We start from the raw sequence: 41,951 nt of genomic DNA on the forward strand, positions 1-41,951 counted from the left end.
GAATTTTTCCGGCTTGGAGATGCCCAGCAGGCCCAGATCACCGGCCTTCTTGAAGATTTCGTGGATCGGGAAGCGGCCGTCCTTTTCCCATTCGTCAACGTGCGGGTTGATTTCCTTCTCGACGAAATTCTTGACCGTGCGGCGCAGTTCTTCGTGTTCCTGGGTAAAGATCATGATGCAGGCTCCTAAATGGGGTTACAGGCGGGCGACGCCGAAGGTGGACGATTTGAGCGGCCGAACCGCGGCCTCCGCGCAGATGTCGAGCAGAAAGCCCAGCAGCTTGCGGGTATCGCGCGGGTCTATCAGGCCGTCGTCCCACAGGCTGGCGGTGCCGTAGAGCGCGGTGGATTGGCTGTCGAGTTTCTGCGCAGTGACTTGCTCGAGCATGTCGAGCATTTTCGGATCGGCTTCCTTGCCTTCCTTGAGGTGTTTCTCCTCGGTAACGATGCGCAGCACCTTGCCGGCCTGCGCGCCGCCCATCACGGCGGTCTTGCTGTTGGGCCAGGCGAAGATAAAGCGCGGGTCGAGGCCGCGGCCGCACATGGCGTAGTTGCCGGCGCCGTAGGAGCCGCCGACGACGATGGTCAGCTTGGGCACGGTGGCGTTGGCCACGGCCTGGATCATCTTCGAGCCGTGCTTGATCACGCCGTTCTGTTCCGATTCCGTCCCCACCATGAATCCGGTGGTGTTGTGGAAGAACAGGATCGGCGTATTGCTCTGCTCGCACAGCTGGATGAACTGGGCAGCCTTGGCGGCGCCACGCGGGGTGATCGGGCCGTTGTTGCCGATGATGCCGCAGCTGTGACCTTCGATCTGCAGGTGGCCGCAGACGGTCTGGCTGTCGAACTCGTTCTTGAAGTCGAGGAACTCGGAACCGTCGGCGATGCGCGCGATGATCTCGCGCACGTCGTAGGGCTTCTTGGCATCGGCCGGGACTATGCCCAGCAGTTCCTCGGCCGGGTACAACGGCTCGCGCCAGGTCTTGGCCGGGCGCGCCGGCAGTTGCGCGTTCCACGGCAGCATGCCGACGATCTCGCGGGCCAGGCGCACGCCATCGGCGTCGTTCTCGGCCAGGTATTCGGCGGTGCCGGCGACCTGGGCATGCATCTCGGCGCCGCCCAGTTGCTCGTCGGTGGCCACTTCACCGGTGGCAGCCTTGAGCAGGGGCGGGCCTGCGAGGAACATCTTGGCCTTGCCGCGTACCACCACCACGTAGTCGGACAGACCCGGCTGGTAGGCGCCGCCGGCGGTGCTGGAGCCGTGCACCACGGTGATCTGCGGCAGGCCCATGGCCGACATGCGCGCCTGGTTGGCAAAGCCGCGCGCGCCCTCGACGAAGATGTCGGCGGCGTAGTTGAGGTTGGCACCGCCGCTTTCGGCCAGGGTCACCACCGGCAGTTTGTTCTCGAAGGCAATCTGCTGCAGACGCAGGGATTTCTTCAGGCCGGTGGGGGAGATGGTGCCGCCCTTGATCGCGCTGTTGTTGGCAATCACCAGGCTGCGCACACCGGCGATGTAGCCGATGCCGGCAATGATGCCGCCGCCGGCCATGCTGCCGTCCTTGTCGTCGTGCAGCTTGTAGCCGGCCAGCGAGGACAGCTCGAGGAACGGCGCGCCCGGGTCGAGCAGCAGGTTCAGGCGCTCGCGTGGCAGCAGCTGGCCACGGCGCTCGAACTTGGCCTTGGCCTCATTGGCCTTGTCCAGCACCTTCTGCTCCACGTCGCGGAAGCTGGCGATGGCGGCAAGCATGGCCTCGCGGTTCTGCGCGAAGCCATCGCCGTGAACGTCGATTTCCGACTGGATGACAGGCATCGGATTACTCCTTGAACACGTCGGGCACATAGGCCCGGTGGAAGCCGTTGTAGGACTCGCTGGATTTCGCCTTGCCCAGGGTCCAGGCGCGGGTGCCCTGGCTGGCGGCCCCGTCGATGCGGATGGTGTTGCCGCTGATGAAGTTGGCGCCGGGGGTGAGCAGGAAGACGATGGCCGAGGCCACCTCCGACTCGGTGCCGATGCGTTGCAAAGGCACGTGATCCTTGAGGTTGCGGATCATGTTCTTCATCGATTCGGGGTAGGTGTCCATGCCACTGGAGGCAATCCAGCCCGGCGCCACGGCATTGACCCGCACCCCCGAATGGCCCCACTCGTAGGCGGCGGTCTTGGTGAAGTTCTCCATGCCGGCCCGCGCGGCGCCGGAGTGGCCCATGCCTGGCATGCCGCCCCACATGTCGGCGAGCATGTTGACGATACTGCCGCCGGTCTTGCTCATGCTCTGCAGATAGACTTCCTTGGCCACCAGGAAACCGCCGACCAGGTTGGTTCGCACCACCGTCTCGAAGCCTTTCTGGTTGATGCCGATCAGCGGGGCCGGGAACTGGCCGCCGGCGTTGTTGACCAGGTGATGGATGGGGCCGTGCTCGGCGAGCACCGCCTTGACCATGACCTTGACCGCTTCCTCGTCACGGATGTCGCACACCTGGAAGCTGGCCTGGCCGCCGTCCTCGAGGATTTCGCCGCAGGTGGTTTCCAGCTTTTCCAGCTTGCGCCCGACCAGCACCACCTGGGCGCCCAGGTGGGCCAGTTCGTGGGCCACGCAGCGGCCGATGCCGCTGCCGCCGCCGGTGACCAGAATGGTCTGGCCGCTGAACAGGCCGGGCTTGAATACGGAGTCGTAACTCATCGTGCGTGTTGTCCTTACAGGCTGTCAGCCAGTGCACGCGGCACCGGAATCGGGAATTCCAGCAACTGCTGGGCGAAGGCCTTGCCCTGCGGGTCGATGCGCAGGCTGGCGACGCCGCCACCGCCCAGGGCGTTTTCCAGCAGGAAGTTCAGGCTGTGGCTGCCCGGCAGGTGCCAGCGGCTGACCTTGCCGGTTTGGCCGTCGAGCACATGATGCATCCATTGCGCCACGGCGCCTTCGCTGAGCGCAGCCGCGATCCACGCCAGATACTCGGGCTTTCTGGCCATCACGCCGATATTGCTGTGGTTACCCTTGTCGCCGGAGCGGGCCACGGCCAGCTTGACCAGCGGCACGGTCGCATCGGCGCTGCCGTTCGGAGCGGGCAGGGCGGCTGCGCTGGCGACCTGGCCGGCGTCGAACACAGCGACTTCCGGCAGGGTGACCGGCCGGCGCTCACCGTCGATCTCCACTTCCAGCGCGCAGGCGCTCTTGTCGACCAGGAAGCTGAACAGGCGGATCACCGGGTACACGGTAGGGCGGCCGCCGACGATTCCGGTCAGGCCCGGCGCCATGCCGGTGGCCGCCTGGGCGATCTCGCGGGAGAACAGGATCAGCGCTTCTTTCTTTGCGTGACGCACGCCGAGCTTGACCACCACTTCGCGGGTGTCAGTGCGCTGGCTGCGCGGTCCATAGGTGGCCTCGGTGCCCAGCAGCTCGATGCACACTTCCTTATACGGCCCCCAGCCACGCTCGGCGAACATCTCTTCGGTCTTGGCGATGATGGCCTGGCTGACGCGCTCGGCCTTGGCTGCCGCATCGATACCGGCCAGCAGGCAGCTGGCGGTACAGCGGAAACCGTCCGGGTGGGTGGCGCTGACCTTGTACTGCGTGGTCGGCGCCAGGCCACGGGCGCCTTTCAGCTCCACACGGTTGGTGCCGACCTGGATCAGCTCAACACCGGTGAAGTCGCAGACCACATCGGGCAGGTAGTAGGCGCGCGGGTCGCCGATCTCGTAGAGCATCTGCTCGCCGACCGACAGGGTGGAGATCAGCCCGCCGGTGCCTTCGGGTTTGGCAACCACGAAGTGGCCATCGGCCTGCACCTCGACGATCGGGAAGCCGATATGTTCGTAGTCCGGCACATCGCGCCAGTCGGTGAAGTTGCCACCGGTGCACTGCGCGCCGCATTCGATGATATGACCGGCCAGCGCGGCCTGGGCCAGCTTGTCGTAGTCGGTCCAGCTCCAGCCGAACTCATGTACCAGCGCGGCGCTGACCACCGCGCTGTCGACCACGCGGCCGGTGATGACGATGTCGGCACCCGCTTCCAGCGCGGCGACTATGCCCGGTGCGCCGAGGTAGGCATTGACCGACACGCACATCGGCGGCAGCGGGGCACCGGTGAACATCTCGCGGGTTTCGGCCTTGGCCAGCTCGCCCAGCTTGGGCTGCAGGTTATCGCCATGCAGCACGGCGATCTTCAGATTGACGCCGGCCTTCTCGCAGGCCGCGGCCAGGGCTTTGGCGCAGGAGGCTGGGTTGACGCCGCCGGCGTTGCTGATCACGCGGATCTTCTTCTGCGCGATCTCGCCCAGCAGCGGGGCGAGCACGTCGACGAAGTCGGTGGCATAGCCTTCGTCCGGCTTCTTCATGCGCGCGCCGGCCATGATGGACATGGTCACTTCGGCGAGGTAGTCGAACACCAGGTAGTCGAGCTCGGCGCCCTTAACCAGCTGGGCGGCGGCGCTGGAGGTATCGCCCCAGAAGGCGGAAGCGCAGCCGATGCGTACGGTCTTGGTCATTGGAGTTATCCGCAACACATGAATAAGGTGGGATGAACACTACCAAGCAAGCGCTTGGTTGAAAAGAGTCTGGCGCATATTTTTACCCAAGCGCTTGCTTGGTAGTCGGCCAAGGCCTAAATTCCGCCCCAAGACAACTACTTGGGCGCCATCCTTCGATTGGAGGGTGGCGTGACGATTGCGCGAATTGGGGGATTGATGAGCCTGGACGAACAAAAAGCCCGTGAGGTGATGCAGCAGGTGGTCGCCTCCGGCCAGGTCACCGATCCGGAGAGCGCCCGTGGCAAATTGCTGCAGACCGCTGCTCACCTGTTCCGCAGCAAGGGCTACGAGCGCACCACAGTGCGTGATCTGGCCAGCGCGGTCGGCATCCAGTCCGGCAGCATCTTTCACCACTTCAAGAGCAAGGACGAGATACTGCGTTCGGTGATGGAAGAAACCATCATCTACAACACCGCACTGATGCATGCGTCGCTGGCCGAGGCCAATAACCTGCATGAGCGCGTGCTGGCGCTGATCCGCTGTGAGCTGCAGTCGATCATGGGCGGCACCGGCGAGGCCATGGGCGTGCTGGTGTACGAGTGGCGTTCGCTGTCCGCCGAGGGCCGCGACTACATCCTCGGCCTGCGTGACACCTACGAGCAGTTGTGGCTGCAGGTGCTGGGCGAGGCCAAGGCCGCCGGCTACTTCAAGGCCGATCCGTTCATCATCCGCCGCTTTCTCACCGGTGCGCTCAGCTGGACAACCACCTGGTTCCGCCCCGATGGCCCGATGACCCTCGATCAGTTGGCCGAAGAAGCCTTGTCGCTGGTGATCAAGGACAATTGAGCGGTTATCGGCTAGGCTGAAATCATAAAAGCCCCGCGGTATCTGAAGAGGCCTTGATGATTTCCCACTGGCGCCAACTGTTTCGTGGAGTGCTGCTGTCTGCGCTGCTGCTTGGCGGCGTGGTTCAGGCGGCTGGGCAAGAGGTCAGGGTCGGTGCCTACCACTTCCCGCCCTATGCCATCAAACCCGAGTCGGCAACGCCCTCTGGCCTGCTGCCGGAGTTGCTGGCAGCCCTGAATCGTACGCAAGGCGACTATCACTTCAGTCTGGTGCCGACCTCGGTGACCCGCCGCTACGCCGACCTGCAAACGGCGCGCTTCGACCTGATCCTTTTTGAATCACCAGCCTGGGGCTGGCAGTCCACGCCGCACCAGAGCGCGGATCTGCATATCGAGGATGCCGAGGTGTATGTAGCGCGCCAGGAAGCAGGGCGAGACCAGCGCTACTTCCTCGAACTGGCGGACAAGCGCTTTGCCCTGTACAGCGGCTACCACTATGGCTTCGCCGGCTTCAATGCCGATCCCGACTACCTCAAGCAGCATTTCAAGGTGGCGTTCACCTATTCCCATGACAGCAACCTGCTGATGGTCCTGCGTGATCGCGCCGACCTGGCGGTGGTGACGCGCTCCTACCTGGCGCTGTACTTCCGCGATCACCCGGAGTATCGCAGCCAACTGCTGGTTTCCGAGCGTGAGGATCAGGTCTATCACCATCGGGCTTTGTTGCGCCCTCAGGCACCACTGGATGGTGTCCGGTTGCAGCACCTGCTCGGCGAACTGAAGGATGCTGGCGTCCTGTTGCCGCTGCTGCAGCGTTATGAGCTGTCCATGCACGGCGAGAAGATGGCGGCACACTGACTAATTGATCAGGAAATGCGCTAAGGTTGTGCCGATAAGGATTTGCTGGGTAAGGCCATGAGCAGGACGTTCTTGTGGGCGCTGGGGTGTGTGGCGCTGTTGAGTTGGAGCCAGGAAGGCCGGGCGGCTGTGCCTGAGGTTGCAGCGCCTGAGATCAGAGTCGCCAGTGTGCATTTCCCTCCCTATGTGTATGCCGATGAGCCCGAGCGGGGCCTGCTCGCGCAGTTGCTCCGCGCGCTCAATCGCCAGCAGCAGGACTATCGATTTATTGCCCGCAGCACTTCACTGGCCCGGCGCTTCAGTGATCTGCGCGACGGCCAGATCGACCTGGCGGTATTCGAGAATCCAGACTGGGGCTGGCAGGGGATTGCCGCCGCCCGCCTGGAAATGGGCCTGGAAGATGCCGAGATCTATGTGGCGCAGGCTCGGCCTGGACGGGACCAGAGCTTCTTCCAGCCGCTGCAGGGCAAGCGCCTGGCTCTGTTCAAGGGCTATCACTACGGTTTTTCCGGTTTTGCCAACGACCCGCAGCTGCTGCGCGAGCAATACAACGCCGAGCTGACCTATTCCCACGACAGCATTCTTGGCCTGGTCCTGCGCGGGCGTGCCGATATCGGCTTGCTGACCCGCAGCTGGCTGCAGGAGCGGCAGTTACGCGAGCCGGCACTCCAGGCGCAACTGCTGGTGGGGGAGCAGGTCGACCAGACCTACCGGCATTACATGCTGCTGCGTCCGCAGGCGACGATCACGTCGGCCCGGCTGCAGGCGCTGCTGGAGCAATTGCGTCACTCCGGTGAGCTGCAGCGCATCTTCGAACCCTATGGAGTGCAGGTCAAAGCTCACGTAACGGATAGGTGAGAAGCAACACGTGGCAGAGGTTGACCGCCAGGTGCAGGGCCATGGCCGGCCACAGGCGACCGCTCAAGTGGAAGACCAGGCCGTAGCCCAGACCCGCCAGCACGGCGACTGCGGCAAATAGCGGGCTGAATGGCCAGTGGGCGGCGCCGAACAGCAGGGCCGTCAGGCCAAGGCCCGCCACGGTGCCAAGTTGCTGCACCAGCCAGCGTTGCAGCAATCCGCGAAACAGCAGCTCCTCGGCCAATACCGCGCCGCTCAGATTCAGCGCCAGCCACAGTGCCAGTTGTTCCGGCCACTTCGGCTGCCAGCCGACCACGCCCAGAGTCAGGGCTACCAGAGGGACCAGCAGTAGGGTCAGCAGGCTAACCAGCAGCACAGCCGGCCAGCGTGCAGGGACGTGCCTGGGCTCTTGCAGCCACCAGCCGAGCAACCCCAGACCGGCCAGCACCTTGTCCCACGACAGGCGCAGCAGCACGGGACGGGCGTCCGGGCTGTAGGCCAATGGCTCGCTCAGCGGCAGCGGGGTGAAGCCCGGCAGCAGATGGGCAGCCAGAGCCAGGCTGCTCAGGAGGGTGACGCAGCGCCAGAGCCAAGGCGCGATGCGCGGGCTGCACGCCAGCCAAAGAACAAACAGAAAACCCAGCAACAGACCGATAAGAGAAATCTGGCCCAGTGCCCCACCAAAGGCCAGCCAGGTCAGCGGTAGCATCCAGTACCAGGGCGCGTATCCACGTCCTTGTGTCGGCGACATCAACGGTTCTCGGCGTCCTTGGCATCGGCCTCGGCATTGCGTTCACGGATGCGCTTGAGCTGTTCCTCGCTCAGCGGCAGCTTGCGCGCGCTGTCGCGCAGCAGCATCAGGCTGCCGACGATGGAGCCAAGCGCGAGGATGATGATCAGCCAGGCGTACCAGGGCATGGAGTTCTCCTTGGATTGAGCGCTCCACAATAGCCTTGTACGCCAGCGCTGTCAGTTGCTCAGAACATTTTGCAGGCTGCTGTCATCCTTCAGCTCGACGCCGGACAGCCGCAGGCGCAGGGCCTGGCGGGCGAGAAAGTCCAGCTTGTGCGCCGCCAGGGCATAGGGCAGGCCTTCCGGGCGCACGTTGGAGATGCAGTTGCGCTGGCTGTCCATCATGCCCGGTCTGGGCTGGTAGGTCAGGTAGATGCCCAGGCTGTCCGGCGAGCTGAGCCCGGGGCGTTCGCCGATCATTACGATGACCAGGCGCGCGCGCAAGGCTTCGCCGATGCCGTCGCCAATCGCCACGCGGCCCTGTTCGGCCAGCACCACGGGGGTGTTGGCCCAGTCGGTGTCGAAGTGCTGACGAAACAGTTCGAGCAGGGGCAGGGCATGGCGCTGAATGGCGATGGCGGAAAGGCCGTCGGCGAGAACCATGGCCAGTTCCGGGGCAGGTGCTTCCTGTTGCAGGCGCGCGGCACAGGGCGCCTGGAGCCGGCGGCCCTTGTCCGGACGCAGTAGGTAGGTGGGGCGGTCGGGTGCGTCACTGGCGACCTGCAGACAGCGAAAGCCATGAGCTTCGAGCTGGCTGCGCAGGGTGGCAAAGTCCAGCGGTCGGTGCACGGCATCGCGGGCCTGGGCATGGGCCAGGCCGAACTTGAGCACCTCTGCGGTCGGCAGGCTTGATCCGACGCGGCCCAGGGCGATGCGCGCCGAGGTATGGGCGCGCAGTTCGTCCCAGGGATTGTGCTGGATCAGGTCCATCAGGCGGCTCCCGAAACGAAGGGCAGTTGTTTGAGCAGGTGGTGGCCGCGGCCGATCTCGCGCAGCGCGCCGCTGGCTTCGGTGATCGCCATGCGCGTCAGCCAGGCGTCGAATTCGGGGGCACGCTTTAGGCCCAGGACCGAACGCAGGTACAGCGCGTCGTGAAACGAGGTGCTCTGGTAATTGAGCATGATGTCGTCGGCGCCGGGGATGCCCATGATGAAGCTGATGCCGGCTGCGCCGAGCAGGGTCAGCAGGCTGTCCATGTCGTCCTGATCGGCTTCGGCATGGTTGGTGTAGCAGACGTCGCAGCCCATCGGCAGCCCCAGCAGCTTGGCGCAGAAGTGGTCTTCCAGACCGGCGCGAATGATCTGCTTGCCGTCGTACAGGTACTCTGGGCCGATGAAGCCGACCACGGTGTTGACCAGCAGCGGGCGGAACTCGCGCGCCACGGCATAGGCGCGGGCCTCGCAGGTCTGCTGGTCGACACCGTGGTGGCCGCCTGCCGACAGCGCGCTGCCCTGACCGGTTTCGAAGTACATGCAGTTGTCGCCGACTGTGCCGCGCTGGAGGCTCAAAGCCGCCTCGTGGGCTTCCCTGAGGATGGCCAGCGACACGCCGAAACTGGCATTGGTCTTCTCGCTGCCGGCGATGGACTGGAACACCAGGTCGATGGGCGCACCAGCCTCGATGGCCTGGATCTGCGTGGTGACGTGGGTGAGCACGCAGCTCTGCATGGGGATATCGAAGTGCTGGCGTACCTCATCCATCATCTGCCACAGGCGCATCAGTGTCGGCAGTGAGTCGCTGGCCGGGTTGATTCCCACCGTGGCGTCGCCCGAACCATAGAACAGGCCGTCGAGCAGGCTGGCGGCGATGCCGCGCACATCGTCGGTGGGGTGATTGGGCTGCAGGCGCACCGAGAGGTGACCGGGCAGGCCGATGGTGTTGCGAAAGCGGGTGATTACCCGGCACTTTCGGGCGACCAGAATCAGGTCCTGGTTGCGCATCAGCTTGCTTACGGCGGCTGCCATTTCCGGGGTTATCCCCGGTGCCACAGCGGCCAGCGTGACGCTGTCGGTACTGTCGAGCAGCAGCCAGTCGCGCAGGTCGCCGACCGTCAGGTGACTGATCGGGGCGAAGGCATTCGTGTCGTGGCGGTCGATGATCAGGCGGGTCACTTCGTCCTGCTCGTAGGGGATCAGTGCCTCGTTGAGGAAGGTCTTGAGCGGCACATCAGCCAGGGCGATCTTGGCGGCCATTCGCTCTTCGTAGGTGGCGGCTGCAAGCCCCGCCAGATAGTCACCGGAGCGGGCCGGGCTGGCCTTGGCCAGCAGGGTCTTGAGATCGGGAAAACTGTACAGGGTGTTGCCGACGCTGGTCTGGTAGGCCATCGCTGACTCCGAACAGGGAAAAGCCGTGCCCGATGGGGCACGGCTCGGGGACTTTCTCAATAGTTTGTCAGGCTAGTTAAGCAGCACCGCCGGTGAGCAGGGTATCGCCAGCTGCGGCTTCGCGATGATGAGCGGTGAACTGGAACCAGACGAAGCCGGCGGCCATGAAACCGAGGAAGATCAGGCCGATTGTGGTGTTGAACCAGGCCATGGCCACCAGGCAGACCAGAGCGAGAGCAAGGGCAATGGCCGGAATCACCGGGTAGCCCGGCGCCATGAAGCTGCGCGGCAGGTTCGGCTCGGTCTGACGCAGACGGAACAGGCTGAGCATGCTCATGATGTACATGACGATGGCACCGAACACGCTCATGGTGATCATGGCGGCGGTCAGGCTCATGCCCTGCAGGTTGATCAGGCCGTCGCTGTAGATGGCGGCGATGCCGATCAGCCCGCCGGCGATGATGGCGCGGTGCGGGGTGTGGAAGCGGTTGAGCTTGGCCAGGCCTGCCGGCAGGTAGCCGGCGCGGGCCAGGGCGAAAAACTGCCGCGAGTAGCCAAGGATGATGCCGTGGAAGCTGGCGACCAGACCGAACAGGCCGATCCACACCAGCATGTGCAGCCAGCCGGAGTTCTCACCGACCACGGTCTTCATCGCCTGGGGCAGCGGGTCGTTGATGTTGGACAGGACGGTCCAGTCGCCCACGCCGCCGGCAAAGATCATCACGCCAAGAGCCAGCAGCACCAGGGTCAGGATGCCGCTGATGTACGCCTTGGGAATGGTGCGCTGCGGGTCCTTGGCTTCCTCGGCCGCCATGGCCGCGCCTTCGATGGCGAGGAAGAACCAGATGGCGAAGGGGATGGCGGCGAAGATGCCGGAGATCGCCCCGAGGCTGAACTCGTTGCTGCCGGCCCAGCCGTTGAGCACGAAGTTGCTGAAGCTGAAACCGGGTGCCACCACGCCCATGAACACCAGCAGTTCGACCACCGCGAGGATGGTCACCACCAGCTCGAAGGTGGCGGCAATGCTGACCCCGACAATATTCAGGCCCATGAAGATGATGTAGGCACCCACGGCCGCGAGTTTGGGATCAAGGCCCGGGAACTGCACGTTGAGATAGGCGCCGATGGCCATGGCGATGGCCGGCGGGGCGAAAACAAATTCGATCAGGGTGGCCAGACCGGCGATCAGCCCGCCGCGCTCGCCGAAGGCCCGCCGGCTGTAGGCGAAAGGCCCGCCGGCATGGGGAATGGCAGTGGTCAGTTCGGTGAAGCTGAAGATGAAACAGGTGTACATGGTCGCCACCAGCAGAGCGGTGATGAGGAACCCCAGGGTTCCTGCCACGCCCCAACCGTAGCTCCAGCCAAAATATTCGCCGGAAATGACCAGGCCTACGGCGATGCCCCACAGGTGCGGGGTTCCGAGACTGGCTTTGAGTGTTGTGCCCATGCTGTAACCCTCGAAGTTGACTTAGGTGTCAACCGCTAAAGCATGGTCTATGCCAGGCGCGTCAAGTCAGTAAAGACGCGCCCTGGCGCGGTTCCAGACGGGCTGATTCGCCCGCCAATGGCGCAGCCGCGCGTTGCTTCGCACAATCACGGCGCAGACCCTATAGATAATCGAGCAGGATATCGTCGTAGCGCGTCTTGCCGACGCGGCCGGGCAGCTGGCGCAGTTGATCGATGGCCTGTTGCAGCTCGCTGACCTGGGCATCGTTGACCTGGGGGTTGAAGGCGTACCACAGCTCGCCCTGCTTGAGCAGGTAGACCGACTCGAAGTCATCGGGATTGAGCTTGGCATTGCGCAGGAACCAATGGGCGACGTTTTCCTCATAGGCCCACAGATCAATACGGCCGGCCTGCAGTTGCTGGGCCAGGGCGCTGGCATTGGATGAATGCTTCAGCTGTGTGGCACTCGCGCCCATGGCCAGCACCAGTTGCTCGCCAATGTCGTCGGGCACTGTGCCAATGCGATAGCGCTGCAGGTCTGCGGGCGACTCGATGCGAATCCGCTGCGACTTGCGCGCCAGCAGCACCACGCGAGTGGTGGCAATGGGGCCGGCCCACTTGAAGAGCTTTTCCCGTTCCTCGGTGCGGGTGGTGGAGAACAGTACGGTGTTGGCCTTGTTGAGTGCCGTGCGATAGGCCCGTGGCCAGGGTTGCAGGCGGATTTCGCCGCGGGAGACCGGCTGACGGGTGTGCTGACTGGCGCTGATCAGCAGGTCCACGGCGATGCCGCGCAGGATGTTGTCATCGCTGTAGTTGTAGGGCGGATAGGCTTCGGTCAGGTAGCTCAGGGGCACCGGCGGCTCGGCGCTTACCGGCATAGTCAGGCAGAGCAACAACAGCAGGGCGGGGCGCAGGCGGTGGATCATGGAGGAGATTCCTGGCTGCGAGTGGAGGGCTGTGCTGTTGAGAATAGGTGGTTTATGTCGCAAGCGGCAGAACTCCCCGTGTTTTCGCACTCGGGCCGACCTGCATCGCGGGCGTTGTGGTGGGCGATGGTCGGCAGGGCGGCGGCCTTCGGCTACAATGCGCGCCGATTCGTTATTGCCCGAGATTTCGCCATGGCCTGCCAGACCCCGATCATCGTTGCCCTCGACTTTCCCTCCCGCGATGCGGCACTGGCCCTGGCCGGCCAGCTCGATCCGGCGCAGTGCCGGGTCAAGGTCGGCAAGGAACTGTTCACCCGCTGTGGCCCGGCGGTGGTCGAAGCGCTGCAGGACAAGGGCTTCGAGGTGTTCCTCGACCTGAAATTCCACGATATCCCCAACACCACGGCGATGGCGGTCAAGGCCGCTGCCGAGCTGGGGGTGTGGATGGTCAATGTGCACTGCTCCGGTGGTCTGCGCATGATGAGTGCCTGCCGCGAGGAGCTGGACCGTCTGGCCGGCAACAAGCCGTTGCTGATCGGTGTAACGGTGCTGACCAGCATGGAGCAGAGCGATCTGGCCGGCATCGGCCTGGACATCGCCCCGCAGGAGCAGGTGCTGCGTCTGGCCGGCCTGGCGGCACAGGCCGGTCTGGACGGTCTGGTCTGTTCCGCGCAGGAAGCGGTGGCGCTCAAGGCCGCCCAGCCGCAGCTGCAGCTGGTCACGCCGGGGATTCGTCCGGCTGGCAGCGCCGCGGATGACCAGAAGCGCATCCTCACGCCCAGCCAGGCGCTGGCTGCCGGCTCTGATTATCTGGTCATCGGCCGGCCGATCAGCCAGGCGGCTGATCCGGCTGCTGCTCTGGCCGCTGTGGTCGCTGAACTGGCCTGAGGTGTTGACCTGACGGCTCAGGCCGTCAGGGATTTCTTCAGGTAGATGCGCTGGTAACCCGGCGGGCAGTCGTCCAGTACGCCCATCGGCTGATAGCCCTGTTTCTGATAGAAACCCGGTGCCTGGAAGCTGTAGGTGTAGAGGAATACACCGACGCAACCGCGCTGCCGGGCCTCCTCTTCGGCCAGACTCAGCAGGTGCGCACCGAGGCCCTGGCCGCGTTGGCTGTCGTGTAGCCACAAATAGTCGATATAGAGCCAGCCTGCTCCTGAGTGACCGAACATCCCGCCAACCACCTGATCCTGCCCGTCGCGGGCATAGAGGGCGAAGTCGTGGTAGGGGTTTTCCCCTATCAGGGTCGTATTGAAGGCTTCAAGCCCTGAGCGCACAACTTCGTGTGCCTTGTCGTCGCGGCCCAGGCTGAAACGGTAGTTTTCCTTCTGTGTCATGGCAGTCCTCCTGGATGAGGCGGCAGTCTATCGACGCTCAGCGCGTTCTTCATCAGTTACCTGCATGACGTCTGCTACAGCGGCCTGATAGTGCTGCCCCTGCCGTGGACCGGCTGGCTAGACTGCCGGCCATTCAATGGGAGGATGCTGCATGAGTGCTACATATTCTGGAAAAGTGGCCCTGGTGACCGGCGGTGCCGCCGGTATCGGCCGCGCCACTGCCCTGGCATTTGCTGGTGAAGGTCTGCAGGTGGTGGTCTCTGACCTCGATGTCGTGGGTGGTGAAGGTACTGTCGAGCTGATCCGCGCTGCAGGCGGCGAAGCGATCTTCGTGCGCTGCGATGTCAGCCGCGACGAGCAGGTGGTGGCGCTGATGGCGACCATCAAGGAGCAGTACGGCCGTCTGGACTACGCCTTCAACAATGCGGGGATCGAGATCGAGAAGGGCAAGCTCAACGAGGGCAGCGAGGCCGAGTTCGACGCCATCATGGGCGTCAACGTCAAGGGCGTGTGGCTGTGCATGAAGCACGAGCTGCCGCTGCTGCTGGCCCAGGGCGGTGGCGTGATCGTCAACACCGCATCGGTGGCCGGCCTTGGCGCGGCGCCTAAGATGAGCATCTACAGCGCCTCCAAACATGCGGTGATCGGTCTGACCAAATCGGCCGCCATCGAGTATGCGAAGAAGAAAATCCGCGTGAATGCCATCTGTCCGGCGGTGATTGATACCGACATGTTCCGCCGCGCCTACGAGGCCGATCCGAAGAAGGGCGAGTTTGCCGCAGCCATGCACCCGGTCGGGCGTATTGGCAAGGTGGAGGAGGTGGCTGCCGCGGTGCTTTACCTGTGCAGCGATGCTGCTGCCTTCACCACCGGTCAGGCGTTGGCGATTGATGGTGGCGTGACGGCGATGTAAGCAGAGAGCAGTGGAGTAATGCGACTCGCTCAAAGCACCGCATGCTCCGCTCATTGCCGAAGTGGCTTGGATGCTCATTTTCGCCCTGCTGGGCGAGTTTCTTTTGGCATTGCCCCAAAAGAAACCAAAAGGTCTAGCCCCGTCATCCGGCCCTGCGCTTCGCGCAGGGTGCCTTCGTTCCGTCATTGCTCCGAGGGGCCTCGGCGAAGGGCCATCCCTGGCCCATCGCCGCTTGCGCCGCTCCCTGCGGCTTACCCCTCTTCACAACGACTGCACTCAGCCGGACGAAAGGGGCGTGTGTGCCCTGCCTGACCGTTCAGGTCAAACTGTTGAAAGCGTGGAGGTTGCGGGCACGCCAAATGGTTCTTGCAGATGGGCTGAAGTAAAAACTTAGGCCTCAATGCAGTAAGGCATGTGTGCTTAACGAACCTCTGCTGCAGCGAATAGCATCAGCACTGTCGTTTCCTGCTTGTTTTCGCTTACAAATTGCCGGCATCTGGCCGCCAGGGCCACTGGCGAGCAGCGCCTTGCTCTGCGCACAATCGCGGCAGTTTCCTGTTTGAGAATAAAAACAATGACTGCCGATCCCTTGCTGACCATTTTCCTTCCCGCCGCCCTGGGCATCATCATGCTCGGTCTGGGGCTGTCGCTGACGCTGGCGGATTTCGCCCGGGTGGTGAAGTACCCCAAGCCGGTGCTCATCGGCCTGGTTTGCCAGATTCTGATCCTGCCGGTGGCCTGTTTCTTCATCGCTAAGGGCTTTGCCCTGGCGCCGGCCCTGGCCGTGGGCCTGATGCTGCTGGCGGCTTCGCCGGGCGGCACCAGTGCCAACCTGTATAGCCACCTGGCCCATGGCGACGTGGCGCTGAACATTACCCTCACGGCGGTGAACTCGGTGATCGCGGTGCTGACCATGCCGATCATCGTCAACCTGTCGATGAACTACTTCATGGCCGCCGATCAGGCTCTGCCGCTGCAGTTCGGCAAGGTGCTGCAGGTATTCCTCATTGTGCTCGGGCCGGTGGCTATCGGCATGCTGGTGCGGCGCATGGCGCCTGGCTTTGCTGCGCTCATGGACAAACCGGTGAAGATTCTCTCGGCACTGTTCCTGGCGTTGGTTATCGTGCTGGCGGTGATCAAGGACTGGGCCACTGTCACCAGCTATGCCGCGGAAGTCGGCCTGGCCGCGCTGGTCTTCAATCTGGTCAGCCTGGCAGTGGGTTACTGGGTGCCGCGGCTGATGCGTCTGAGCTTGAAGCAGTCGATTGCCATCGGCATGGAGATCGGTATTCACAACGGCACACTGGCCATTGCCCTGGCGCTCAGCCCGGCGTTGCTGAACAACCCGACCATGGCCATTCCGCCGGCGATCTACGGCTTCATCATGTTCTTCACGGCCGGGGTATTCGGCTGGCTGGTCAATCGCGTGCATGGCCGCGAGCTGGCCGGCAGCGCGGCCTGACCGGGTTGATTCAGGCGCGCTGGCCGAGCTTGCCGATCCACAGCACGGCCAGGCCCAGCAGCAGCCCCCAGAAGGCCGAGCCGATACCGCCCAGGCTGATGCCCGAGGCCGTGAGCATGAAGGTCAGCAGTGCCGCCTCGCGCTCCTCGGCATGGTGCAGGGCGGCCTGCAGGCCATTGCCGATGGAGCCGAACAGGGCGATGGCCGCCACCGACAGCAGCAGCGCCTTGGGCAGGGCGGCGAACAGTGCCACCAGGCTGGCGCCAAACAGACCCGCGAGCGCATAGAAAAGACCACAGAAAACTGCAGCGGTATAACGCTTGGTGGCGTCTTCATGGGCCTGCGGGCCCGTGCAGATGGCGGCGGTGATGGCGGCCAGATTGACGCCGTGACTGCCCATTGGTGCCAGCAGCAGCGAGGCGAAACCGGTCACGCTGAGCAGTGGCGAAGCGGGCACCGGGTAGTGATCGGCGCGCAACACGGCCAGGCCCGGAATGTTCTGCGAGGCCATGGCCACCACGAACAACGGCAGACCGATGCTGATCACGGCACTCAGGCTGAACGTCGGCGTTGTCCACTGCGGGACGGCCAGCTGCAGCGGTACCTGCGACAGGTCGAGCAGGCCGTTGGCGCCGGCCAGCGCCGCGCCCACCAGTAAGGCGGCCAGCACCGCATAGCGCGGCTGCAAACGCTTGATCAGCAGGTAACTGAACAGCATGGCCAGCACCAGCAGCAGCTGGCTCTGGGCGGCGAGGAAGATTTCGCTGCCAATGCGGAACAGGATGCCGGCCAGCAGGGCGGCCGCCAGCGAATTGGGCAGGTGACGCAGCAGGCGCTCGAAGGTGCCGGTGATGCCGACCAGCGTCAGCAACAGGGCGCACACCAGATAAGCGCCGATGGCTTCGTTGAACGTCACACCCGGCAGGCTGCTGATCAGCAGGGCCGCGCCCGGTGTCGACCAGGCCACCACGATGGGGGCGCGGTAGTACAGCGACAAACCGATGGTGCAGCAGGTCATGCCCAGCGACAGGGCCCAGATCCACGAGGCGATCATCCCGCTGTCCAGTCCGGCGGCCTGGCCGGCCTGGAAAATCAGTACCAGGCCGCTGGTGTGCCCGGTGAGCATGGCGATGAAGCCGGCGACCAGGGCCGAAAGCGAGCTGTCGCGCCAGAACTGGCGCAGCGGATTGGCCGACATCAGGGCGCTCCGGAATGCGATTGCTGAGATGAACCCGTGTCCGAGAACTGTGCGCGTGTCGATTGCACAGCCAAAGCTCAGGTGCAGTTGAGCGCGGCAGCATAGATTTGTGCAACTGTGCATGTCGCGATACAGCCGGAGGACGAAAGGCCCATACAGTTGTCGGGACTGCTAGAGTCGCAGGCAGACAAGCGCCCGGAGAGACATCATGCAGGATGACAACCCCTTCGCCACACCCGCGGTGCCGCTGGTGGATAGTCAGCCCCGCGAGCTGGCCGGCTGGACGGCGGCTCGCCTCAATCTGCTGGGCTGGCTGAGCCTGGCCGCGGTGCTGGGCAATGTCCTGGTGTGGTTGTCATCCTTCGCCGGTGCTTGGCTGGAGCAGGCGCAGCTGCAGGTCCTCAATGACTGGCTGGGCGTGGCGCTGGTATTGCTGGGTTGCTACCTGCTGCTGCAGCTCAAGCAACTGGCCGAAACCCGCTTCAATGCCCAAGGCTTGCAGCGCCCGGTGTGGGCCATGGTGCTGTTTTCCCTGCTGTTCGAGGGCGGCATGCTGCTACTGGGCGAACCGAGTGGCGAGCTGGACTGGCCGCTGCTGCTGAGCCTGGCCGGGGTGTTCGTGCTGGGCGCCATCAGTCTGTGGCTGGGGATTCGTCTGTTGCGGGTGGAAAACGTCTACCCGTCCTTTCGCCTCATGGCCTGGCTGGACATTGCTGGCGGGGTGATGCTGATGAGCCTGCTGCTGGCTCTGCTCGCGCCGTTACCGCTGATCGGGGCTCTGCTGGCGCAGATGCTGCTGTTTTTCCGTGTGGCCGCCGAGCTGCAAGAGGCTTAGCCGCTACTGAAACGCTGGCGACCAGCTAGTCGCTGTGCTCGGCCTGGCGAATGCGCCCCAGCGCCTGGTTGACGCTCAGCCAGTTCTCGACCGCCTGGGCGCCGACCTCATCAAACACGCGCTCCAGCAGGCGGGCCTGTTCGCGGCGCAGGGCTTTTTCCAGTTTGGCGCCCTCGGGCGTGAAGCTGAGCAGGCGCTTACGTTTGTCATCGGCGGCCACCACACTCTCCACCAGATGCATCTCCATCAGCTGGCGCAGCGGCGTATTCAGCGCCTGCTTGCTCACGCCCAGGTAGGTCAATAGTTCCTTGACGCTCAGGTCCGGGTACTTGGCGATGAAGAACAGGATGCGGTGATGCACCCGCGACAGCTCGCGGCGGGCGAGGATTTCGTCCGGTTTGGCGGTGAATGCCTGGTAGCCGAAGAAGAAGGCTTCCATCGCCTGCTGCTGAACGGTTGGGTTTTTTAGGTCAGGCATGTTGACGTATCTGTGGTGGTTGGCGTAGTTTCGGTCAATCAGTTCGACTTAATTTATCCGCTTTAGCATCCGGTGTCCCCATGGCCTTCTCCGAACGTGTTTCCCGCCTGAAAAGCTCCCTGATCCGTGAAATCCTCGCCGCGGCCCAGCGCCCAGAGGTGATGTCCTTCGCGGGCGGCCTGCCGGCCGAGCCGATGCTGCCGAAGGTGGACTGGAGCGGCATGCCGGCGAGCATGAGTCAGTACGGCATGAGCGAGGGCGAGCCGGAGCTGCGCGAGCGCATTGCCGAGGAAGCGCGCAAGCTGGGCGTACCCTGCGAGGCGAGCCAGGTGCTGGTGGTGTGTGGCTCGCAGCAGACCCTGGACCTGGCCAGCAAGCTGTTCATCGATCCGGGTACCGAGATTCTGGTCGAGGCGCCGACCTACCTGGCCGCGCTGCAGTCGTTCCAGCTGTTCGGTGCCGACTGCCTGACCGTGCCGCAGGAGGCCGACGGCCCCGAGCTTGCGGCACTGCGCGCGCGCCTGGAGCAGCACAAGCCGGCGTTCGCCTACCTGATCCCGACTTTCCAGAACCCCTCGGCGGTACGTTACAGCGAAGCCAAGCGCGACGCCGTGGCGGCGTTGCTGGACGAGTTCAATGTCACCCTGATCGAAGATGAACCCTATCGCGAGCTGGTGTTCGATGAGGGCAGTGCCACGCCGATCGTCAGCCGCCTCAAGCGCGCCAGCTGGATCTACACCGGCACCATGTCCAAGACCCTGCTGCCAGGCCTGCGCGTGGGCTTCCTGATTGCCACTCCGGACCTGTTCCCGCATCTGCTGCGTCTGAAACAGTCGGCCGACCTGCACACCAACCGCATCGGTCAGTGGCAGGCTTTGCAGTGGCTGGGCACCGAGCAGTACCACGCGCACCTGGCCGAGCTGCGCGATTTCTACCGCCAGCGCCGTGATGCCATGCAGGCCGCGCTGGAGGAACACTTCAGTGACCTGGCCGACTGGCAGGTGCCGCAGGGCGGGCTGTTCTTCTGGCTGACCCTCAAGCAGCCGCTGGATACCCGCACCCTGCTGCAGCCGGCCATGGCGCAGAACGTCGCGTTCATGCCCGGTGAGCCGTTCTTTACCGAGCCGGATGCCCATCCGGGGCATTTGCGTCTTAACTTCAGCCATGTGGAACCGGAGCGACTGGGCGAGGGCCTGCGCCGTTTGGCCGCCGTGGTCCGTGAGGCGCAGCAGTGAGTCAGCCGTCAGTTTAAGGAGAGAAGGGGATGTACAAGGTCTACGGCGATTACCGTTCCGGCAACTGCTACAAGGTCAAGCTGGCCCTGCACCTGCTGGATATTCCCTATGAGTGGGTGGCGGTCGATATTCTCAAGGGCGAGACCCGCAGCGAGGCCTTTCTGGCCAAGAACCCCAACGGCAAGATCCCGGTGCTGGAGCTGGAAGACGGCACCTGCCTGTGGGAGTCCAATGCCATTCTCAACTTCCTGGCCGACGGCAGCGAGCTGCTGCCGCGCGAGCCTCGCCTGCGCACCCAGGTGCTGCAGTGGCAGTTCTTCGAGCAGTACAGCCATGAGCCGTTTGTCGCCGTGGCGCGTTTCATCCAGTTCTATCAGGGGCTGCCCGAGGAGCGTCGTGCCGAGTATGAGCGTTGCCACATCGACGGCTACAAGGCGCTGGCGGTGATGGAGCAGCAGCTGATGCGCACGCCGTACCTGGTCGGCGACAGCTACACCATCGCCGATATCGCCCTGTACGCCTACACCCACGTGGCCCACGAGGGCGGTTTCGACCTGTCCGGCTTCCCGGCAATCAACGCCTGGCTGGCACGGGTGGCCAGTCATCCGCGTCACGTTGGCATGTACGACTGAGACCATGAGCGTCGAGCTGCTCAGCGCCCGCCTGCACCTGCGCCCCCTGGGGCTGCAGGACGGCCAGGCGCTGCGCGGCGATCCGGCGGTGCTGGGCGGCATGCACAAGTTGCCGCGCATGCTCGACGGCTGGGTGGCGGACCTGCTGGCCGGCGAATCCGGTGAGCTGACCTGGGCGGTCGGCCCGCGTGGCAATCGCTCGCTGAATGGCTGCCTGGGCATGCTCAATGCCTCGCTGGACGATGACGAGGCCGAGCTGTCCTGCTGGATCGCTCCGGCATATCGGCGCCAGGGCTACGCCACCGAGGCTCTGGCACGGATTATCGATTACCTGTTCGAGGACGAGAAACTGGAGCGTCTGCGCGGCAGCTGCTACCGGCGCAACCGCGCGGCGGCGCGGGTGCTGGAGAAGTGCGGCATGCAGCGCCAGGGTCAGATGCAGGAGCAGGAGGGCAGCAAAAGCCAGCAGGACCTGCTGCTCTACAGCCTGTCACGGGCAGACTGGCAGGCCCGTCGCCTGGGCCTCGAATAGATCAGCTGACCAGGCTGAGGAATTCGCTGCGAGTCGCCGGGTTGTTGCGGAATTCGCCCAGCATCACCGAGGTGACCATCGACGAATTCTGCTTCTCCACTCCGCGCATCATCATGCACATGTGCTGGGCTTCGATCACCACGGCCACGCCGAGGGCGCCGGTCACCTGCTCGATGGCCTCGGCGATCTGCCGGCTGAGATTTTCCTGAATCTGCAGACGTCGCGCGTACATGTCGACGATGCGCGCCACCTTGGACAGGCCGAGCACCTTGCCGTTGGGGATATAGGCCACATGTGCCTTGCCGATGAAGGGCAGCAGGTGGTGCTCGCACAGCGAATACAGCTCGATGTTCTTCACCAGCACCATTTCGCTGTTGTCGGAGCTGAACAGCGCGCCGTTGGTGACTTCTTCCAGGGTCTGCTGGTAGCCGCGACACAGGTACTGCATGGCCTTGGCCGCGCGCTTGGGCGTGTCGAGCAGGCCTTCGCGGGACACGTCTTCGCCGAGTTGACCGAGAATGGCGGTGTATTGCTGTTCCAGGGACATGGGAATTCCACTCAAATTTGCAGCCGCGCAGGGTAGGCGGCGCGCTCGTTGCTGGCAAGTGCCACTCGCCTTGGCGATTACCACCCTGTTGTTGGCCGATATGCGGGCTGCCGCAGGCGGAGATGGCGATTAGTCTAGAGCAATAACTCTAACAATAAGGCGTCGCCATGATCGATACGCTCAATCGGCTTTCTCTGGGCCAACTGCTGGCCCGTTACCGTCTCCTGCCTGCCGCGACCACGCTGACAGGGCGTTGGCGCGCCGAATTTGTCGGGCCCTTGTGGCTGCGCCTAAGTGCTGGGCCGAGCATTGCCCTGAGTGGCATGCCGGGCTGGTACGGCAAGCGCTTTCTCGATTCGACGGCAGCAGTGAATCTGCAGCGCCGCGGCGATCAGTGGCATGAGTTGCTGCCGATGACCTGCAGCGAACAACCTTCCTGGCTCGACGGCCAGCCCTGCGCGGCGCTCGGCTACGGTGCGGCGACGCGCCGGCCCTGGCGCTGGGTGCGCGACGAGCTGCGCCAGCTGGACGAGCGGCACTGCCTGTGCCTGACCTTTGTCGATCTGCCGGGCCTACGTCGGCTGGGCTTTCCCTTCCTGCTGGTGCGCGAGGCATGAGCGAGGCCTTCGATGTGCTGATCATTGGCTCGGGCTTCGGTGGCAGCGTCAGCGCCCTGCGTCTGGCCGAGAAGGGCTATCGGGTGGCCGTGCTGGAGCAGGGGCGCGAACACAGTGCGGCGGACTTTCAGCGCTCCGGGCAGTCGATGCGTCATCTGCTCTGGGCGCCGGCGCTGGGCCTGCGTGGCCCGCTGGCGCAGAAGGTCTACCGCAATGTTGGCGTCGTCCACGGCGTCGGCGTGGGCGGCGGCAGTCTGGTGTATGCCGCCGTGCTGCTGGAGCCGCAAGCGGCCTTCTATCGCGATCCGGTCTGGGCGGCTCTCGATAGCGACTGGCAGGCGAGCCTGGCGCCGCATTACCAGCGTGCCCGGCAGATGCTCGGCGTGGTCGACAATCCCTACCAGGGCCAGCAGGATCAGTGGCTGGCGCAGACTGCTACGGCCATGGGTGCGGCCGGGAGTTACGGAGCGGTGCCACAGGGTATCTATTTCGGTCCGCAGGATACTGTGCTCGATCCGTATTTCGCCGGCCAGGGCCCACAGCGGCGAGGTTGTAATCGCTGTGGCAGCTGCATCAGCGGCTGCCCGCAGGGGGCGAAGAACAGCCTTGACCTGAATTATCTCTATCTGGCGCGCCAGCTGGGCGTGCAGGTATTCAGCGATACCCGGGTCAGCCATATCAGCCGCCACGGCGCGGGCTATCGGGTGCATCTGCGCAGCCGCATGTTACCGGTGCGCAGCCTGGATGCGGCGCAGGTGATTGTCGCCGCCGGGGTGCTCGGCAGCCTGGAGATCCTGTTTGCCAGTCGCGATCGCTACCGGACACTGACGCAACTGCCGGCGGCACTGGGCGAGCATGTGCGCACCAACAGTGAAGCGATAGTGGCGATCCGTGGACGGACCGGGGTGGATGTCAGCCAGGGCACCACCATTTCCAGCCATTTCCACGCCGATGCCCAGACTCACATCACCCAGAACCGTTTCCCGCCCAGCTACAACTTCATGCGCCTGTACATGGGGCCTCTGGTGGATGACGCGCGGCCGTTGCGGCGTGCCGGCAAGGTACTGGGCGAATTGCTGCGTCGCCCACTGCATTGGCTGGGGCACTGGCGCACGGCGGACTGGTATCGGCGTATCTCGGTGCTGACGGTGATGCAGCAGGCCGACAACCAGCTGGCCTTTGCCTATCGGCGGCGCTGGTGGCGACTGGGCGGTTTTGCCCTGGATTCACGCTTGTCCGTCGGCGAGGCTTCACCCACCTATCTGCCTCAGGCCAACCGAGCGGCCCGCGCGTTTGCCGAGGTGAGCGGTGGTGAGGCGCTGAACGTACTGCCGGAGAGCCTGGGCAATCGCGCGGTGACGGCCCATCTGCTGGGCGGCGCGGTGATGGCGGCCGGCTCCGAGCAGGGCGTGGTGGACGCCCGGCACCAGGTGTTCGGCCATCCGGGGCTTTATGTGATCGACGGCAGCAGCATCCCGGCCAATGTCGGGGTCAATCCGAGCCTGACCATCGCCGCGTTGGCCGAACGGGCCATCAGTCTGTGGCCAGAGCGTGATGCTGGTTGAGTCGCCTCAGTCCTCGTCGCGGCCATCCATCATGGTGCGCTTGAGCAGCACGTAGACCGCGCCGGTGCCGCCATGCTTGGGCTGGCAGGAGGTGAAGCCCAGTACCTGCGGGTGCTGGCGCAGCCAGGTGTTGACGTGGCTCTTGATCATCGGCCGCTTGCCGTCGAGACGCGCGGCCTTGCCGTGGGTCACGCGTACGCAACGGACTTCGTAGCGCGCGGCTTCGGCAAAGAAGTCCCAGAGTGTTTCGCGGGCCTTTTCCACGCTCATGCCGTGCAGATCGAGGCTGCCTTCGAAGGGCACCTGGCCGGCCTTGAGCTTACGCAGCTGGCTGTCCTGCACACCGTCGCGGGCCCAGTACAACTCATCCTCGGCGCCGACATCGATGACGAACTGATCGGACAGGCCGTCGACCTTGGTCTCCGTGGTGCGCACCATGGCGTTCTGCCGGCGCTGCTGGATCTGCTGGCGATCAGGGCGAACCTTGCCGGTGTCGGCCTGGTCGACCTGGATACGTTTGACACCGCGCATCTCGCTGGTGAACAGGGAAAAATCATCGTCTGGCATGGAAGGCTCCGCACTGAGGCGGGCATTTTAGCCTGATCAGGGTTGGCGTTTCAGCAGATCACGGGCGAAGGACAGTTGCCCGTGCTGACGTCGGTGGCGGCGCGCGACGCGCCACAGGCGGATGCCACCGGCCAGCGAGCCCAGGGCGCCCAGGCCGAGCAGGGCAATGGTAGTAGTTGAAGAGCTGGCCGTGCCGAGCGGAGTGGCCTGGCCGAGCAGGCTGGCCAGGGTCGCCAGCAGCAGGAGCACGCCGCCGGCGCTGAGCAGCGCGCCGAAGGCAGCCAGCAGACGCCAGCGCCACGGTCCGGGGCGACGGTCGCGCAGGCAGCGCGCGTTGAAATTTCCCGAGCGTTTCATGAGGCTCCTCCAGCGGCTCGCTCGTTCGACCCGCTGATCAGGCAGAAGTTCAGTGGGGCAGGTGTGTCATCTTCGTTATGCGTTTAGAATCGCCCACCCGCTTTTCAGGAGTGCGCCGTGAACCCGTCCCGTCTGCTTACCCTGCGTGACCATATCCGCTGGGCCGTCAGCCGTTTTCATGCCGAAGAGCTGTTCTTCGGTCACGGTACCGACAACGCCTGGGACGATGCCCGCCATCTGGTGCTCGGTGCCCTGCACCTGCCGTTCGAGATTGCCGACAGCTACCTGGATTGCCGCCTGGAAGACGGCGAGCGCGAGCATCTGCAATGGTTGCTCCGTCGCCGCATCGAGGAACGCGTGCCGACCGCCTATCTGGTGGGTGAGGCCTGGTTCTGCGGTTTGCCGTTCCTGGTCGATGAGCGGGTGCTGGTGCCACGTTCACCGATTGCCGAGCTGATTGGTGCGCAGTTCGAACCCTGGCTGCCCAGGCCGCCGGCGCGGATTCTTGACCTGTGCACCGGTTCTGGCTGCATCGGTATTGCCTGTGCCTATGCCTTCCCGGAGGCCGAAGTGGTGCTGGGCGATCTGTCCTTTGACGCTCTGGAAGTGGCTTGCCAGAACATCGAGCGGCATGGTCTGGAAGACCGTGTCTACACCGTTCAGGGTGACGGTTTCGAAGGTCTGCCCAAGCAGCGTTTTGACCTGATCGTCTCCAACCCGCCCTATGTGGACGCCGAGGACTTCGCCGACATGCCGGCCGAGTATCAACACGAGCCGGCGCTGGGGCTGGCCTGTGGCGAGGATGGTCTGGATCTGGTGCGGCGCATGCTGGCAGAGGCCGCCGATCATCTGACCGAGCAGGGCGTGCTGATTGTCGAGGTGGGTAACAGCCAGGTGCATGTTCAGGCGCTGTACCCGGAGGTGGATTTCACCTGGCTGGAGTTCGAAGAGGGCGGCCACGGCGTATTCCTGCTGGCGGCAGCGCAGTGCCGCGAACATCAGGCGCTGTTTCGCTCGCGCCTGCGCTGAGTGGCAGTAGCTGCTTAGAAAATCATTAGTAGGAAGACCAGCGCTGCTTCAAACAGGCCGAACAGCACCAGCAGGGTGATGGTAAAGCGCAGCGCCGACTCGTCGCGTTTGCGTGCCTGTACCTGTTCTTCCAGTACGCGAATCTTCAGCGCCTGTTCGTGCAGGCTCTGGTCGGCCTGCTGCAGCATCTGACCGGCGTCGAGCATGCTCAGCGGCATCAGCTTGTCGCGGTTCCAGTCTGCATTCAGGCCGGCGACCAGCCCTGCATGGATGCGCCCCTTCATGTGCAACTTGTCTTCGTACTCGACGGTAAAACCCAGGCTTTCCAGCAGCTTGTCGCGGCGCAGGCGGTTCTCGTCGTCCAGGCTGCCCTTCATGCCCAGGGCAAAGTCTTCCACCTGATAGGCGGAGAAGTGCTGGCGGGCCCAACTGATGGCCTGGGCCAGGAGAAAGCGGCCCAGTCCGCGGTTGCCGGGTTCGACCTGCAGGCCAGCCTCGGGGGCGAAACTGAGGCGGCGCTCGGCGTGATTGACCCACACCTCCAGCAGGTTGGTTTCCTTGTGCAGCATTTGCCCGGGTAGCTGCACGGTCAGGCGCAACAGGCTGAGATCCTTGGTGTGGCGCTCCACCCTGCCCAGCTCGGCAAAGCGCAGCGGGCGCGCGCCAGCCCCGCGTTCGGTGGGTTGCGCGGCCAGGCGCAGCAGATGGTGCTGCTTGGGTTTCAGCTCCGCCCATTGCGCCTTGAGCAGGGCAATCGGGTCGGCAGGCTGTTCTTCAGGGATGCTGGGCGTTTCGCTCATGCCGGGGCTGCCAGTTCTTGTTGTTGACTCTATATCGGCCAAATGACGCGACTCTGCAACTGTGGCAGATGTTCATCAGCCCTGCCGGGGCGTGTCAGGCCCAGGCGGCATGGGTATACTGGCGGCCCTGTTTGAGCCCTCCGCGGAGCCTTGTGATGTCCGGCAATACCTACGGCAAGCTGTTCACCGTCACCACCGCTGGCGAAAGCCATGGTCCTGCGCTGGTCGCCATCGTTGACGGTTGCCCGCCGGGCATCGAAATTTCCCTTGAGGATCTGCAGCGCGATCTCGATCGCCGCAAGCCGGGTACCAGCCGCCACACCACCCAGCGCCAGGAAGACGATGAAGTCGAAATCCTGGCCGGGGTATTCGAAGGCAAGACCACTGGCTGCTCGATCGGCCTGCTGATCCGCAATACCGACCAGAAGTCCAAGGACTACTCGGCGATCAAGGATCTGTTCCGCCCGGCCCATGCCGACTACACCTACCACCACAAGTACGGCATCCGCGATTACCGGGGCGGTGGCCGCAGCTCGGCGCGCGAAACCGCCATGCGCGTGGCCGCTGGCGCCATCGCCAAGAAGGTGCTGGCCGGCTTCGGCATCACCGTGCGTGGCTACATGAGCCAGCTGGGCCCGATCGAGATTCCCTTCAAGACCTGGGACAGCGTCGAAGAGAACGCCTTCTTCAGTCCCGACCCGGACAAGGTGCCGGAGCTGGAGGCCTATATGGACCAGCTGCGTCGTGACCAGGATTCGGTCGGCGCGAAGATCACCGTGGTGGCCGAAGGCGTAATGCCGGGCCTGGGTGAGCCGATTTTCGATCGCCTGGACGCCGAGCTGGCCCATGCACTGATGAGCATCAACGCGGTCAAGGGCGTCGAGATCGGTGACGGCTTTGCCTGTGTTGCCCAGCGCGGCACCGAGCACCGCGATGAACTGACGCCGGACGGTTTCGTCAGCAACCATGCCGGCGGCATCCTCGGTGGCATTTCCTCCGGTCAGCCGATTGTGGCCCACCTGGCGCTCAAGCCGACTTCCAGCATCACCACGCCGGGCCGCTCCATCGATATCCACGGCAACCCGGTGGAGGTCATCACCAAGGGTCGCCACGACCCGTGCGTCGGTATCCGTGCCACGCCGATCGCCGAGGCGATGATGGCCATCGTCCTGCTCGACCACCTGTTGCGTCACCGCGCGCAGAACGCCGCCGTGCAGGTGATCACGCCGGTACTGCCACAACTGTGACGGCCCAGCCGCTGCCGTACTGGCGGCTGTCCGGCTTCTATTTCTTCTACTTCGGCCTGCTCGGAGCCACGGCGCCTTTTCTGGCGCTGTACTTCGAGCAACTGGGCTTCTCGCCGGCACGCATCGGCGAGCTGGTGGCCATTCCCATGCTGATGCGCTGTGTGGCGCCGAACCTGTGGGGCTGGCTCGGTGATCGCACCGGCCAGCGTCTGCTGATCGTGCGCCTGGGTGCCTTCGCCACGCTGGCCAGTCTCAGTTTGATCTTCATCAGCCAGAGCTATGCCTGGCTGGCGCTGGTGATGGCGCTGCATGCGTTCTTCTGGCACGCGGTGCTGCCGCAGTTCGAGGTCATCACCCTGGCGCACCTGCGCGAGCAGTCGGCACGCTACACCCAGTTGCGCCTGTGGGGCTCGATCGGCTTCATCCTCACGGTAGTGGGCCTGGGTGAGCTGTTCGAGGTGTTCAGTCTGAGCATCTATCCCTGGGTGCTGCTGGCGATAATCGCGGGCATTGCCCTGTCCAGCTGCTGGGTACCCGATGCCCGACCGATCACCCATCTGCAGCACAGCGCCGGCCATGGCTTTGTCCGGCAGTTGATGCAGCCGGGCGTTATCGCCTTTTACCTCTGTGTGGCGTTGATGCAGCTGTCACACGGGCCGTACTACACCTTCATCACCATTCACCTGGAAAGCCTGGGCTACTCGCGGGGCGTGATCGGTCAGCTGTGGGCGCTCGGCGTGGTGGCGGAGATCCTGCTGTTCATGGGCATGGCGCGTCTGCTGCAGCATGTCAGTCTGAAACAGCTGCTGATTGCCAGCTTTCTGATTGCCGCGCTGCGCTGGTTGCTGCTGGGCTTTGTCGCCGATCAGCTGTGGCTGCTGCTGTTTGCCCAGCTGCTGCATGCCGCTACCTTTGGCAGTTTCCACGCTGCGGCCATTCACTTCGTACAGCGTAGTTTCGGCCCCGGCCAGCAAGGTCAGGGCCAGGCGTTGTATGCCGCGCTGGCCGGTGTAGGTGGCGCGCTGGGCGCTCTCTATGCCGGCTACAGCTGGAACAGCCTGGGGCCGGCCTGGACCTTTGCCCTGGCCAGTGTGGCGGCACTGGCCGCAGCGGCTATCATGGCCGCCTGTTTGCGTGACACTGCTGTGCATTCCGAATCACGGGAGAACCGATCATGAGCCGCCTGAGCGTCTACCACGAGAGTCTACCGGCCGTGCCCAACAAGGTGCTCAGCCTGCCCGAACACATCAGCGCAACCCTGGCTGAGCTGGGCGTGCAGTTTGCCCAGTGGCCGCGAGGCCAGTTGCCGGCCGACGCCGATGACGCAGCGATTCTGGCCGCCTACCGTGAGCCGCTCGCGGCACTACAGGCTACCGGCGACTACCCGCGGGTCGAGATCAGCCGGGTGGGCCCGGATCAGGCCGACCGGATCGAGCTGCGTGACCGCTACCTGGCCGAGCACCGGCATGCGGGCGTCGAGGCGCGATTCTTCGTAGCCGGGCAGGGCCTGTTCAGCCTGCACATCGCCGACCATGTCTATGAAGTACTGTGCGAGCGCGGTGATCTGCTGGTGATCCCGGCCAATACCTGGCACTGGTTCGACATGGGTGAGCGACCGAGCTACGTGACGCTGCGTTTGCTGGGGCAAGCCGATGGCTGGCAGGCCGAGTACAGCGGCGATGAAATCGCCAGTCGCTTCAACCGTCTGGAGGATTGATCGGTTCACGCGACAACCTGTTGGCGCTACGGTTAGTCTTCCCCACACAACAACAAGAAAGGAGAATTTCATGCTGCCTATTACCGCTTTGTATGCCTCCCTGCTGGCCGCTCTGGTCATGGTGCTGGCCGCGTTGGTCGTGGCCATCCGCAAGGGTGCCAAGATCGGTCTCGGCGATGCCGGCAATCAGGCACTGCAGGTGCGTATCCGCGCCCATGCCAATGCGCTGGAGAACATTCCGCTGGCCCTGATCCTGCTGGCACTGGCCGAACTCAACGGTCTGTCGCCGATTCTCCTGCACCTGGCAGGTCTCTCCCTGCTGGTGGCGCGCATCGCCCATGCCTACGGCTTTCTGGCGACTCAGGGTCAATACTCGCGCGGGCGCTTCTTCGGCACCCTGGCCACCTGGCTGGTGATCCTTGGCCTTGCGTTGGCCAACTTCCTTCTAGCCATGAGCCACGTCTGAGGAGGTCGCATGGCTACCCTGTTCAGTACCCTGGTCAGTCTCGGCTTCATCGCCCTGGTGTTGTGGGCGATCCTCGAAGTGGTCAACAGCAGTGCCGAGGTCGGCTTCAAGGTGCTGTGGATTCTGCTGTTGTTGTTCCTGCCCCTGATCGGACTGATCATCTGGGCTTTGGTGGGGCCACGCCGGGTCAAGACGGTGTGAATGGCTTGCAGGGCATGACAGGTTTTTCACAGGGGCAGGGCTAAGCTGCGCGCCTTTTTCACGATCGGCCCCTCCAGCAAGGGCCTTTGATGAACTGGCAACGGTAGCCCCATGTCTGCAACCACGGCTTCACCTGTTCTTAACGCCCCTTCGGTTCGTCAGCATCTGGCCTTTACGGCTGGAGCGGCACTGATCTTTCTGCTGCTGTGCAGCTCGCTGCGGGCACTGCTGCTGTTCTACAACCGTGAGCTGATCGGTGAGGCCAGCACGCTGACCCTGGCTGAAGCCTTTTTCAATGGCTTGCGCTTTGACCTGCGACTGACCGTGTATGCCTGCGCACCGCTGTTGCTGGCGTTGCTCAATCAGACGGCGATGATCCGTCGTGACTGGCAGCGGCTGTGGCTCACCCTGTTCGCCAGCCTCACACTGTTTCTCGGTGTGCTGGAGCTGGATTTCTACCGCGAGTTTCAGCAGCGTCTGAATAGCCTGGTGTTCCAGTATTTCGAGGAAGACCTTCAGACCGTATTGAGCATGCTCTGGCATGGCTATCCGGTGCTGCGCTATCTGCTGGCATGGGCCCTGGCAACTGTGGGCCTGTGGGCGCTGTTCAGTTGGCTGGATCTGCACACCCGTAGTGATCAGCCTGTTCCACAGAGCCATTGGGTGCGGCGTACTGCACTGTTTCTGGTGCTGCTCATGCCGACCGTGCTGGCGGCGCGTGGCACCATCAAGCAGGGGCCGCCACTGCGCTGGGGTGACGCCTTCACCACCGATTCGATGTTTGCCAATCAGTTGGGCCTCAATGGCACATTGAGCTTGGTTGATGCGGCGAAAAACACCTTCTCCAGTCATCGCGATCATGCCTGGCAGGCGACACTGCCGGAGGCCGAGGCAACTAGCCTGGTGCGCCAGATGCTGCTGACCGAACACGATCAACTGGTGGATGCAGACCTTGCGGCAGTCCGTCGTGATTTCCGTCCGGCCCCGGATGCGTTGCTGCCAATTCAGAATGTGGTGGTGATCCTGCTGGAAAGCTTCGCCGGGCATTCGGTGGGAGCGCTGGGTGATTCTCATGGCATCACGCCGAACTTCGATCGCCTGGCCAAGGAGGGGCTGCTGTTCACCCGGCTTTTCTCCAATGGTACTCATACCCACCAGGGCATGTTTGCCACCATGGCCTGCTTCCCGAACCTGCCGAGCTTCGAGTACCTGATGCGCATGCCCGAAGGGGCGCATAAGTTTTCCGGCCTGCCGCAACTGCTCAGCGCCCGTCAGTTCGACGACCTGTATGTCTACAACGGCAACTTCCAGTGGGATAACCAGTCGGGCTTCTTCAGTAACCAGGGCATGACCCGTTTCATTGGTCGCGAGGATTTCGTCAATCCGGTGTACATGGATCCGACCTGGGGTGTCTCGGATCAGGACATGTTCGACCGGGGAGCGGCTGAGCTGGCCAAGCTGGTGCCGGAAAAGCCTTTCTATGCCTTGCTGCAAAGCCTGTCCAACCACACGCCTTACGCGCTGCCAGATCCGCTGCCAGTGCCGGCGGTGACGGGGCAGGGTGGGCAGAATCTGCACCTGACGGCCATGCGCTATTCGGACTGGGCGTTGGGCCAGTTCTTTGCCAAGGCGAAACAGTCGCCTTACTACGACAAGACGCTGTTTGTCATTGTTGGCGACCACGGCTTTGGTGTGCCCGATCAGCTCACCGAGCTGAACATGTTGCGCTTCAATGTGCCGCTTTTGCTGATCGCGCCGGGCATTCAGGAACGTTTTGGTACACAGAGCGATGTGGTCGGCTCGCAGGTCGATGTGGTGCCTACCATCATGGGGCGCCTTGGCGGAGAAACCCGTCATCAGTGCTGGGGACGAGACCTGCTTGGCTTGCCGGCTGGCGATCCCGGCTTTGCTGTGGTGAAGCCTTCCGGCAGTGACCAGACCGTTGCCCTGATCAGTGGCGAGCAGATCCTTGTGGAGCCGAAAGATCTGGAACCGCGCCTGTATCGCTACCAATTGGGGGCTACGCCGAAGGCTGAACTCATCGAGGATGGCGAGCGGGCCAAGTCGTTGCGTCAGCGTCTGCATGCCTACCTGCAGGTGGCCACCCAGAGCCTGCTGAACAACACGGCAGGCGCCAGTGCGGCCCCATGATTGCAAGTGGCTTGGGCTAGTCGAAGTGGCTGCGCTGCACTAAGCTGCGCAGCCATTTCCTGTTGCCGATAGCCGTCATGACAACTGCCAAAGATCCACTCCACGGTGTCACCCTGCAGGCCATTCTGGTCGAACTGGTGGACACCTACGGCTGGAGTGGCCTGGGCCAGCGCATCGATATCCGCTGCTTCAAGAGCGACCCGAGCATCAAGTCGAGCCTGACCTTCCTGCGCAAGACGCCCTGGGCGCGGGAGAAGGTCGAGGCTCTCTATATTCAGCTCAAAAGCCGTTAACTCATCAGCTCCGGCAGGTCACGGAAGAGTTCCAGCGCTTGGGGGTTGGCTAGGGCGTCGGTGTTCTTCACCGGCCTGCCGTGCACCACGTTGCGCACCGCCAGCTCGACAATCTTGCCGCTGATGGTGCGCGGGATGTCGGCGACCTGGATGATCATCGCCGGCACATGGCGCGGCGTGGCGTTGGCGCGGATCACCTGGCGGATTTCGGCCTGAAGAGTGTCATCCAGCACGACACCTTCGCGCAGACGGACGAACAGCACCACGCGCACGTCGCTATCCCAGTCCTGACCGATGGCGATGGACTCCAGCACCTGCGGCACCTTTTCCACCTGACGGTAGATCTCGGCGGTACCGATGCGCACGCCGCCGGGGTTGAGCACTGCGTCCGAGCGGCCGTGGATCACCAGACCGCCGTGATCGGTGATCTCGGCGTAGTCGCCATGGGCCCAGACACCGGGGAAGCTGGCGAAGTAGGCAGCGTGGAATTTCTCGCCACCAGCGTCGTTCCAGAATCCCACCGGCATGGATGGGAAGTGGCGGGCGCAGATCAACTCGCCTTTTTCCCCGGTGACCGGGCGGCCTTCGTCATTCCATACCTGCACGTCCATCCCCAGGCCCTTGCACTGCAGCTCGCCGCGCCAGACCGGCAGGGTCGGGTTGCCGAGAGCGAAACAGGAGACGATGTCGGTGCCGCCGGAGATGGAGGACAGGCAGAGGTCGGCCTTGATGTCACGGTAGACGTACTCGAAGCTCTCGTGGGCCAGCGGTGAGCCGGTGGAGAGAATGGCCTTCAGCCGGCTCAGCTTGTGAGTTTCGCGTGGCTTGGCGCCGGCCTTTTCCAGGGCAGCGATGAACTTGGCGCTGGTACCGAAGAGGCTGATGTTCTCGGCGTCGATCAGGTCGATCAGGCGCTCGGCCGTGGGATGGAACGGCGAGCCGTCGAACAGCACCAGAGTGGCGCCCAGGGCTAACCCTGAGACCAGCCAGTTCCACATCATCCAGCCGCAGGTGGTGTAGTAGAACAGGGTGTCGTCGGCCGTCAGGTCGGTGTGCAGGTCCAGTTCCTTGACGTGCTGCAGCAGGGTGCCGCCGACGCCATGCACGATGCACTTGGGCACGCCGGTGGTGCCGCTGGAATAAAGGATGTACAGCGGCTGCTCGAAGGCGACCGGCGTGAACTGCGGCTCGCCGCCGGCCTGATAGAAGTCCTGCCACAGGGCGACGCAGGCGTTGGTGTGGAAGTCGTCCGCCTGGGCTTCAGGGCGGGAGTAGGGCACCACCACCAGTTGTGCCAGCGAAGGCAGGCGTTCGAGGATTTCGTTGAGTTTGGCCGTCAGGTCGAGGTTCTTGCCGGCGTAGCGATAGCCAGCGGCGGCGATCAGCACCTTGGGTTCGATCTGGCCGAAGCGGTCGATCACCCCCTGAGTACCGAAGTCCGGGGAGCAGGATGACCAGGTGGCACCGAGGCTGGCGGTGGCGAGCATGCCGACCACCGTCTGCCAGGTGTTGGGCATAAAGGCGGCCACGCGGTCACCGATGCCGACACCGGCGGCCCTGAGGCTCTGCTGCAGGCCGGCGACATGGGTGGCCAGCTCGGCATAGGAGAGCTGCTCGCGGCTACCGTCCTCGCCGATGGCGACCAGCGCCGGATGATCGTCGCGGCGGCGCAGTAGGTGTTCGGCGAAATTCAGGCTGGCGCCGGGGAACCAGTGAGCGCTGGGCATGGCATCGCCCTCGCGCAGCACGCACTCGGGCTGCTGGCTGAAGCGGATGTCGAAGAAATCGACGATGGCCTGCCAGAAAGCCTCGCGTTGCTCAACGCTCCAGGCATGCAGCGCCGGGTAGTCGTCCAGCTGGAGTGCGTGACGCTGGTTGACGAAGCGGCGGAAGGTATCCATGCGGCTGGCGGCGATGCGTTCGGCGGACGGAGCCCAGAGCGGGGTGTTCATGCTCAGACTCCCTGGCAGCCGAGGCGGGCGCGGGCCACCCGAGAGCCATTGGGCTTGCCGAGCACGTCGCAGATGCGCTGGCCGGCGGCGATCAGTTGGTCCATGTCGATACCGGTGTGGATGCCCAGGCCATTGAGCAGGTAGAGCACGTCCTCGGTGGCAACGTTGCCGGTGGCGCCCTTGGCGTAGGGGCAGCCGCCCAGGCCTGCGACCGAGCTGTCGAACACATTGATGCCTTCCAGCAGGCTGGCGTAGATATTGGCCAGCGCCTGGCCGTAGGTGTCGTGGAAGTGCCCGGCGAGTTTCTCGCGCGGGATATCACGACCGACCACCTCGAACAGGCGGCGAGTCTGCCCGGCGGTGCCGACACCGATGGTGTCGCCTAGCGAGACTTCGTAGCAGCCCATGGCCAGCAGCTCGCGGGCCACGGGAGCAACCTGCTCGGCGCGGATCTCGCCTTCGTAGGGGCAGCCGAGTACGCAGGATACATAGCCGCGCACCGTGATGCCGTGGGCCTTGGCCGCTTCCATCACCGGCACGAAGCGCGCGAGGCTTTCGGCGATGGAGCAGTTGATGTTCTTCTGCGAGAAGGCCTCGGAGGCGGCGGCGAACACCGCGACTTCCTTCACTCCCGCTTTCACGGCAGCCTCGAAGCCTTTGAGGTTGGGCGTAAGGGCGCCATAGATCACACCGGGTTTCTTGTGGATTCCGGCAAAGACTTCGGCGCTGCCGGCCATCTGTGGTACCCACTTGGGCGACACGAAACTGCCGACTTCTATATAGGAAAGGCCGGCGGCGCTCAGGTCGTCGGTCAGGCGTACCTTGTCGGCCACGCTGATTGGCTGTTTTTCGTTCTGCAGGCCGTCGCGCGGGCCGACTTCGACCAGGCGGACCTGACGGGGAAGGGCGATGCTCATTCTTCCAGCTCCACCAGCGCGCTGCCTTCGCTGACCAGGTCACCTTCGGCGCAGTACAGCGCCTTGACGATGCCGGCATGAGGCGCACGAATGCTGTGCTCCATCTTCATGGCTTCCAGTACCACCAGCGCGGTGCCGGCTTCCACGGCCTGACCGGCTGCCACCAGGATACGCACGATGCTGCCATTCATCGGGGCGGTCAGACCGCCGTGCTGGGCATGGCTGGCTTCAGCCTCTGCAATCGGGTCGACGCGGCGCACTTCACGAAGCTCTCCCTGCCACTCGATGAACAGTGCCTCACCCTGGCGAATGGCGCGGCGGCTGCTCAGTTGGCCCTGGTCCTGGCAGTAGAGGCGCTCGCCAGCCAGGCACCACCGCGGCTCGGTCGCCTGCTGACGCAGGCGCAGCCAGTGGCGTTGTCCCTGACAGCTCAGGTGCAGGCTGATTTCGGCCGGCAGCCCGGCGCGCCAGCCGTTGTGCATGGCCCAGGGCGAATGCGGATCATCGGCCCGGCCCAGGCCGGCTTCGCTCTGCACCCAGGCCTGGCCGGCCATCTGCCAGAACTCTTCCGGCAGTTCGGCGGGTGCAGGCAGCAGCGCGGCCTGATGACGGCCGATAAAGCCGGTATCCAGTTCGGCCGCGGCGAAGGCCGGGTGAGCCAGTACACGCTGGAGGAAGGCGAGGTTGGTCTTGAAGCCGCCGACGCTGGTGTCGGCGAGCATGCTGAGCAGACGCAGGCGCGCCTCCTCACGGTTCTCGCCCCAGGCGATCAGCTTGGCCAGCATCGGGTCGTAGAACGGTGAGATGGCATCACCCTGGCGTACGCCGCTGTCGACGCGTCGACCTTCGCCGGTGGCTGGCTCCCGGTAGAGGGCGAGGGTGCCGGAGGCCGGCAGGAAGTCCTGCTCGGTGTCTTCGGCATACAGACGGACCTCGATCGCATGCCCCCTGAGCGGGACCTGCTCCTGGGTAATCGGCAGTGCCTCGCCCCGGGCCACGCGTATCTGCCAGGCGACCAGGTCGAGGCCGGTGATGGCCTCGGTAACCGGGTGCTCCACCTGCAGGCGGGTGTTCATTTCCATAAAGAAGAACTGGCCACGGGCATCCAGCAGAAACTCCACGGTGCCGGCGCCGACATAGCCGATGGCCTGGGCGGCCTTGACCGCGGCCTCGCCCATGGCGCGGCGCAGTTCGGGCGAAAGTCCCGGCGCCGGAGCTTCCTCGACCACCTTCTGGTGGCGACGCTGGATCGAGCAGTCACGCTCATTCAGATACAGACAGTTACCATGGCTGTCGGCGAACACCTGGATTTCCACGTGGCGTGGCTGCAGCACGTATTTCTCGACAAGCATGCGCGAATCACCGAAGGCGGACTGCGCTTCGCGCTGGGCAGAGGCGAGGGCTTCGGCCAGTTGCGCTTCGCTTTCCACCACTTTCATGCCCTTGCCGCCGCCACCGGCAGCAGCCTTGAGCAGTACCGGATAGCTGATGGTTGCGGAAGCGGCGCGGAAGGTTGCCAGGTCCTGCGCCTCGCCATGGTAGCCAGGAACTAGGGGGACGCCGGCTTCTTCCATCAGCGCCTTGGCGGCGGACTTGCTGCCCATGGCGCGGATGGCGCTGGCCGGTGGGCCGAGAAAGAGCAGATTGTGTTCGGCGCAGAGCTGGGCGAAATCGGCATTCTCTGAAAGGAAACCGTACCCAGGGTGGATGGCCTGAGCGCCGCTGGCCTTGGCGGCAGCGATGATCTTGTCGGCCAGCAGATAGCTGTCGGCAGGTTTGGCACCGCCCAGATCGATGGCGATATCGGCCTCGCCCACATGCCGGGCGTGTTGGTCGATGGCGCTGTGCACGGCCACGGTGCGAATGCCCATAGCCTTGGCGCTGCGCATCACGCGGCAGGCGATCTCGCCACGGTTGGCCACCAGCAGGGTGTTGATCGGCTTCATCAGTGCGACTCCTGCCAGGCTGGCGTGCGTTTGTTGAGGAAGGCGTTGAGGCCCTCCTGGCCTTCGGCGCTGACGCGGATGCGGGCGATGGCGTTTTCCGTGTAGCGACGCAGCGCTGGGCTGAGGGCGCCCGGGCCGACTTCGCGCAGCAGATCCTTGCTGGCCTGCATGGCCTGCGGGCTGTTCAGCAGCAGGTTGGTGATCCAGCTCTCCGCCTCGCTGTCCAGTTCAATGGCTGAGTAGCATTCGGCGAGCAGGCCGAGCTCACGGGCGCGCTGGCCATCGAAGCGCTCGGCGGTGAGCGCATAGCGCTTGGCCGCTCGCTCGCCCAAAGCCTGTACGACGAAGGGGCTGATCACTGCCGGGGCTAGGCCAATGCGCACCTCGGACAGAGAGAACAGTGCATCTTCGGCACCGATGGCCATGTCGCAGCAGCTGACCAGTCCTACCGCGCCACCGAAGGCGGCGCCCTGGACCACGGCTAGGGTCGGGATCTTCAGGTAGTACAGGTTGTACATCAGCTCGGCCAGTTCGCGGGCATCGTTCAGATTGGCGTTGTAGTCGAGGCCGGCGGCCTGTTGCATCCAGGCCAGATCCGCGCCGGCGGAGAAGTGCTTGCCGCGCCCGCGCAGCACCAGAAAGCGCAGGGTTTTGTCTTCCTGGACGGCATCCAGCGCGAGGATCAGCTCGCGGATCATCTCGGCGTTGAAGGCGTTGTTCTTCTCCGGACGGTTCAGCCAAAGGGTGGCGAAACCGCGCGGGTCTTTGACCAGCTCGACGCTGTTGAAGGTGGTCATGCTCATTACATCCGGAAAATGCCGAACTGGGTCGGCTCGATGGTAGCGTTGAGGCTGGCCGAGAGTGCCAGGCCCAGTACGTCGCGGGTCTGCGCCGGGTCGATCACGCCGTCGTCCCACAGGCGGGCGCTGGAGTAGTAGGGATGCCCCTGGCGCTCGTACTGTTCCAGAATCGGCGCCTTGAGCTGCTGCTCCTCGTCGGCGCTTAAGCTCTGCCCGCTGCGTTCGGCCTGCTCGCGCTTGACCTGAGCCAGCACGCCGGCAGCCTGTTCGCCGCCCATCACGGAGATTCGCGCGTTGGGCCACATCCACAGGAAGCGCGGATCGTAGGCGCGGCCGCACATGCCGTAGTTGCCGGCGCCAAAACTGCCGCCAATGATCACGGTGAATTTCGGCACCTTGGCACAGGCCACGGCGGTCACCAGCTTGGCGCCATGTTTGGCGATACCGCCGGCTTCATACTTCTGCCCGACCATGAAGCCGGTGATGTTCTGCAGAAACAGCAGCGGAATGCCGCGCTGGCAGGCCAGCTCGACAAAGTGCGCGCCTTTTTGTGCCGACTCTGCGAAGAGAATGCCGTTGTTGGCCAGGATCGCCACCGGGTAGCCGTGCAAGTGCGCGAAACCACAGACCAGGGTGGTGCCGAACAGCGCCTTGAATTCATCGAACTGCGAGTCGTCAACCAGACGGGCGATCACTTCGCGTACATCGAAGGGCTGCTTGCTGTCAGCAGGAATCACCCCGTACAGCTCCTCGCTGGCGTAGCGCGGCGCAATCGGCGTGCGCGACTGCAGCTGGCCCTGTTTGCGCCAGTTCAGGTTGGCGATCGAGCGGCGGGCGATGGCCAGGGCGTGCTCGTCGTTCTCGGCATAGTGGTCGGCAACGCCCGAGGTCTTGCAGTGAACATCGGCACCGCCGAGGTCTTCGGCACTGACCACTTCACCGGTGGCCGCGCGAACCAGCGGTGGCCCAGCAAGGAAGATGGTGGCCTGGTTGCGCACCATGATGGCTTCGTCGGCCATAGCCGGTACATAGGCGCCACCGGCGGTGCAGGAACCCATCACCACGGCAATTTGCGGAATGCCCATTGCGCTCATGTTGGCCTGATTGAAGAAGATGCGCCCGAAGTGCTCGCGGTCGGGGAATACCTCGTCCTGCCTTGGCAGGTTGGCGCCGCCGGAGTCCACCAGATAGATACAGGGCAGACGGTTCTGCTGAGCGATGGTCTGTGCACGCAGGTGCTTCTTCACCGTCAGCGGGTAGTAGCTTCCGCCTTTGACCGTGGCATCGTTGGCCACGATCATGCATTCCACGCCGCTGACCCGACCGATACCTGCCACCACACCAGCGGCCGGCACGTCTTCGCCGTACACCTCATGAGCGGCCAGCGGGGCGACCTCCAGAAAGGGCGAACCAGGGTCGAGCAGGGCGTTGATACGCTCACGGGGCAGCAGTTTGCCACGCGAGGTATGCCGCTCCTGTGCCTTGGCACCGCCGCCCTGATGGATGTGATTGAGCAGCCGCTGCAGCTCATCGACTTGGCGCTGCATCGCAGCCTGGTTGGCGGCGTACTCCGGCGAGCGGGTATTGATCTGGGTGTTGAGGATGGCCATCTGGCGCACTCCGTCTCTCGGCGTTACGCCGGCCAGTGGCCGGCGACGGGTCACTTGGTTTCGTTGAACAGCTCGCGGCCGATCAGCATGCGGCGGATTTCGCTGGTGCCGGCGCCGATCTCGTAGAGTTTGGCGTCGCGCAGCAGACGGCCGGCCGGGTATTCATTGGTGTAGCCGTTACCACCGAGGATCTGGATGGTATCCAGTGCCATCTTGGTGGCCATCTCGGCGGTGTAGAGAATGACCGCCGCGGCATCCTTGCGCGACTCCTCGCCGCGGTCGCAGGCCTTGGCCACGTTATAAAGGTAGGACTTCGAAGCATTCATGCCGGCATACATGTCGGCCAGCTTGCCCTGGATGAGCTGGAATTCGCCGATCGACTGATTGAACTGGCGGCGTTCGTGTACGTAAGGCACTACCACGTCCATGCAGGCCTGCATGATCCCGGTCGGGCCGCCGGAGAGGACGGTGCGCTCGTAGTCCAGGCCGCTCATCAGCACTGCTACACCGCGCCCCTCGGCTCCGAGGGTGTTTTCCGCCGGCACTTCGCAGTCCTCGAATACCAACTCGCAGGTGTTGGAGCCGCGCATGCCCAGCTTGTCGAGTTTCTGGTGGCGAGAGAAACCCTTGAAGTCGCGCTCGACGATAAAGGCGGTCATGCCCTTGGAGCCGGCATTGACGTCAGTCTTGGCATAGATCACATAGGTGTTGGCATCCGGGCCGTTGGTGATCCACATCTTGTTGCCGTTGAGCACATAGTGGTCGCCCTTGCGGTCGGCGCGCAGCTTCATAGACACCACGTCGGAGCCGGCATTGGGCTCGCTCATGGCCAGCGCGCCGATGTGCTCGCCAGAGCACAGCTTGGGCAGGTACTTGGCCTTTTGCTCGTGGGTACCGTTCTTGTGGATCTGGTTGACGCACAGGTTGGAGTGCGCGCCATACGACAGCCCGACCGAGGCCGAGGCGCGGCTGATTTCTTCCATGGCAATCACGTGCGCCAGGTAGCCCATGTTGGTGCCGCCGTATTCCTCCGCGACTGTCATGCCGAGCAGGCCCATGTCGCCGAACTTGCGCCACATGTCCATGGGGAACTCGTTGTCCCGGTCGATCTGCGCGGCGCGTGGCGCCAGTTCGGCCTGGGCGAACTGGCGGACTGAGTCGCGAAGCATGTCGATAGTCTCGCCGAGACCGAAGTTGAGGGACGGATAGCTCATGGTTCCACCTGTGTCTTGTCTTTATTAATGAAGAGGGGAGTTAGGCCTGTTGTGATTCGGTTGCCTCAAGCGCTGCCAGGCAGCGCTCTTCGGCGGTATCCAGTTCCAGCTGCATCTGCTGGATGTCGAGTAGCTGCTGCTCAAGCTGAGCACGGCGCTCGGCAATCTTGTGCATGAAGGTTTCCAGCTGCTTGCGGTTCCCGCTTTCGGGGTCGTACAGCTCGATCAGCTCTTTGCACTCGGCTAGGGAAAAGCCGATGCGCTTGCCGCGCAGGATCAGCTTGAGTGTCACCTTGTCTTTGGGGGAGTAAACCCGTTCCTGGCCGCGCCTCTCGGGGGTGAGCATGCCTTGCTCTTCGTAGAAGCGGATGGCGCGGGTGGTGATGTCCAGCTCGCGGGCCAGGTCGGAGATGCTGTAGGAGCTGCTCATAAGGGCACTTTTTCTATTACCTTTACGTAAACGTAAGGCATGCTTTACGTATACGTCAACGTGTTGAGCGTGATTTCTGTCGCTTTGCTGGTGTAATCGTTCATTAGGGCGGCATTTGTAAGATATTTGTGAAATGCTGGTTGACGTTGAAATCTGCGGCCCTATAATGCGCCCCACTTTCAGCGCTTCTGCAAAGAAAGCCTTCCAAAACAATAAGTTATGTTCTGGCGGGTGCTGAGGGTTGGGGGCTTGGTTATACGGCTCCGCGCTTTTGAAGAAGGTTTTCAAAAGTGGCTGTGGAGGGTGTTGACAGTGATCGATGATCCTGTAGAATTCGCCTCCCGCTGACGAGAAGCTGAATGGCTGATCAGAAGCGCAAGCGGTTGAGTA

43 protein-coding genes and 1 pseudogene (1 of these 44 running past the window's edge) are annotated in these 41,951 nt (G+C 63.9%); 20 read left to right on the forward strand and 24 right to left on the reverse strand.

Annotated elements, in window-relative coordinates; all coding sequences use genetic code 11:
* The 4 genes in view from atuD to HNP49_RS17780 are tightly spaced (at most 21 nt apart) and all read right to left on the reverse strand, a layout consistent with a single transcriptional unit that may run on beyond the window.
* A protein-coding gene (atuD, locus tag HNP49_RS17765) for a citronellyl-CoA dehydrogenase (RefSeq protein ID WP_184685523.1) crosses the window boundary here: on the reverse strand, positions 1 to 174 show its beginning. Its footprint begins 984 nt before the window's first position; 174 of the gene's 1,158 nt are visible here — the first part of the coding sequence; its start codon is at positions 172 to 174; its stop codon lies beyond the left edge, outside the window.
* 21 nt (positions 175 to 195) lie between these two features.
* A complete protein-coding gene (gene atuC / locus HNP49_RS17770; RefSeq protein WP_184685525.1) occupies positions 196 to 1,812 on the reverse strand; it encodes a geranyl-CoA carboxylase subunit beta in 1,617 nt (538 codons plus the stop codon).
* A gap of 4 nt (positions 1,813 to 1,816) precedes the next feature.
* A complete protein-coding gene (locus HNP49_RS17775) occupies positions 1,817 to 2,680 on the reverse strand; it encodes an SDR family oxidoreductase (protein ID WP_184685527.1) in 864 nt (287 codons plus the stop codon).
* A gap of 14 nt (positions 2,681 to 2,694) precedes the next feature.
* Entirely contained in the window at positions 2,695 to 4,482 is a 1,788-nt protein-coding gene (locus HNP49_RS17780) for an acyclic terpene utilization AtuA family protein (protein WP_184685528.1), read from the reverse strand.
* Positions 4,483 to 4,686: 204 nt separating this feature from the next.
* On the opposite strand from HNP49_RS17780, the gene HNP49_RS17785 reads away from it, so the two are divergent.
* The 3 genes from HNP49_RS17785 to HNP49_RS17795 are packed head-to-tail and all read left to right on the forward strand — an operon-like array spanning position 4,687 to position 7,025.
* Positions 4,687 to 5,310 (forward strand): TetR/AcrR family transcriptional regulator, encoded by a 624-nt coding sequence (locus HNP49_RS17785; RefSeq protein WP_184685586.1) that lies wholly within the window; start codon positions 4,687 to 4,689, stop codon positions 5,308 to 5,310.
* Positions 5,311 to 5,366: 56 nt separating this feature from the next.
* A complete protein-coding gene (locus HNP49_RS17790) occupies positions 5,367 to 6,167 on the forward strand; it encodes an ABC transporter substrate-binding protein (protein ID WP_184685529.1) in 801 nt (266 codons plus the stop codon).
* Between the two features lie 57 nt (positions 6,168 to 6,224).
* Positions 6,225 to 7,025, forward strand: a complete 801-nt coding sequence (locus HNP49_RS17795) for an ABC transporter substrate-binding protein (RefSeq protein WP_184685531.1) — start codon at positions 6,225 to 6,227, stop codon at positions 7,023 to 7,025.
* On the opposite strand, the gene HNP49_RS17800 is transcribed toward HNP49_RS17795, so the two are convergent.
* From HNP49_RS17800 to HNP49_RS17825, 6 genes are all read right to left on the reverse strand, one after another.
* Positions 7,000 to 7,776, reverse strand: coding sequence for a CPBP family intramembrane glutamic endopeptidase (locus HNP49_RS17800; protein ID WP_260407247.1), 777 nt, complete (start codon positions 7,774 to 7,776; stop codon positions 7,000 to 7,002). The two genes, HNP49_RS17795 and HNP49_RS17800, sit on opposite strands and share 26 nt — an antisense overlap.
* Complete coding sequence (locus tag HNP49_RS17805) at positions 7,776 to 7,943, reverse strand: DUF2897 family protein (RefSeq protein ID WP_184685533.1); 168 nt, start codon at positions 7,941 to 7,943, stop codon at positions 7,776 to 7,778. The genes HNP49_RS17800 and HNP49_RS17805 overlap by 1 nt, the downstream gene beginning before the upstream one ends.
* A 51-nt stretch (positions 7,944 to 7,994) precedes the next feature.
* Positions 7,995 to 8,747, reverse strand: coding sequence for an ethanolamine ammonia-lyase subunit EutC (gene eutC / locus HNP49_RS17810; protein WP_184685534.1), 753 nt, complete (start codon positions 8,745 to 8,747; stop codon positions 7,995 to 7,997).
* Positions 8,747 to 10,141 (reverse strand): ethanolamine ammonia-lyase subunit EutB, encoded by a 1,395-nt coding sequence (locus tag HNP49_RS17815; RefSeq protein WP_184685535.1) that lies wholly within the window; start codon positions 10,139 to 10,141, stop codon positions 8,747 to 8,749. Before HNP49_RS17815 ends, eutC begins: the two co-directional genes overlap by 1 nt.
* Positions 10,142 to 10,217: 76 nt before the next feature.
* Entirely contained in the window at positions 10,218 to 11,588 is a 1,371-nt protein-coding gene (gene eat, locus HNP49_RS17820) for an ethanolamine permease (protein WP_184685536.1), read from the reverse strand.
* 160 nt (positions 11,589 to 11,748) lie between these two features.
* A complete protein-coding gene (locus tag HNP49_RS17825; protein WP_184685537.1) occupies positions 11,749 to 12,513 on the reverse strand; it encodes an ABC transporter substrate-binding protein in 765 nt (254 codons plus the stop codon).
* Positions 12,514 to 12,705: 192 nt separating this feature from the next.
* Here HNP49_RS17825 and pyrF point away from each other — a divergent pair, with 192 nt between their 5' ends.
* The gene (gene pyrF, locus HNP49_RS17830; protein WP_184685538.1) at positions 12,706 to 13,401 is read left to right on the forward strand and encodes an orotidine-5'-phosphate decarboxylase; all 696 of its coding nucleotides are present in this window, start codon (positions 12,706 to 12,708) and stop codon (positions 13,399 to 13,401) included.
* Between the two features lie 17 nt (positions 13,402 to 13,418).
* On the opposite strand, the gene HNP49_RS17835 is transcribed toward pyrF, so the two are convergent.
* Positions 13,419 to 13,850 (reverse strand): GNAT family N-acetyltransferase, encoded by a 432-nt coding sequence (locus tag HNP49_RS17835; RefSeq protein ID WP_184685539.1) that lies wholly within the window; start codon positions 13,848 to 13,850, stop codon positions 13,419 to 13,421.
* Positions 13,851 to 14,001: 151 nt separating this feature from the next.
* Here HNP49_RS17835 and HNP49_RS17840 point away from each other — a divergent pair, with 151 nt between their 5' ends.
* Both HNP49_RS17840 and HNP49_RS17845 read left to right on the forward strand, forming a co-directional pair.
* On the forward strand, positions 14,002 to 14,763 hold the full coding sequence (locus HNP49_RS17840) for an SDR family oxidoreductase (protein ID WP_184685540.1): 762 nt from the start codon (positions 14,002 to 14,004) through the stop codon (positions 14,761 to 14,763).
* Between the two features lie 574 nt (positions 14,764 to 15,337).
* Positions 15,338 to 16,226, forward strand: a pseudogene (locus tag HNP49_RS17845) (bile acid:sodium symporter family protein); the annotation flags it as partial.
* A gap of 9 nt (positions 16,227 to 16,235) precedes the next feature.
* On the opposite strand, the gene HNP49_RS17850 reads toward HNP49_RS17845, so the two are convergent.
* Entirely contained in the window at positions 16,236 to 17,423 is a 1,188-nt protein-coding gene (locus HNP49_RS17850; RefSeq protein WP_184685543.1) for a benzoate/H(+) symporter BenE family transporter, read from the reverse strand.
* 208 nt (positions 17,424 to 17,631) lie between these two features.
* Between HNP49_RS17850 and HNP49_RS17855 the strand changes: the two genes are divergently transcribed.
* Complete coding sequence (locus HNP49_RS17855) at positions 17,632 to 18,258, forward strand: hypothetical protein (protein ID WP_184685544.1); 627 nt, start codon at positions 17,632 to 17,634, stop codon at positions 18,256 to 18,258.
* Between the two features lie 25 nt (positions 18,259 to 18,283).
* Here HNP49_RS17855 and HNP49_RS17860 read toward each other — a convergent pair whose 3' ends face one another.
* Entirely contained in the window at positions 18,284 to 18,736 is a 453-nt protein-coding gene (locus HNP49_RS17860; protein ID WP_184685545.1) for a MarR family winged helix-turn-helix transcriptional regulator, read from the reverse strand.
* A gap of 80 nt (positions 18,737 to 18,816) precedes the next feature.
* On the opposite strand from HNP49_RS17860, the gene HNP49_RS17865 reads away from it, so the two are divergent.
* The 3 genes from HNP49_RS17865 to HNP49_RS17875 are packed head-to-tail and all read left to right on the forward strand — an operon-like array spanning position 18,817 to position 21,135.
* Positions 18,817 to 19,971 carry a PLP-dependent aminotransferase family protein gene (locus tag HNP49_RS17865; RefSeq protein WP_184685546.1) on the forward strand — a complete coding sequence of 385 codons (1,155 nt, stop codon included), beginning with the start codon at positions 18,817 to 18,819 and terminating at the stop codon, positions 19,969 to 19,971.
* A gap of 29 nt (positions 19,972 to 20,000) precedes the next feature.
* A complete protein-coding gene (locus HNP49_RS17870; protein WP_095940032.1) occupies positions 20,001 to 20,603 on the forward strand; it encodes a glutathione S-transferase family protein in 603 nt (200 codons plus the stop codon).
* 4 nt (positions 20,604 to 20,607) lie between these two features.
* On the forward strand, positions 20,608 to 21,135 hold the full coding sequence (locus tag HNP49_RS17875; protein WP_184685547.1) for a GNAT family N-acetyltransferase: 528 nt from the start codon (positions 20,608 to 20,610) through the stop codon (positions 21,133 to 21,135).
* Position 21,136: 1 nt separating this feature from the next.
* Here the strand turns inward: HNP49_RS17875 and folE are convergent, their stop codons facing one another.
* Complete coding sequence (gene folE, locus HNP49_RS17880; protein WP_184685548.1) at positions 21,137 to 21,682, reverse strand: GTP cyclohydrolase I FolE; 546 nt, start codon at positions 21,680 to 21,682, stop codon at positions 21,137 to 21,139.
* Positions 21,683 to 21,849: 167 nt separating this feature from the next.
* Here folE and HNP49_RS17885 point away from each other — a divergent pair, with 167 nt between their 5' ends.
* Both HNP49_RS17885 and HNP49_RS17890 read left to right on the forward strand, forming a co-directional pair.
* Positions 21,850 to 22,299: a hypothetical protein gene (locus tag HNP49_RS17885; protein ID WP_184685549.1), complete on the forward strand. Its 450-nt coding sequence runs from the start codon at positions 21,850 to 21,852 to the stop codon at positions 22,297 to 22,299.
* Positions 22,296 to 23,864 carry an FAD-dependent oxidoreductase gene (locus tag HNP49_RS17890; protein WP_184685550.1) on the forward strand — a complete coding sequence of 523 codons (1,569 nt, stop codon included), beginning with the start codon at positions 22,296 to 22,298 and terminating at the stop codon, positions 23,862 to 23,864. The genes HNP49_RS17885 and HNP49_RS17890 overlap by 4 nt, the downstream gene beginning before the upstream one ends.
* 6 nt (positions 23,865 to 23,870) lie before the next feature.
* Here HNP49_RS17890 and HNP49_RS17895 read toward each other — a convergent pair whose 3' ends face one another.
* Both HNP49_RS17895 and HNP49_RS17900 read right to left on the reverse strand, forming a co-directional pair.
* Positions 23,871 to 24,431: a Smr/MutS family protein gene (locus HNP49_RS17895; protein ID WP_184685552.1), complete on the reverse strand. Its 561-nt coding sequence runs from the start codon at positions 24,429 to 24,431 to the stop codon at positions 23,871 to 23,873.
* A gap of 36 nt (positions 24,432 to 24,467) precedes the next feature.
* Entirely contained in the window at positions 24,468 to 24,788 is a 321-nt protein-coding gene (locus tag HNP49_RS17900; protein WP_184685553.1) for a hypothetical protein, read from the reverse strand.
* 117 nt (positions 24,789 to 24,905) lie between these two features.
* Between HNP49_RS17900 and prmB the strand changes: the two genes are divergently transcribed.
* Positions 24,906 to 25,817, forward strand: a complete 912-nt coding sequence (gene prmB / locus HNP49_RS17905; protein WP_184685554.1) for a 50S ribosomal protein L3 N(5)-glutamine methyltransferase — start codon at positions 24,906 to 24,908, stop codon at positions 25,815 to 25,817.
* A gap of 14 nt (positions 25,818 to 25,831) precedes the next feature.
* Here prmB and HNP49_RS17910 read toward each other — a convergent pair whose 3' ends face one another.
* Positions 25,832 to 26,617: a hypothetical protein gene (locus HNP49_RS17910; protein ID WP_184685555.1), complete on the reverse strand. Its 786-nt coding sequence runs from the start codon at positions 26,615 to 26,617 to the stop codon at positions 25,832 to 25,834.
* A gap of 155 nt (positions 26,618 to 26,772) precedes the next feature.
* Here HNP49_RS17910 and aroC point away from each other — a divergent pair, with 155 nt between their 5' ends.
* The 7 genes from aroC (at position 26,773) to HNP49_RS17945 (ending at position 32,692) form a co-directional block, all read left to right on the forward strand.
* Complete coding sequence (aroC, locus tag HNP49_RS17915; RefSeq protein WP_184685560.1) at positions 26,773 to 27,864, forward strand: chorismate synthase; 1,092 nt, start codon at positions 26,773 to 26,775, stop codon at positions 27,862 to 27,864.
* Positions 27,861 to 29,042 carry an MFS transporter gene (locus HNP49_RS17920; RefSeq protein WP_184685565.1) on the forward strand — a complete coding sequence of 394 codons (1,182 nt, stop codon included), beginning with the start codon at positions 27,861 to 27,863 and terminating at the stop codon, positions 29,040 to 29,042. Before aroC ends, HNP49_RS17920 begins: the two co-directional genes overlap by 4 nt.
* The gene (locus HNP49_RS17925; protein ID WP_184685566.1) at positions 29,039 to 29,581 is read left to right on the forward strand and encodes a cupin domain-containing protein; all 543 of its coding nucleotides are present in this window, start codon (positions 29,039 to 29,041) and stop codon (positions 29,579 to 29,581) included. The genes HNP49_RS17920 and HNP49_RS17925 overlap by 4 nt, the downstream gene beginning before the upstream one ends.
* A gap of 70 nt (positions 29,582 to 29,651) precedes the next feature.
* Positions 29,652 to 30,047 carry an MAPEG family protein gene (locus HNP49_RS17930; protein ID WP_184685568.1) on the forward strand — a complete coding sequence of 132 codons (396 nt, stop codon included), beginning with the start codon at positions 29,652 to 29,654 and terminating at the stop codon, positions 30,045 to 30,047.
* A 9-nt stretch (positions 30,048 to 30,056) separates the two neighbouring features.
* Positions 30,057 to 30,248, forward strand: coding sequence for a PLDc N-terminal domain-containing protein (locus tag HNP49_RS17935; RefSeq protein ID WP_184685571.1), 192 nt, complete (start codon positions 30,057 to 30,059; stop codon positions 30,246 to 30,248).
* Positions 30,249 to 30,359: 111 nt separating this feature from the next.
* A complete protein-coding gene (locus HNP49_RS17940) occupies positions 30,360 to 32,399 on the forward strand; it encodes an LTA synthase family protein (protein WP_184685573.1) in 2,040 nt (679 codons plus the stop codon).
* Positions 32,400 to 32,476: 77 nt separating this feature from the next.
* Positions 32,477 to 32,692: a VF530 family DNA-binding protein gene (locus HNP49_RS17945; RefSeq protein WP_095940018.1), complete on the forward strand. Its 216-nt coding sequence runs from the start codon at positions 32,477 to 32,479 to the stop codon at positions 32,690 to 32,692.
* Here HNP49_RS17945 and HNP49_RS17950 read toward each other — a convergent pair.
* Genes HNP49_RS17950 through HNP49_RS17980 form a run of 7 tightly spaced genes read right to left on the reverse strand, consistent with a single transcriptional unit; the run spans position 32,689 to position 41,561 of the window.
* Positions 32,689 to 34,644, reverse strand: a complete 1,956-nt coding sequence (locus HNP49_RS17950) for an acetoacetate--CoA ligase (protein WP_184685574.1) — start codon at positions 34,642 to 34,644, stop codon at positions 32,689 to 32,691. The genes HNP49_RS17945 and HNP49_RS17950 overlap by 4 nt on opposite strands.
* A 2-nt stretch (positions 34,645 to 34,646) precedes the next feature.
* Complete coding sequence (locus HNP49_RS17955) at positions 34,647 to 35,561, reverse strand: hydroxymethylglutaryl-CoA lyase (RefSeq protein WP_221445294.1); 915 nt, start codon at positions 35,559 to 35,561, stop codon at positions 34,647 to 34,649.
* Positions 35,558 to 37,507: an acetyl/propionyl/methylcrotonyl-CoA carboxylase subunit alpha gene (locus HNP49_RS17960; protein ID WP_184685576.1), complete on the reverse strand. Its 1,950-nt coding sequence runs from the start codon at positions 37,505 to 37,507 to the stop codon at positions 35,558 to 35,560. The genes HNP49_RS17955 and HNP49_RS17960 overlap by 4 nt, the downstream gene beginning before the upstream one ends.
* Entirely contained in the window at positions 37,507 to 38,304 is a 798-nt protein-coding gene (locus HNP49_RS17965; protein WP_184685577.1) for a gamma-carboxygeranoyl-CoA hydratase, read from the reverse strand. The genes HNP49_RS17960 and HNP49_RS17965 overlap by 1 nt, the downstream gene beginning before the upstream one ends.
* Positions 38,305 to 38,309: 5 nt before the next feature.
* Complete coding sequence (locus HNP49_RS17970; RefSeq protein ID WP_184685578.1) at positions 38,310 to 39,917, reverse strand: carboxyl transferase domain-containing protein; 1,608 nt, start codon at positions 39,915 to 39,917, stop codon at positions 38,310 to 38,312.
* A 50-nt stretch (positions 39,918 to 39,967) separates the two neighbouring features.
* Positions 39,968 to 41,131 (reverse strand): isovaleryl-CoA dehydrogenase, encoded by a 1,164-nt coding sequence (locus HNP49_RS17975; protein ID WP_184685580.1) that lies wholly within the window; start codon positions 41,129 to 41,131, stop codon positions 39,968 to 39,970.
* A 40-nt stretch (positions 41,132 to 41,171) separates the two neighbouring features.
* The gene (locus HNP49_RS17980) at positions 41,172 to 41,561 is read right to left on the reverse strand and encodes a MerR family DNA-binding transcriptional regulator (protein ID WP_095940013.1); all 390 of its coding nucleotides are present in this window, start codon (positions 41,559 to 41,561) and stop codon (positions 41,172 to 41,174) included.
* Positions 41,562 to 41,951 lie beyond the last annotated feature (390 nt).

Origin of the sequence: Pseudomonas fluvialis (assembly GCF_014207935.1) — a bacterium.
Taxonomy (GTDB): domain Bacteria; phylum Pseudomonadota; class Gammaproteobacteria; order Pseudomonadales; family Pseudomonadaceae; genus Aquipseudomonas; species Aquipseudomonas fluvialis_A.

What these genes read in the sequence shown, in the direction of transcription:
- HNP49_RS17940 (WP_184685573.1), top strand. Translation starts at nt 30,360, where the DNA reads ATGTCTGCAACCACGGCTTCACCTGTTCTTAACGCCCCTTCGGTTCGT.
- HNP49_RS17950 (WP_184685574.1), bottom strand. Translation starts at nt 34,644, where the DNA reads ATGAACACCCCGCTCTGGGCTCCGTCCGCCGAACGCATCGCCGCCAGC.
- HNP49_RS17980 (WP_095940013.1), bottom strand. Translation starts at nt 41,561, where the DNA reads ATGAGCAGCTCCTACAGCATCTCCGACCTGGCCCGCGAGCTGGACATC.
- eutC (WP_184685534.1), bottom strand. Translation starts at nt 8,747, where the DNA reads ATGGACCTGATCCAGCACAATCCCTGGGACGAACTGCGCGCCCATACC.
- HNP49_RS17815 (WP_184685535.1), bottom strand. Translation starts at nt 10,141, where the DNA reads ATGGCCTACCAGACCAGCGTCGGCAACACCCTGTACAGTTTTCCCGAT.
- HNP49_RS17975 (WP_184685580.1), bottom strand. Translation starts at nt 41,131, where the DNA reads ATGAGCTATCCGTCCCTCAACTTCGGTCTCGGCGAGACTATCGACATG.
- HNP49_RS17960 (WP_184685576.1), bottom strand. Translation starts at nt 37,507, where the DNA reads ATGAAGCCGATCAACACCCTGCTGGTGGCCAACCGTGGCGAGATCGCC.
- HNP49_RS17850 (WP_184685543.1), bottom strand. Translation starts at nt 17,423, where the DNA reads ATGTCGGCCAATCCGCTGCGCCAGTTCTGGCGCGACAGCTCGCTTTCG.
- HNP49_RS17870 (WP_095940032.1), top strand. Translation starts at nt 20,001, where the DNA reads ATGTACAAGGTCTACGGCGATTACCGTTCCGGCAACTGCTACAAGGTC.
- HNP49_RS17790 (WP_184685529.1), top strand. Translation starts at nt 5,367, where the DNA reads ATGATTTCCCACTGGCGCCAACTGTTTCGTGGAGTGCTGCTGTCTGCG.
- HNP49_RS17945 (WP_095940018.1), top strand. Translation starts at nt 32,477, where the DNA reads ATGACAACTGCCAAAGATCCACTCCACGGTGTCACCCTGCAGGCCATT.
- HNP49_RS17775 (WP_184685527.1), bottom strand. Translation starts at nt 2,680, where the DNA reads ATGAGTTACGACTCCGTATTCAAGCCCGGCCTGTTCAGCGGCCAGACC.
- HNP49_RS17965 (WP_184685577.1), bottom strand. Translation starts at nt 38,304, where the DNA reads ATGACCACCTTCAACAGCGTCGAGCTGGTCAAAGACCCGCGCGGTTTC.
- HNP49_RS17865 (WP_184685546.1), top strand. Translation starts at nt 18,817, where the DNA reads ATGGCCTTCTCCGAACGTGTTTCCCGCCTGAAAAGCTCCCTGATCCGT.
- HNP49_RS17855 (WP_184685544.1), top strand. Translation starts at nt 17,632, where the DNA reads ATGCAGGATGACAACCCCTTCGCCACACCCGCGGTGCCGCTGGTGGAT.
- HNP49_RS17910 (WP_184685555.1), bottom strand. Translation starts at nt 26,617, where the DNA reads ATGAGCGAAACGCCCAGCATCCCTGAAGAACAGCCTGCCGACCCGATT.
- HNP49_RS17825 (WP_184685537.1), bottom strand. Translation starts at nt 12,513, where the DNA reads ATGATCCACCGCCTGCGCCCCGCCCTGCTGTTGTTGCTCTGCCTGACT.
- HNP49_RS17925 (WP_184685566.1), top strand. Translation starts at nt 29,039, where the DNA reads ATGAGCCGCCTGAGCGTCTACCACGAGAGTCTACCGGCCGTGCCCAAC.
- aroC (WP_184685560.1), top strand. Translation starts at nt 26,773, where the DNA reads ATGTCCGGCAATACCTACGGCAAGCTGTTCACCGTCACCACCGCTGGC.
- HNP49_RS17970 (WP_184685578.1), bottom strand. Translation starts at nt 39,917, where the DNA reads ATGGCCATCCTCAACACCCAGATCAATACCCGCTCGCCGGAGTACGCC.
- HNP49_RS17795 (WP_184685531.1), top strand. Translation starts at nt 6,225, where the DNA reads ATGAGCAGGACGTTCTTGTGGGCGCTGGGGTGTGTGGCGCTGTTGAGT.
- HNP49_RS17935 (WP_184685571.1), top strand. Translation starts at nt 30,057, where the DNA reads ATGGCTACCCTGTTCAGTACCCTGGTCAGTCTCGGCTTCATCGCCCTG.
- pyrF (WP_184685538.1), top strand. Translation starts at nt 12,706, where the DNA reads ATGGCCTGCCAGACCCCGATCATCGTTGCCCTCGACTTTCCCTCCCGC.
- HNP49_RS17805 (WP_184685533.1), bottom strand. Translation starts at nt 7,943, where the DNA reads ATGCCCTGGTACGCCTGGCTGATCATCATCCTCGCGCTTGGCTCCATC.
- HNP49_RS17900 (WP_184685553.1), bottom strand. Translation starts at nt 24,788, where the DNA reads ATGAAACGCTCGGGAAATTTCAACGCGCGCTGCCTGCGCGACCGTCGC.
- HNP49_RS17955 (WP_221445294.1), bottom strand. Translation starts at nt 35,561, where the DNA reads ATGAGCATCGCCCTTCCCCGTCAGGTCCGCCTGGTCGAAGTCGGCCCG.
- HNP49_RS17885 (WP_184685549.1), top strand. Translation starts at nt 21,850, where the DNA reads ATGATCGATACGCTCAATCGGCTTTCTCTGGGCCAACTGCTGGCCCGT.
- HNP49_RS17800 (WP_260407247.1), bottom strand. Translation starts at nt 7,776, where the DNA reads ATGTCGCCGACACAAGGACGTGGATACGCGCCCTGGTACTGGATGCTA.
- HNP49_RS17860 (WP_184685545.1), bottom strand. Translation starts at nt 18,736, where the DNA reads ATGCCTGACCTAAAAAACCCAACCGTTCAGCAGCAGGCGATGGAAGCC.
- HNP49_RS17890 (WP_184685550.1), top strand. Translation starts at nt 22,296, where the DNA reads ATGAGCGAGGCCTTCGATGTGCTGATCATTGGCTCGGGCTTCGGTGGC.
- HNP49_RS17930 (WP_184685568.1), top strand. Translation starts at nt 29,652, where the DNA reads ATGCTGCCTATTACCGCTTTGTATGCCTCCCTGCTGGCCGCTCTGGTC.
- HNP49_RS17895 (WP_184685552.1), bottom strand. Translation starts at nt 24,431, where the DNA reads ATGCCAGACGATGATTTTTCCCTGTTCACCAGCGAGATGCGCGGTGTC.
- HNP49_RS17835 (WP_184685539.1), bottom strand. Translation starts at nt 13,850, where the DNA reads ATGACACAGAAGGAAAACTACCGTTTCAGCCTGGGCCGCGACGACAAG.
- folE (WP_184685548.1), bottom strand. Translation starts at nt 21,682, where the DNA reads ATGTCCCTGGAACAGCAATACACCGCCATTCTCGGTCAACTCGGCGAA.
- atuC (WP_184685525.1), bottom strand. Translation starts at nt 1,812, where the DNA reads ATGCCTGTCATCCAGTCGGAAATCGACGTTCACGGCGATGGCTTCGCG.
- eat (WP_184685536.1), bottom strand. Translation starts at nt 11,588, where the DNA reads ATGGGCACAACACTCAAAGCCAGTCTCGGAACCCCGCACCTGTGGGGC.
- HNP49_RS17840 (WP_184685540.1), top strand. Translation starts at nt 14,002, where the DNA reads ATGAGTGCTACATATTCTGGAAAAGTGGCCCTGGTGACCGGCGGTGCC.
- HNP49_RS17780 (WP_184685528.1), bottom strand. Translation starts at nt 4,482, where the DNA reads ATGACCAAGACCGTACGCATCGGCTGCGCTTCCGCCTTCTGGGGCGAT.
- HNP49_RS17875 (WP_184685547.1), top strand. Translation starts at nt 20,608, where the DNA reads ATGAGCGTCGAGCTGCTCAGCGCCCGCCTGCACCTGCGCCCCCTGGGG.